The organism is Haloarcula pelagica, from assembly GCF_030127105.1.
Lineage (GTDB): Archaea > Halobacteriota > Halobacteria > Halobacteriales > Haloarculaceae > Haloarcula > Haloarcula pelagica.
Genome location: NZ_CP126161.1, coordinates 3385511 through 3441233, shown reverse-complemented (window position 1 = coordinate 3441233; position 55723 = coordinate 3385511). Strand labels below are relative to the sequence as shown.

Below are 55723 nucleotides of genomic sequence, written 5' to 3'. Positions count from 1 at the left end.
CGTTCTCGAGTCGAGCTCGCTCCCGGTCATCTACGGCGGCGAGTTCCACTGGTCGGAGGAACTCGCGGGCTCGCTCGACCACTGATCCGACGACGCCGTACCGCGTTCGTTCACCGCACGGTAAGGTTTTGTTAACTGTTGATACACGGACGATTAGCCTTCGGTTAATGAAACCGAAAGAGTACATTTATCGTAACAGGTCGGCAGGAGTTTACCCTGCTGGAGAGAAATCAATGGGTTCGAGAGGATAAAATTAAATATGATAGATCCCTACATACCTTGTTATAGCATGAGTGCTACGCTACTCCACGACGATAGTAGCTCGATGCTGTCGACGATACTCACGGAGGCGGCGGAACCGTTGTACATCGTCAACCCATCACGCGAAACGATCTCGGAGCTCGTCTCGACGCTCCAGACAGTTACCGACGCCCCGGCGGTCCGAATGCTCGCCGACGAGCGGGCGCTGAAGGATGTCATGGACGACTTCCTCGTCGCGAGCACGGCCGCCGATCTGATCGAGGCCGATCAGCTCTCGCTCCGAGTGCTCGAAGCTGTCCCGAACCACTCCATCGCCGTGACGCCCGAGGCGGTCCACGCGATCGTCGAGATCGACGACGCGGCCAGCGGCCTCGGGACCGACGACGACGCGTTCGTCGAGCAGGCCTACGACCAGTACAGCACCGAGTGGGCCGACGCGGAGGTGTACTCGCTGCGGACGCCGCCGCTCTCGCGGGTCCAGTCGACACTGGAATCCGACATCGGGTCGGAGACGGCGGCCGACTTCGACAGCGTCCTGAGTTCGCTGACCACGGCCCGGGGCGACGGTGACGGCCTCGACGAGGTCACCATCAGCCTGCTCGTGGCCGCCCGGAACGGTGAACTCCTCTACGACATCAGCAAGTGGGGCGAGGACATCGGGCTTGCCAGCAAGGCCACGTTCTCCCGGACGAAGACCAAACTCGAAGACATGGGGCTAATCGACACCGAGAAAGTCCCGATCGATGTCGGCCGGCCGCGGCTCCGCCTCCTCCTGGGCGACGAACGCCTGGAGGACGCCGACGCCGACGAACTCGCGACGGTCGCACAGAGCATCCTCGCCGCCTGAGACACACAGGCTTTTGCCCGCCCTCCGTGAGTCGGCAGGTATGACACCTGTCGCCGTTGTCGGCACCGGGCCGGCGACTGACGCACTCACTGCCGCGCTCTCCGAGGCAGCGATCACCGTCGAGCACCAGCAGGACCCCGAGAGCGTCGACGCCGAGTTCGTCGTCGCCGTAGACCGCGCCGGTGCCGACACATTCCGGACGGTCGACGAGCGGGCACGGACCGACAGCCAGCGCTGGGTCGCCGTCGAACTCGGCGGTGTCGGTGGCGCCCCGGTCGTCGACGCAGCGATCACCGGGTTCGGCCCGGAGAGTGGCTGTTACGACTGTCTCGAAGCCCGCGTCGCTGCCGCCGTCGATGGACCCGTCGACGGCGTCGACCGACCCGATTCGGGCACGCAGCGCTACGCCGGTGCGCTGGCGGGCCACCGGATCGCGACTGCCCTCGACGGTGGGGAGCGGCTGTCGGGCACCATCACCGAGGTCCCCCACGCCGAGCGGACGTTTCTCCCGGTCCCGGGCTGTGCGTGCGGTCCGGAGCGGGACTGGGAACTCCGCCGCGGGGCCGACGACGCCGACACGGACGCGCTGACGCGTGCGGAGCGGGGGCTGGACGAGCGGGTCGGTATCGTCACCGAGGTCGGCGAGGCCGAGTCGTTCCCCGCGCCGTACTACCTCTCGACGCTGTGTGACACGAGCGGGTTCAGCGACGCTGCCGCGCCCCGACAGGCTGCCGGTGTCGGTGCCGACTGGGACACCGCGTTCATGAAGGCACTCGGGGAGAGCTACGAGCGGTACGCCGGGGGCGTCTACCGGACCGGGACGCTGCCGAACCGACCACCGGAGGACCACGTTGCCCCCGCCGCGTTCGTCACCCCCGAGTCACACACGAGCGAACCGCCGGTGGCCTGGGTCCCGGGCGAACAGTTGGCGTCGGGGACCGCCGCGGCGCTGCCGGCGGAGACCGTGTTCTACCCGCCGCCGTCCGAACGGGTCCGGCCCGCCACGACGACCGGGCTGGGACTCGGGAGTTCGGGGACGGACGCGCTGCTTGCCGGCCTGTACGAGATCGTCGAACGCGACGCCGCGATGCTGTCGTGGTACTCGACGTACGAACCGCTGGCCGTCCGCGTCGGCGACCACGAGGGCTTCGAGACGCTCCGCCGTCGGGCGAGCGCCGAGGGGCTGTCGGTGACGCCGCTGTTGTTGACACAGGACATCGACGTGCCGGTCGTGGCCGTCGCCGTCGAGGGCGAGACGTGGCCGAAGTTCGCTCTCGGGATGGCGGCGGACCTCGATCCGGGGCAGGCCGCCGTCGGCGCGCTGGCCGAGGCGCTCCAGAACTGGATGGAACTGCGCGGGATGGGGCGATCACAGGCACAGGAGGCAGACGGCGCGATCGGGCGCTACGCGGACCGCCCGCGGTCAGTTCAGTCGCTGACCGACACGGAGACCGCTGTCCCGCTCGGGCGTCTGGGTCCGGACCGGGTCGGCGAGCCGCCGGCGGAACTGGCGACGCTGGTCGAGCGCGTCACTGCCGTCGGGATCGAACCCTACGGCGTCCGGCTGACACAGCGGGACCTCGACGCGATGGGATTCGAAGCGGTCCGCGTCGTCTGCCCGAGCGCGCAGCCGCTCGTGTTCGGCGAGAGCTACTTCGGCGAGCGAGCGCGGTCGGTGCCCGAGGAACTGGGCTTCGAGCCGCGACTGGATCGGGCACACCACCCCTTCCCCTGAGACAGCAGCCGACCCGTCTTCCGGCGGGGTTCAGACGCCGAACGTGGCCCGGAGCATGTCACGTGTCCCCGGTCCGAGGCCGACCGCCGTGACCGCGACGAGCAACAGGAGCGCGTAGCGGGGACTCTCGTCGAGGAACTCGTCGTTGAACAGCGAGACCACGAGCGACGCGACGGCGAGTTTGACGACCAGGAACGGCCAGGAAGTCCCGATTGCGGCGCTCAACCCGGCGGGCTGGAGCGACTCCGTCATCGAGATGATGAAGGCGTTGGCCGGGTGTTTCGGGTAGTAAGTCAGCGGGACGTTCAGCGTGTCGAGCCAGTCCGCCAGGACGACGTTGGCGACGCCGTCGATGGCGTGGCCCCAGATGACCAACAGCCCGACCGCGCCCGTCCCGGCGTTGACCGCCGGCCAGACCGAATCGTACAGCCGATAGAGCCCGTAGGATAGCACCGACGCCAGCCCGACGGTCACGAGCAGGACCGACGGGTACAGCGTCGCGTAGTCCCTGGTGAGGGCGGCGACGGTGAGATACGCCAGCGTGACCGTGACGAAGGTGACCCCGAGCGTCGCCGTCGCCCGGTAGTAGCTGTCGACGTAGCCGTTGGTGTCCAACCAGACGCAGGCGATCAGGGACACGAGCGTCAGGAGGAAGACCGTCCCGTAGATGACCGGACTGATTATCAGCGAGTTCAGCGGGTAGGTGATCAGCGGGTCGACCCCGGCCTCCAGCGCTCGGTCGCCGAGGTCCTCGACGGTCCGGAGCGCCCCGCCCAACAGCATGAACGGGACGAGCGCGAAGTACAGCTCGATGTCCTCGGCCACGTCGAGGTTCTCCAGCAGGAGGTAGACGCCGACGAGCATGTACACCAGGATGAGCATGTAGCCGATCTCGGAGACGACGGTGTAGCCGGGTTCGGCGACGATCCGGCCGGCAGCGATCGCGTCGCTACAGCCCTGATACAGCGCCTGTGGACCCTGCTCGGTCATTACCGCACAGCCTGCGGCCTTCGCGTCGGCGTAGACTGGCCCCCAGAAGTAGTGCCAGAGGAACCGGTCCCACACCTGCCCGGGAGCGGCCAGGACGGCGCCGACGCCGACGACGATGAGTCCGACGAAGGAACCGAGCCACAGCCGCTCGGCCCCGTACTCGTCGACGACCCGATCGAGCGCGTTCATGGCCGAGTGACCGGTGGCAGGCGGTTTCAGGCTTCCGGTCCAGTGTGCACCCCCCGCACCGGCGCCACCCGATCAGGTCAGCGCCTGAGCCGCGGCGGCGAGCAACTCCTCGTGAGCCTCGCCGTTCGAGGCGACAAGCGAGTGGCTGTCGTAGGTCCAGCGGTTCCCGTCTAGATCGGTCACCGTCCCGCCCGCTTCACGGACCATGTGGACGCCGGCGACGGTGTCCCACGGGTTCATCGGTCGGGTACAGATCGCGCCGTCGAGCCCCCCGTCGGCGACCGTCGCCAGTGTCAACTGGAACGAGCCGAGTCGGCGCATGTCGCCGAACCGCTCGGCGATGGCCGTACAGAGGCGGCCGAACTCCCCGCGGTCGTCCCGGTCCCACCAGCCCACCGGCGCGACGGCGAACGTCTCGGGGTCGGTGCGCGCACTCGCCACGAGTTCGGTCCCGTCGCGGGTCGCGCTCTCCCCCGCCGCGTAGAGGTCGCCCTGTGCCGGAACGTACGTCGCCGAACCGACCGTCTCCCCGTCGACGACGGCCGCGATCGAGGTCGTCCACAGCGGGAGCCCGCGGACGAAGTTCGCGGTCCCGTCGATCGGATCGACGATCCAGGTCGCGCCGGTGTCGGGCACCTCGTCGACGAGCACGTCGTCGTCTCCGGGAACGGGGCCGACATCTTCCTCACAGACGAACGTGTCGGTGGGAAACTCCCCCTGGATCGTCGCCAGCACCTGTTGCTGGGCCTCTCTGTCGGCCTCGGTCACCACGTCGTTCTTGTTCGCTTTCGTCTCGACGGTCAACGCTCCTCGGAACTGTTCGCGGGCGACGGCACCACCCGCACGGGCGGCTCGCTCGGCTACCGCCGCTCTGTGGTGTGTGTCGGTCATGCCTCCCGCTGGCACCCCCGGCTTCAAACCACCTCGGTATGTGGCAAAACCCGTTAGTTCCCCTCGGCTTCCTCGACGGCGTCGAGAATGTCCCGCGCGATCTCCTCGGCCTCGTCCGGCGTGTAGCGGACCTGATTCCCCAGCGACTGCTCGATCCGGACGTACCTATCGTCCGTCTCGATCGAGAAGAACGCCGTGTTCTCGAACGGCGGCACTCGCAAACGCGACCCGTCGGATTGGTCGGTTGCCATGCCATCACGTACCTATTCGATCGGTATAAATCTACGGCCCAGCGAGCCGTGAAGAAACCGCTCAACAGAACTCGGGCGCGGACGACGGACCGCGGGAGGAGACTCTGTGGAACGATTTTTCGAAGGAATTGCGAGGGAAGACCGCTCCGTGCAGTCTTCCGCACTGTGTGCGAGGGACCGCGTCGGGTCCTCGTCCCGACCACTTTCACGTCCTAGGCGTCGTCGCCTTCGGCGACACCGCCCGACGGCGACAGTGGTCGGTCAGTGCGAGGGAAGGGATTTGAACCCTTGGACCCCTACGGGAGCGGATCTTGAGTCCGCCGCCGTTTCCAGGCTTGGCTACCCTCGCACGTCGCTGGCGCGATTCCCGTTTCCAGCCAATCACGCGCCGGTTCAGACTTCCCGTGGTTCCGCACTTCGATGTCAGTACTCGCTGATATAAAGGTTGCACGAACACGGAGCAGAGGCACCCACTAGTTCGGCCTCTGTGGCTGGTGTTTTTCTTGGCGGCGGACACTCACTGTTGCAGACGTGTCTATGGACGAGAGAGCTTCAGACGACAGGCCAGATCAGTCCGTACACGCCGTAGCTGTCGGTTTCATCGGCAAGCGTGGGTACTGTCGTTCGGGCTTTCACCTGGGCCGGTGGGGAGATATTTGACGGCGGAGTGAGTAGTCTCCGGGGACGACTCCGGTCCGAGGAGTGCACGATGGATTCCAACAACCCCCCGGAACACGCCGCTGAAACGGACGAACACCCAGCCCACGGGACCGAGACTGCTCACCCTCGACACAGAGTTGCTGGTGGCCGCGGTCACGACCAGCACGGGGGCCACAGCGGGATGCACGAAGGCCACGAGCGGATGTTCCGGCGACGCTTTTTCGTCTCGGTGCTGTTCTCGATTCCCGTCCTTATCTACAGCCCGACACTCCAGGAGTGGCTGGGCTTTGCCGTCCCGACGTTCCCCGGGAGCGAGTGGATCACCCCCGTGTTCGCGGTCGTCGTCTTCGGGTACGGCGGCGTTCCCTTCCTGCGGATGGCCGTCCCCGAACTGCGGGATCGCTCGCCGGGAATGATGACGCTCATCTCGATGGCGATCTCGGTCGCGTTCGGCTACAGCCTCGCGAGCGTCGTCGTCCCCACGCAGTCGGCGTTCTTCTGGGAACTCGTGACGCTCATCGATATCATGCTACTGGGCCACTGGATCGAGATGCGGTCGGTCCGCCGGGCTTCCGGTGCCCTGGACGAACTGGCGCGACTACTGCCCGACACCGCCGAGCGGATCGCCGACGACGGCGATATCGAGGAGGTTCCCGTGAGCGACCTCGCAGACGGTGATCTCGTCCTCGTCCGGCCCGGCGCGAGCGTCCCTGTCGACGGTGTGTTGGAGGAAGGCGACTCCGACGTGAACGAATCGCTGCTCACCGGCGAATCGGCGCCCGTCTCGAAAGAGCCCGGCGACGAGGTGATCGGGGGAACGGTCAACGGCGACGGGAGCCTCCGCGTTCGGGTCGGTGCGACCGGAGAGGAGACGACGCTCGCCGGCATCATGCGGCTCGTCGAGGAGGCCCAGCGGAGCAAGTCACGGACGCAAGTGCTCGCCGACCGAGCGGCCGGCTGGCTGTTCTACGTCGCCGTCGGGGCCGCGGCCGTGACGGCGGTCGCGTGGACCGTCGCGACCGCGTTCGACGCGACCGTCGTCGAGCGCGTCGTGACCGTCCTGGTCATCGCCTGCCCCCACGCCCTCGGCCTCGCGATTCCGCTCGTCGTCGCCATCAACACGTCGCTCGCAGCGAAAAACGGGATGCTCGTGCGGGATCGCATCGCGATGGAACAGGCCCGCGAACTGGACACCGTCGTCTTCGACAAGACCGGAACACTCACCCGAGGCGAGCACGGCGTCGTCGGGATAGCGACTGTCGACGGCGTCGACGAGACGGACGCTCTCGGGCTCGCCGCAGCGGTCGAGGGCGATTCCGAACACATGATCGCTCGAGCCATCCGCCACGCGGCGGTGGAGCGAGGGGTCGCGCCACCTGCCGCGACGGACTTCGAGGCGCTGAAAGGACGGGGCGTCCGGGCGACCGTCGACGGACAGGAGGTGTACGTCGGCGGACCGAATCTCCTCGATCGGCTCGATGTCACGGTCCCGGACGACCTCGCCACCTTCGCCGAGGACGCCGGCGAAAACGCTCGGACTGTCGTCTACCTGCTCCGGGACGGCGACCTCGTCGGGGCGTTCGCGATGGCCGACGTGATCCGCGAGGAGAGCAACGCCGTCGTCGACGCCCTCCACGACCTCGGTATCGAGGTGGCGATGCTGACCGGCGACTCCCGCGCCGTGGCCCACGCAGTCGCCGACGAGTTAGGTATCGATACCGTCTTCGCGGAGGTCCTTCCCGAAGACAAGGACAAGCGAATCCGACAGCTCCAGGACGAGGGAAAGCTCGTGGGAATGGTCGGCGACGGCGTCAACGACGCACCGGCGTTGGCGCGGGCCGACGTGGGAATCGCCATCGGCAGCGGGACCGATGTCGCCGTCCAGTCGGCTGATGTCATACTCGTCCGGAACAACCCGATGGACGTGGTTCGGCTCGTGAAACTGAGCACGGCAAGCTACCGAAAGATGCAGGAAAACATCGTCTGGGCAGCCGGATACAACGTCTTCGCGATCCCGCTGGCCGCTGGCGTGCTCGCTCCGGTCGGGATCCTCCTCTCACCGGCCGTCGGCGCGCTGTTGATGTCCCTGAGCACCGTCGTCGTCGCGATCAACGCGCAGTTGCTGCGGCGAATCGACCTCGCCGTGCCGGATCTCCCCGGTGTGTCGGCACCGGGCACTTCCGGCTGACGGATCGGGACTTCGGGCGTTCCGCCGTCGGTTCCGAGTGTGTAGGCGAACCGATCCTGTGCGGATCCGGAGGCTCCAACTCAGTCGGTGGCTGTCGGGGCTCTCGGCAGAACGTATATACGCGTCGATGGTGACGGTCCGGTCATGCGTGTCGCTGGCATGGTCCTTCAACTCGACGGCGCCCTGCCCGTCGTGGGCGTGTTGCTCGCGCTCATCGCCGTCGCCGTCCTGGCGTTTGCCGTCCGGGACGACGCCGGCTACCAGAGCACCGCTGGCGTCGACGACGACGTTGTCTGCCCGCGGTGTCACCACTCGACCGACGGAGCGACCGGGACGTGTCCGGAGTGTGGCTACGACCTGTAGGGCGACCGGAGGATTGACCCACCCCGACGGCCTATCGCCGGTATGGACGACCACACGCGTGACCCGACGGTCGACCCGCCGGCGGGGAACCCGACGGGGTGGCGGGCCGACGGGCAGTGGGAGCACGCGACGCTCAGACAAGCCGTGGTCCACGGCGTGCGCCTGTACAACTCCGGGGAGTTCCACGAGTCACACGACTGTTTCGAGGACGAGTGGTACAACTACGGCCGCGGGAGCGCCGAGAGCAAGTTCCTCCACGGGATGGTACAGGTCGCCGCCGGCGCGTACAAACACTTCGACTTCGAGGACGACGACGGGATGCGTTCGCTGTTTCGGACCTCGCTGCAGTACTTCCAGGGGCTTCCCGGGGACTTCTACGGCGTCGACCTGCTCGACGTTCGCACGACGGTCACGAACGCGCTGTCGGACCCGTCGGCGCTCGACGGGTGGCAGATCCGCCTCGACGACGGCTATCCCGAGGCGCGACCCGAGGACATCGCCTACGCCGAGGGACTCGAACACTGACCGACTCCGCAGTGGATAAATGTCCCGGGCCGTATCGGGAGACAATGCGAGTCGAGCAACTGGGGAAGGGGGAGCCGGAGGTGGCAGTCGTCGGCGGGATCCACGGCGACGAGCCGTGTGGCCCGGCCGGCATCGAGGCGGTCCTCGCGGACCCGCCGGCGGTCTCGCGGCCGGTGAAGTTCGTGATCGCGAACGAGCGTGCGCTGGCCGCCGGGACGCGATACGTCGACACCGACCTCAACCGTGCGTTCCCGGGTAATCCGGACGCCGACGCCTACGAGGAGCGACTGGCGGCCGACCTCGCGGCGGAACTGGACGGCTGTACGACGCTCGCGCTCCACTCGACACAGTCCTACAGCGGTCTCTTCGCCCTGGTCGACGACGTGACGCCGCTCGTCAGGGAGATCTGTCCACAGCTCTCGGTCGACGCCGTCGTCCGGACCGCCGGGGCGAACGAGGGTCGGATCTTCTCTGCGGTGCCCTCGACGATCGAGGTCGAGTGTGGCTACCAGGGGTCCCCGGCGGCCGCCGAGAACGCGGCCCGGGTCGTCCGGGAGTTCCTGGCGGCGACCGGCGTCACCGACGCCGAGCCGAGGGCTCGGACGGAGCCGCTGCCGGTGTTCCAGCTCGGCGAACCGATCCCGAAGGACGCGGCCGAGAGCTACGAGGTGTTCGCCCGGAACTTCGAGCGGGTCCCGGAGGGCGAGGCCGTCGCCGCCGCCGACGGCCGACCAGTGATCGCCGACGAGGCGTTCCACCCCGTCTTGCTCTCGCCGGAGGGGTACGAGGACGTGTTCGGCTACACGGCGGAGAAGATCGGCGTGCTCGACTGATCACCGGAGGATCGAGAGCGTCAGCACCGAGAACCCGAACGGGAGCCAGGTCCCACAGAGGGTGAAGATCCCGACGATCGAGAAGATCCCGAAGGGCAGGCCGAGCAGGATGAGCGGTGCAAGCAGGCTCCACCCGCCAAAGACCATGACGGCGATCCGCGGCATCGACTGGAGGTAGCCGAAGACACAGACGGCACACAGGCCGACCACTACCTTCACCCACAGCGGGAACGGGGGAAACACCGCGCTGGCGAGCAACACCGGATAGAACGCGAACGAGAGTCCGAGGACAGTGAGCGCTCGGCCGCTGGGCAACAGTTCCTCGGGCCGCTCGACCACGTCGTACTCCTGTCTGACCGAGTACTGCGTCGACTGTCCCGCCGTCCGGGACGCCCCCGACGAACCGGCGGCCGACGCACTCGCTGTCCCACCGGTGGTGCCACTGCCTCGGGATCCGTTCCGGTTCCGGGAGACGCGCTCGCTGGCGCGGCGTTCGCGGTCGGCGCGCTCGCGGCCGGTGTGTGCCGACGCATCCGACGTACTGGCCCGATCCTCGGACGGTTCGCCGCCGGAGCGGTCGGTCGCCTCGCCGTATCCCGCCCGCCGCGCGGCGGTCGCGGCGTCACTCTCGGGAGCGGTGTCCGTCTGCGAGTCCTCGCCCACGTACGCGGCGTGCCCGACGCGATCGTACTCTGCCCGCTCCTCGGTGTCGACGAGCACGTCCCGCGCCTCGACGAGCCGCTGGGTGGCCGTCTGTGCGTCGTCGTCGTCGCTCACGTCGGGATGTGTCTCCTTGAGGCGCTCGCGGTACGCCGCTTCGATGTCGGATCGCGAGGCGTCCTCGGCGACCCCCAGAACGTCGTAGTACGTCTCTGTCATTGCCGGCCGACTAGTTTCTGATGGGCGACAGGTCGGTATAAATCCTTGCGCCCAGTTCTCACCGTTCGCGTTCGACCGCCGGGTCCTGCAGGCTGTCGTCCTCGGCCACTTCGGTGGTCCCCTCACGGGCCAGTCGGTTGTCGGCGTCCCGCTCGGACTGCTCGATGCGGTACTCCAGCGAGCCCGCGATCCGTTCGAGGACCGAGATGAGTCGCCAGACGAGATAGACCGCCCAGAGGGCGACGATAGCCAGAACGCCGAGGAGGATCTGCTGGGCGATGATCAGACTGTACGCGAGGATCAGGATGGAACCGACACCGAGGAGGGTCCTGAGCGTCCGTTCGTCCGAGTCGGAGGGCATACACGTCCACGCTGGAGTGACACTGCCGAAAGCGTTTCGCCCACACGTGAATCTTTTTGCGACGCCCGTCCCGACGAGCGGTATGGTCTCTGAGCTGTTCGACCCGGATCGCTGGAACCCGGTCGACCGATTCGATTTCGCCGACATCACGTACCACCGTTCGACCGAGACCGGCGCCGTCCGGATCGCGTTCGACCGCCCCGAGAAGCGCAACGCCTTCCGCCCGGAGACGGTCGACGAACTCGCGACGGCGCTGGACCACGCCAAGCGCCTGACCGACGTGGGCTGTGTCATCATCACCGGGAACGGCCCCTCCCCGAAGGACGGCGGCTGGGCGTTCTGTTCCGGCGGGGACCAGAGCATCCGCGGTGAGAGCGGCTACGAATACAGCGAGTCGCCAGGTGACTCGGAAACGGCGAGCGCGGAGCAAAGCGAGCCGCGAGCGGACGAAGTGCCGGAAGCCGACGACGCACCCGAAAACGTCGGCCGCCTCCACATCCTCGAAGTCCAGCGCCAGATCCGTCACATCCCGAAGGTCGTCGTCGCCGTCGTCCCCGGGTGGGCCGTCGGCGGTGGCCACTCGCTGCACGTGGTCTGTGACCTGACCCTCGCCAGCGACGAGCACGCGAAGTTCCTCCAGACCGATCCCGACGTTGGTTCCTTCGACGGCGGGTTCGGGTCGGCGTATCTCGCCCGCCAGATCGGTCAGAAGAAGGCCCGCGAGGTGTTCTTCCTCGGGAAGACCTACAGCGCCGCGGAGGCCGCCGATATGGGGATGGTCAACGAGGCGGTCCCTCACGATGAACTCGAAGACACCGCGATCGAGTGGGCCGAAGCGATCAACAGCAAGTCGCCCACGGCGATGCGGATGCTGAAGTACGCGTTCAATCTTGACTCGGACGGCATGGTCGGCCAGCAGGTGTTCGCCGGCGAGGCGACCCGGCTGGCGTACATGACCGACGAGGCCCAGGAGGGTCGCGACGCGTTCAACGAAGGGCGAGCGCCGGATTTCGACGACGTGCCCTGGCACTACTGACCCAGCGGTCTCACCGGTACCGGCTACTGTCCGCTACCGCGACAGCACTGCCTCTGCCGTGTTCCGAGTGTGGTAGTAGACCTCCCAGTGTCGCCGTACCCGTCCAACCGGTCTCGGCGAGCCCCGATGGGGCCGGCTGCTGTATCGAGCCGCGGGCACATAGGTAAGAATACTGACTATCGACCGAGTGAACGTTTCTTTACCGAGAGTGGCTGTCACTGCCAGTACGAATAAAGAACGAAACTACCTCTACGGGAAGGTACATATATATTAATCCAAAACAATCGTCAAGAATGAACGGGAACCGAACGGACGAACGACAGCGGCGAACCACGACCGACGGCGGCCGCGTCTCGTCTCGGGACGGTGTAGACACCGCGGAACTGGACATCGAAACCGCTTCGGCCGACGAACTTCGCGACCGACTCAGAGCGGTCGAAGCCGAGCGTGACGACGCCCGGGAGCGGGTTGCGGAACTCGAAGCCGAGGCCCGCGAGCGAAAGCGCCGGCTGTACGACCTCGAAGGCGCGCTGGCGGAACTCCGCGGCGTCGTCGAGGCCAACGCCGAGGGCGATCTGACACGGCGTGCCGACATCGACTCGGATGTCGACGCCGTCGTCGAGTTCACGTCCCGCTACAACCGGATGTTAGACGAGTGGAACCGGACGCTCAAACGGGTCAAACAGTCGAGTACGACCGTCGACGAGGCGACCAGTGAGGTCGCCACGGAGGTCGAGACGGTAAAACAGGAGAGCGAGCGTGTGAGCGACTCCATCGACGAGATCGCGGCGGGCGCCGACGAGCAAAACGAGGATCTCCAGCGTATCGCCGACGAGATGCGGTCGCTCTCGGCGACGATACAGGAGGTCGCCGCCTCCGCGAACGAGGTCGCCGAGAGCGGCACCCGGGCGGTCGACCGCGGCGACGCCGCACAGCAGGCTGCGACGGCGGCGATCGACGATCTGGAGTCGATGGCCGCCCGGACCGACGAGATGGTCCAGACCGTCGAGGAACTGAGCGATCTGATGGGCGATATCGAGGAGATCACCGAGTTCATCACCGACATCGCCGACCAGACGAACATGCTCGCGCTGAACGCAAACATCGAAGCGGCGCGGGCCGGCGAGGCGGGTAGCGGGTTCGGCGTCGTCGCCGACGAGGTCAAGACGCTGGCGACCGAGACGAAGGAGGCGACCGACCAGATCAGCGAGACCGTCACCGAGGTCCGCGAGCAGACCGAGACCACCGTCGAGGACATGCACGACACGCGGTCGGTGGTCGACGAGACCGAGGCCGCCGTGCAGGAAGCGATCGACGGACTGGACGACATCGTCGACATCGTCGAGGAGGTCAACGCCGGCATTCAGGAGATCGACGGCGCGACCGACGAACAGGCCCAGTCGACACAGGCCGTCGTCTCGATGGTCGACGACGTGAGTTCCGTCAGCGAAGAGACATCCACACAGGCACAGACCGTCACGGCAGCGGCACAGACCCAGACCGGTTCGCTGACCGAGGTCGCGAGCAAGGTGTCGACGCTGTCTGACCAGGCCGAGGAACTCGACACGGCCTCCGAGCAGTTCACCACCGGCGAGCGCTCGACACACACGGTCTCGAAGGGTGATACCGTGATCGAGTTCTGGCACGCGATGGGCGGCGCGAAGTCGTTGCTGTTGCACGACCTCGCCCGGGAGTTCGAGGCCGAACACGGTGGCGTCCACTTCGAACTCAGGTCGCTGGGGAGCTACGACGGCGTCTTGGAGGAGACGATGGCGGCCGTCGATTCGGGCGACGTACCGGCGCTGGCACAGATCAACGAGATCGGCAGCACGAACGCCCGGACCAGCGGCGCGTTCCAGCCAGCGGAGAACGTCGTCCCGTCCGACACGACCGCCTCGCTCGTCGACGCCGTCGCCGAGTACTACACGGTCGACGGAACCCTCCACTCCGTCCCGTTCAACTCCTCGAACCCGGTCCTCTGTCTCAACCGCGACCTGTTCGAGGCGGCGGGGCTGAACCCCGACGACCCGCCGTCGACGTTCGCCGAGGTCCGGACGGCGAGCGAACGCCTCGTCGACGCGGGCGTCTGTGACTACGGGATCACGTTCGCGAACTACTCGTGGTTCGTCGAGCAGTGGTTCGCCGAGGCCGGCCAGGAACTCGTCGACAACGGGAACGGTCGCGCGGGGCCGCCTACAAACGCCTTCCTCGACAGCGAGTTCGGCGTCGACCTCTTCGAGTGGTGGACGGGGATGGCGGAAGACGGGCTCTACCACGACCCCGGGATCAAGGCCCGCGGGGCGGCGAAGAAGGCCTTCCACGACGAACGCGCGGCCATGCTGATCGGCTCGACTTCCTCGCTGGGGAGTATCACCTCCGGCGCGTACTTCGATCTGGAGACGGGCTATCTCCCCGTGCGCGAGGAGCGAAACGGCGTCCTGGTCGGCGGGGCCTCCCTGTGGGTCGGGGACGACCTGGACCCGGCGGTCGAGGACACCGTCTCCGCGTTTCTCACCTGGCTGCTGGAACCCGCCCAACAGGCACGCTGGCACCGCGAGACGGGCTACTTCCCGGTCTGCGAGGGGGCGATCGAGCGCCTCCAGGCCTCGGGGTGGTTCGACGAGAACCCCCACTTCTCGGTCGCGTTCGACCAGTTCCGGGAGACGGTCGATACGCCGGCGACCAACGGTGCACAGATCGGCCCGTTCCCCACGGTTCGCTCGCTGATCCAGCAGGGCCGGGCGGACATGACACCCGCGACCGTGACCGCGGACCTCGAACGGCTCGACGCGGAGATCGAAGCGGAACTCGCCGCCTGGAACGACGGCTGACCCCCGGAACCACAGTCGCTTTGAACGTCGCGGCCCGAGACGACGACAATGAGCACAGCGACGGCAGATGTCTCGAAGCGGAAGGCGTGGGTGATGGCCGCACGACCGCAGACGCTGCCCGCGGGCGCCGCGCCGGTCGTCGTCGGCGTCGGCCTGGCGGTCCACGCCGGCGTCGCGGCCGCGTTGCCGGCGGTCGCCGCCCTCGTCGGGGCCCTCCTCCTCCAGATCGGGACGAACTTCGCGAACGACTACTACGACGCCGTGAAGGGCGCCGACACCGACGAGCGCGAGGGGTTCACGCGGGTGACCGCCGGCGGACTCATCGAACCGGTCGAGGTCAAACGCGCCATGATCGCCACCTACGCGCTGGCGGTCGTGGTCGGCGTCTATCTCGTCGCCGTCGGGGGCGTCCCCATCGTAGCTGTCGGCCTCTCGGGCATCGCCGCCGGCGTCCTCTACACGGGCGGCCCCCTGCCGTACGGCTACCGCGGGCTGGGCGATCTGTTCGTGTTCGTCTACTTCGGGCTGGTCGCCGTCACGGGTACTTACTACGTCCAGGCCGTCGCGAGCATGGAGAGCATGGGGCTGTTCCCGACGGGACTCCCGCCGGGGAGCGTCCCGCTGGCCGCCGTCGTCGCGAGCCTCCCGGCCGCCGGCCTCTCGACGGCGATCCTCGTCGTGAACAACATCCGGGACCGCGAGACCGACGCCGCGGCCGGGAAGAAGACCCTCGTCGTCTACCTAGGCTACGGGTGGAGCCGCGTCGAGTTCCTCGCGCTCGTCGGGATGGCCTACGTCGTCCCGGTCGTCTTCGCGCTCGATCCGGCCTACGGGCTTCCGGCACTGGCGCCGCTGCTCTCGCTCCCGCTGGCGGCCGCGGTGAGCAGGACCGTCCTCACGCGGACAGAGGGCGCGGCGCTGAACCCCGCGCTGGAGCGGGTCGGCAAGACGCTCTTTCTCCACTCGCTGCTGTTCGCAGTGGGACTCGGTGTCGCCGGGCTATGACCGGGCTCACCTACGAACGGTTCTCGCTGCCGCTGGCCGAGCCGCTGGGGACCGCACGGGGGACCATCGAGGAGCGAACCGGCTACGTCGTCCGGTACGACCACCGCGGACACACGGGCGTCGGCGAGGCGACGCCGCTCCCGGGCTGGACGGAGTCGCTGTCGGCCTGCGAGGACGGGCTGGCGGCCGCCGCGGACGCCGAGCCCAGCGGGGTCACTCCGGGGCGCTGCTCGCGCTCGACGCCCACGAGGTGCCGGCGGCCCGTCACGGCTTCGCGACGGCACTGCTGGACGCCGACGCGCGGGCCGACGGCGTCCCGCTGTACCGCTGGTTCGACGGGGAGCGGGACTGTCGATCGGTCCCGGTCAACGCGACCGTCGGGGACGGCGGTCCGGACGAGACTGCACGGGCCGTCGCCGAGGCCGTCGACGCGGGCTTCGAGTGCTGTAAACTCAAGGTCGGTGCCCGCTCGCTCTCGGCGGACATCGACCGCCTGCGTACGGTCCGCGAGCGGGTCGGCGACGGTGTGACGCTCCGTGCGGACGCGAACGGTGCCTGGGACCGCGCGACAGCCAGGGAGGCGCTCGCGGTCTTCGCCGACTTTGGCGTCGCGTACGTCGAGCAACCGCTGCCCGCCGGCGACCTGGCCGGCCACGCCGCCCTCCGGGGCGGTCCGGTCGGCGTCGCCCTCGACGAGAGCCTGATCGAGCACCGCGTCGACACCGTCATCAACGCCGACGCGGCCGACGTGTTGATCCTCAAGCCGATGGTCGTCGGTGGCCCCGGTAACGCCCACACGCTCGCACTGCGGGCGCAGGACCGCGGGATCGAGCCCGTGATCACGACGACCATCGACGGCGTGGTCGCCCGACTCGCCGCGCTGCACGTCGCCGCCGCCGTCCCCGGTATCGCCCCCTGTGGCCTGGCGACCGGCGATCGACTGGACGACGACCTCGCGCCCGACCCGACGACACTGGTCGACGGCAGGCTCTCGGTGCCACAGGGAGACGGACTGGGACTCGACCCCGCGGAGGTGACAGACCGTGCGTGAGCCCGTCGACTGGCCGACCCGCGACCTGGTGAGCCACCGCGTCGCCAGTACCCCCGAGCGGACGGCCGTGATCGACGCCGCCAACGGCCGAGCGTGGAGCTACCGCGACCTAGACGAACGGGTCGACGCCGTCGCCGCCCGCTTTGCTACCGAGGCGGACGCCGAGACTGTGGACGGGGGACGCGTCGCCACCCTCGTCGACACCCGCGTCGGGATGGCGTCCCTGTTGTTCGGTGCGATGCGTGCCGGCGTCTCGCTCGTCCCGCTGAACGTCGACCTGGAGGCCGCCAGCCTCGCCGCCCAACTGGACCGCGTCGACCCGGCACTGCTCGTCTGCGAGCGCGGAACCGAGCGGACGGCCGCGGAGATCGCCGACTGTCCGGTCGCTTCGGTCGACACACCGCAGTCCGAGGGCGTCACGCCGCTGGACACCGACAACACACCGCCGGACCCGGCTCCGCTCGCCCGCGACGACGAGCAGGTCGTCCTGTTTACCTCGGGCACGACGAGCGATCCGAAAGGGGTCCGGCTCACAGTCGGCAACCTCGTCGCCAGCGCCACCGCCTCGGCGTTCCGGCTGGGCGTCTCGCCCGAGGACCGCTGGCTCGTCGCGCTCCCGACCTACCACATGGGCGGGCTCGCGCCGTTCGTCCGCGCGGCGCTGTACGGGACCACCGTGGTCGTCCAGCGGTCGTTCGAGACCGGCGAGACGGCGACGGTGCTGGACGAACACGACGTGACCGGTGTCTCGCTGGTCCCGACGATGCTCTCGCGCCTCCTCGACGACGGGTGGGAACCTCCCGAATCGGTGCGGACCGTCCTGCTGGGCGGCGGGCCCGCCGACGAACGGCTCGTCGAGCGCTGCCGGGACCGTGGCGTCCCGGTCCACCCCACCTACGGGATGACCGAAACCGCCTCACAGATCGCGACGGCGCGGCCACAGACGGCGTTTTCCCACCCCGGGACCGTCGGTCAGCCGCTCCTGTTCACCGACGTGACCGTCGTCGACGGCGGGGAGCCGTCTGCCCCCGGCGAGCGCGGCGAACTCGTCGTCGACGGGCCGACGGTCACGCCGGGCTACCTCGACGAGGCCCGCACGGGGGCCGCGTTCGGTGAGTTCGGGTTTCACACCGGCGACCTGGGTTACCGTGACGAGGACGGCCGCCTCTGGGTGGTCGGCCGTGCCGACGACCGGATCGTCACTGGCGGCGAGACCGTCGTCGCCGGCGACGTGGCAGCGGCCATCCGGACGATCGACGGGGTAGAGGACGCAGCCGTCGTCGGCGTTCCCGACGCGGAGTGGGGCGAGCGGGTCGCCGCCGTGGTCGCGGGCGAGGTGACGGCGGCGGCCGTCCGGAGCCATTGCGAGGCCGCGCTCGCCGCCTACGAGGTCCCGAAGACGATCCGCGTGGTCGACGCGCTCACACGGACGGCCTCGGGGACCGTCGACCGCGACGCCGCGCGACGACTCTTCGACGCGGACGAGTGAGCCGGCGCCAACCGTTTTTGCTGTCGGGCGCGTACAGACGGTCGTGTGTACACTCGTCCTGGCCTGGCAGGTGTTCGAAGACACGCCTGTCGTCGCGGCCACGAACAGAGACGAACGGCTCGATCGGGAGTCACAGCCACCACGGCAGCGACACTGGGGCGCTCGCGTCGTCGCACCCAGCGACGCCGAAGCGGGCGGGACCTGGCTTGGTTACAACGAACACGGCGTCTTCGCCGCGATCACCAACCGCTGGGTCGACACGGAGCTCGCAGGCGAGCGCTCGCGCGGGCTGCTCGTCCGTGACGTGCTCGGTCACGAGAGCGCGGAGGCGGCCGCTCGGGCCGTCGAGGGCGCGGTCCGCGAGGCCGAATACGACGGCTTCAACCTCGTGATCGCCGACGAGAACGCCGCCGTCCTGCTCGAATGGGACGGCCAACTGGCGGTCCGGACGCTGGAACCGGGCGTCCACGTCGTCGTCAACGTCGGCGCAGACGGCGACTACCGGATTCCAGGGTTCCGCCCCGACGTGGGCGAACAGCAGGCCCACAACGCCGACCGCGTCCGGGAGGCACTCCAGGTCGAACCCGGCGAGGACGCCGCTGCGTGGCTCGACCGCGCGCGGTCGGTCGTCAGCGACCACGACTACGGCGTCTGTGTCCACGGCGATGGCTTCGGGACACGGTCGTCGTCGCTGATCTCGCTCGGAGCGGTGACGACGTACCGCTACGCCGACGGTCCGCCCTGTCGGACGACGTACCGACCCGTCGAAGGTCAGATTTAACCGCCCCACCGTTCTGGTGTAGCATACTATGAGTTCTGCGACTCCGGAGGCGGACCTCTCCGAGGACGAACGGGCCGGGCTGGAGCTGATCCGAGAGTCGGGGGGGATCCACCAGAGCGAGTTCTGGAAGGACTTAGACGTGTCCTCCCGGAAGGGGAGCCGGATCGTCGAGTCCCTCTTCGAGAAAGGCCTCATCCAGCGCGAGGAGACGGTCTACGAGGGCCACAACACGTACTACCTCACCCCGGCCGCGAAGGACCTCGAGTTCTCCCTGCTGATGGCCGGCGACCAGCTCTCGCCGTTTATCGGCGACGAAGAGGTCGATCCACACGACGACACGTTCTCGCAGTGGATCATGACGCTGGCCTACGAAGACTGAGCCGTCGCTGTCGACGTTCTTCCACAGAAACGACCGAGCGGCGTCGCGACCGGGAGCTCAGTCTTCTAGCGCGTCGGCGATACGGTCGAGCGACCGCCGAACGTCGTGGACCTCGTCGCGGAGCTTTCGGATCTCGCGGGTGAGTTCCTCGTTGTCGCTGCCGTCCTCCTCGGCACCGGGGCCGCGGGGCCCACCGCCCATGCCGCCGGGGCCGCCGGCACCGGGACCGCCGCCGCCCATCATGCCGCCCATCATCTGTGCGAAGGGGTTGCCGCCCATGCCGCCGGGGCCGCCACCGCCGCCGCCGCCCATCATCTCTTCCATGCGTTCCTCGCGGCTCATCTCACCCTCTTCTCCCCCTTCTCGCTCCTCGGCGCGCTGTTGGCGGATCTCCTCGACGCGCTCTCGGAACGATTTCTCTTCGCCGTCCTCGCCCGATGCGTCCGATTCTGCGGTCTCCTCGTGTTCGTCCTCTGCCATGGACGCGGGTTCGGTAGGGCCGCGGAAAAGGGTTGCCGTCCGCGGTCTCAGGCCAGCCGGCGAACGAGCAGCGAGATGCCGGTCGCGGCCACCAGCACGACCACGAGATTGAAGCCGGCCCGGAACAGCGGCCGGTACCGCCGCGTGACGAACTCGTTGACGGCGGCCGAGGCCGCGAAGTAGAACTGCAACGAGGCGACGAGCGCGACGAGGACGAGGATGCCGAACGCGGCCCACTGGGCGTACCTGGCGATGGATCGACCACCGCTGTCGGCGGTATCAGTGGTTCCGTCGGCGTCGTCGGTGACGGGAGACTCGGCGGGCGATGCGGTCGTGTCGTCCGGATCGGGTGTCGGGTCAGTCATGGTGCCTCCGTGCGAGGGCGAGCGTCGCGACGAACGCGGCGGCCAGCGCGGCGACCGCGGTGAACCCGGGGCCGCTGCCGGACGTGTACCTCGGTTCGTCGGTGGCCTGTGGCAGCTCCGTCTGTCGCTCCTCGAAGTCGCCGGACTGGAAGCCGGTGTCACGCCGGGTGACGTTCTCCTGGAGCACCTCCGTCGGATCGAGGTTGGCCGGGGCGCTCTCGGTGGCGATGACGACGCCGTCGGCCTGGAGGATCCCGTCGAGCCAGTAGTTGTAGCCGTCGGGGACGGTCAGTTCGGTGCTGACGGTCGTCGTCCGACCGGGTCTGATCTGGCCGACCCGGATCGCCGACTCGTCGGCGATGACGTTGGACTCGGCCTGCCGAGCGCGCAGGCGCAACTGGAGGTCGCCCGCGGGCTCGTCGCCCGTGTTCGTCAGGAACACCGAGACGTTCATGGTCGTGCGGTTGTTCTCGACGGACTCGATCCGGTAGGCGATCGCCCGCAGCGGAACGTCGGCGTTCTCGAACTCCTGGAAGGAGACGCTACTCCGCGCGTATTCGGGAAGCAGCGCGTCGACGTTACGGACGGTCGTTCGGCCGATCGTCCGCCGCTGTTCGTCGGCGTAGACGATCGTCTCGATGCGGTAGTCGCCCTGACGCTCGACGGTGAGGTTCGTCAGGACCTGGAGCTCGCGGTCGCCGCTGACGTTGCCCAGCGACTGGCGGGTGCTGGTCGCCACCAGACCGGTGTCGGCGTCGATCGCGCGTGTCTCGACGGTGACGTTGCTGGCGGTCCCGCCCCGGTGTTCGAGGCGAGAGTCGAGCGCGAGCGTGACCGTTTCGCCGCCGACGTTCCGTGCGTCGATCGTGGTCTCCCGGAGGTCAAGCCGGCTGGGCCGGATGTCCTCCTCGGGTTGGGAGAACGCCCCCGGGATCGCGAACAGTGATCCCAGCAGGGCCAGCGACAGCAGGAGGGCGAGGGCGGCGAGTGTGAGTTCGCGTCGCACGGTGGCACTGCCACGGGGGGCGGTAAGTGTCTTGTGTCTGATGTGATCGGTCAAAACGCGCCCAGACTCGACTGGAGGTCCCGGTCGGTCGTCCCCCCGTCGAGTTCGTAGCCGACCAGATCGCGGAGGTTCACCGCGTACGTGCTCCCGTTGTTCGAGACGACGGCGACGCGGCCCTTCGTCCCGACGACCGTCCCCGTGGCGAGCGTCTCGGCGAGCGGGCGATCGCGCAGCTCCAGCCCGTACTCGAAGTCGTAGCTCTCGATCGGTGCGAACCTCGCGAGCAACGACTCCCACCAGCGCTCGTCGACACTGTCCGCGAGCCCCTCGATCTTCGTCGGAACGCGCACGCGGTCCCCGAGATCGGTCGCGATGTCGGCTTCGACCTGTCTGGCGATACGGCCGTCCCCGACCGTCCGCAGGTGAGCAGCGCGGTCGGCGCCCTGCTCCCTGAGCCGGGTTTCGAGCCGCCAGGAACGGGTCACGCCGACCTTCACGGTGTCCGGCGCGAACGCCGCCAGGTACACCGCGTGTTCTTCGTCGCAGGTGTCGATGGGCTTGTCGCAGTTGCCGGTACACCGCGCGCAGGGCCACCGATCCGTGTGTTCGGGGCAGTACGGTGCCGCCTCGTTGTCACAGGCGTAGTGAGTCTCGCCGTCGACCGAACCGGCACAGTGGCGCGTGCCGAGCGTGTACGAGAGAGTCGTTCCGGGAGCGAGCGGCCGGCGCTCGACGCTGCCGTTCTCGGCGACGAGGAGCGCGGCCGGATCGGTGACACGGGGGCGGTAGCCGACGACTTGCACGGACACGGATTAGCGGGAACCGCTCAAATGACTACCGGGACGAGCCTTTTGTCGGTGGAGTCGTACGTTCACATATGACAGGCCTCACCCTGACCAGCCCGGCCTTCGCGGACGGCGGGCGGATCCCCCACGAACACGGATACACCGAGGCGAACACGAACCCACCGCTGGAGATCGGCGGCGTGCCCGAGGGCGCGCTCTCGCTGGTGTTGATCGTCGACGACCCCGACGCCGAGGAGCCCGCCGGGAAGGTGTGGGACCACTGGATCGTCTGGAACATCCCGCCCGACACCGAGCGGATCCCGGAAGGCTGGGCGGCCGAGGACGTGAGCGAGGGCCAGAACGATTACGGCGAAACCGGCTGGGGTGGCCCCAACCCGCCGGATCGGGAACACACCTACCGGTTCCTCCTGTACGCGCTGGACGCGAAACTCGGCCTCTCGCCAAACGCCACGAAAGACGACGTGTACGACGCGGCCGGCGGCCACGTGCTCGACAAGGCCCGCCTCGAGGGCACCTACGCACCCTGACTACAGTTCGTCGAGCAGTTCCGCCGCCGACTGCCGAACCGCGTCGTCGCTGGACTGAGTCGGCTCCCATCCCAGGCCGGCGAGTTTCTCGACCGAGAGCCGCATCCGTGGCACGTCGCCGGTCCACCCACGGTCCCCGCCGGTGTACTCCCGGTTGGGGTCGACGCCCATCTCGTCGGCGACGATGTCCGCGATCCGGTCGACCGACGTGGTGGTCCGCGTCCCGAGGTTGAACACGTTGTGTGCTGCATCGGCGTGTTCGACCGCGTACACCATCGCATCGAGACACTCCGAGACGTGCATGTAGGACTTCTCCTGGCGACCGTCGCCAAGGATCGTCAGCGACGACGGGTCCTCGCGGAGTTTCTCGACGAAGTCGGGGATGACGGCCCCGCGGAGGCGCGGCCCGACGATGTTGGCGAAGCGGAACACCCACGACTGGATGTCGTGACTGTGGGCGTACGTCGAGATGAGCGACTCTTCGGCGAGTTTCGTCGCGCCGTAGACGCTGATCGGCTCCAGGGGGGCGTAGTCCTCCGGCGTGGGCCGGGGCGCCTCGCCGTAGACCGTCGACGACGAAGTGAAGACGAGGTGTTCGACACCCACCTCGTCCATCCGTTCGAGGACGTTGTAGGTCATCTCGCTGTTGTCGGTAAACTGCTTTCGGGGCGTGTCCGTGTCGACCAGTTTCGACGCCGCGAGGTGGACGACCAGGTCGACATCCGCGGTGATCGCGTCGGCGACGACCGACTCGTCGGTGAGCGATCCATCGATGGTAGCCGCGTCGTCGGGAACCCAACCGAAGTCCCCGTTCGAGCCGTCGTCGACGACGGTTACCTCGTTGTCTTCGACGAGGCGGTCGGCGAGGTGAGAACCGATGAATCCCGCACCGCCGGTGACGACGATCCGGGCGTCCGTGAGGTCCATACCGAGGCCAGACGACACTGACGAAATAAGATTCCGGTCTCGGCGGCGGGACAGAATGGTTTTATGGCTCCCGGAGAGAGGGGGCGTATGAACAGGTCGACACGGCGCGGTTTCCTGGCCGCAAGCGTCGGCGTCGCTGGGCTGACTGCTGGCTGTCTCTCGAACTCTGGGGGCTCCCCGTCGGTCCCGACGGCGGAGGGCCAACCCCTCCCCGCCCCGGTCGCCGGCGACCCCGACGCGGACGTGACCGTCGAAGTCTACGAGGACTACGCCTGCCCGCACTGCCGGACGTTCTCGCTCGAAGTCTACCCGCAGATCCGGACGAACTACCTCTCCAGTGGCTCGATCGAGTACGTGTTCAACGACTTCCCGATCCCGGTCGACGACGCCGTCTCCTGGGAGGCCGCAAGCGCCGCCCGAGCCGTCCAGGACCGGGCCGGCGACGAGGCCTTCTTCACCTACAACAAGCGGCTGTTCGAGAACCAGAACCGTCTCGGCCCGTCGGTGTACGCGGAGTTGACGGAGGGGATGGACGTGGACGGCGAGACGATCCGAGAGGAAGGCGTCGGCGAGGCCTACCGGCCGACGGTCTCAGAGGACAGGTCCGCCGGGCGGGAACGCGGCGTCAGCGGGACGCCGACCGTCTTCGTCGACGGCGAGGCCGTCCAGTGGAGCGAGGTCGCGTTCGGTCCCGTACAGCAGGCAATCGACGCGGCACTCGACGGATGACCGACCACGACGTGACGGTCCTCCGACTGGGCCACCGTCCCGGCCGTGACGAGCGGATGACGACCCACGTGGGCCTGACTGCCCGCGCGCTTGGCGCTGACCGGGTCGTCATGGCCGGTTCGGCACGGAACCAGACGGACACGGTCGTCGACATCACCGACCGATTCGGCGGTCCTTTCGCCGTCGAGACGACCGACGAGCCCAAACGGTTCATCCGGGAGTTCGACGGGGCAGTCGTCCACCTGACGATGTACGGCGAGCCGATCCAGGACGTGATCGAAGACGTGCGGGCCGACCGCGAGGCCGGGCCGCTTCTGGTGGTCGTCGGCGCTGAGAAGGTCCCTTTCGAGGTGTACGAACACGCCGAGTACAACGTCGGCGTGACCAACCAACCCCACTCGGAAGTGGCCTCGCTGGCCGTCTTCCTCGACCGGCTCTTCGAGGGTCAGGAACTCGACCGCGAATGGGAGGACCCCGACCGCGTCGTCGTCCCGAAAGAGACCGGGAAGAAGGTCGTCGAACCCGGCGACGGCGACGAGGACTGACCCGGACGAACAAAGTGCGTCCGTCACCAACACCACCCGTGCTCGACCGACTCACGTCGCCGACTTCTCTCGTCGTGCCCGTCCTCGGGACGGTGTATCTCGTCTACCTGGCGACACAGCCGCCGCCCGCCCGGTGGGTCGGGCTGGGCTGTCTGCTGGTCCTGACCCCGTTCGTCACGGGATGGCTGCTGGGCCGGTACGCCGATGTCGGCCCGTGGGCCGACAGCGGCTCCTGAGGGCTCGGAGGGGCGACGACGGGCGACGAGCGCAGGGCGCCGGTAGTGGGCTCACCCCGACCCGCGGACGGGGCGAGCCGGAGGTTTTAACCACGTGACCCCCCGACAGACCAGTAATGGCTTTTGAGGACCTCTTGGAGGACCCCGTCATACAGAAGTACCTCCACGAGCTTGTCGGACCGAAAGGGATGCCGGTCGCCGCCGCGCCGCCGGACGGCGAAGTGACCGACGAAGAACTGGCAGAGGAGTTGGGGCTGGAACTGAACGACGTTCGCCGCGCGCTGTTCATCCTCTACGAGAACGACCTGGCGTCGTACCGACGCCTCCGGGACGAGGATTCGGGGTGGCTCACCTACCTCTGGACCTTCGAGTACGACGAGATTCCCGAGAAGCTCGAAGGGGAGATGCACCGCCTGCTCGACGGCCTCGAAGAGCGCCGCCAGTACGAGCGCGACAACGAGTTCTACCTCTGTGAGAACTGTGGCATCCGGTTCGAGTTCGGCGAGGCCATGGAGTTTGGCTTCCAGTGTCCCGAGTGTGGGAACCAGGTCGAGTCCATGGAGAACACCCGACTCGTCGACGCCATGGAACGCCGGATCGAGGAACTGCGCGACGAACTGAACGTCGACCACGTGGAAGCCTGATGGTCGTCCTCGGCACGAAAGTGTACGTCGCGGGCGACGCCCGCGACCGTACGCTCGACGGACTGCGTGGGATCGTTCAGGACCGGTTCGGTGAACTCGATGTCTCCTTCGACGTGGGGCTCCGGGACGACGAGTTCCCGACGGTGACCGTCGACGGCCCGGACGCGACCGTCGCACGGAACCTGCTTCGCGAGGAGTTCGGCGAACTCGTCACGACCCACGAGGCCGGCGAGACCTACGTCGGGACCCTCGAACAGTGGGACGACGACGGCTTCGTCCTCGATGTCGGGTTCGGGCAGACGGTGCGGGTTCCGGCCGACGGTCTGAATCTCGGCCAGGGGTCGCCGGCACAGATCCGCAGGCGGTTCGGCCTCGTCCAGCACATGCCGCTGTGGTTCGTCGCCGGTGACGACCCGCGGCTGGCCGACGAGACCGTCGACCGGCTCTACGACTGGTCGCGGGGCAACGGCCGCGTCAACGCCAACAGCGTCACCCGCTCGGAGGCCCGCGCGACGGTCAACCGGGCCGGTCACGCACAGGACATCGTGACCGTCGAGCGTATCGGCCTGCTCGAACAGAGTATCGTCTGCAACCCGGACACGGACGCGCCGGGCCTGCTCTCGGATATCGGACAGTACATGCCCTCTGAACTGCTCGCTGTCGTCCCCTGAGCTCATGAACCGCCGTCACCTCGCTCTCGTGGCCGTGATCGCAACGCTCGCGCTGTCCGGTTGTACCGGCGTCTTCGGCCCGGAACCTTCCGATCCGGACCGGCTGAACCAGAACGCGAGCTACGACTGGGACACCACCGAGGACGCGACCATCGTCGTCAATCGATCGTCGTACACCGCCGTCTACGATGTCGAGAACCGCTCGACGTTCGAGGTGTACACGCGCAGCGGCCTCGGTCGCGAGCGCAGCGTCCCGATCCGTGGCCTGCGCTTCCGGTACGAGAACGGAACGGTGATCGCACCGGCGAACTCGTCGCTGGCCGCGACCGAGGGGAGTCAGCGGACCGAGATCCAGTTCGGAGAGAACGTCTCCGGCGAGGTCGCCTTCACCGCGCCCCGGTCGGGCAAGCAGTTCACGACGCCGACCCTCGTCGAGGGTGGCGCCTACGCCGTGACGCTGCCGCCGGGCGCTCGGGTCGGGATCCCGCTGCTCTCCCAGGTCACCCCTGGCGGGCCGGAGACGGCCGTCGATTCCGAGACCGACCGGATGACGCTCTCGTGGGAGGCAGTCGACACGCAGATGCTGAGTGTCAGGTACTACCTCCAGCGCGATCTGCTGCTGTTCGGCGGGCTGACGGCCGTCGGGATCGTGGTCGCCATCGTCGGGTCGGTGTACTACTACCGCCAGCTTCAGGCGGTCAAACGCCGCCGTGAGGAGGCCGGGATCGACATCGAAGAGGAGGACGACGATCCGCGCGACCGCGGCCCGCCGCCGGGGATGCGATAGTCCCCCGCCGGGGCGGAGTGCCGTCCGACAGTATTTGTGTCACCCAGTCCAACGAGCGGTATGCGCGTCGCCGTGGTCACTGTCGGGGACGAACTGCTCGCCGGAGACACGGTCAACACGAACGCCGCCTGGCTCGGCCAGCAACTCGCAGCGCGGGGCGTCACCGTCGAGCGAGCGACGGTGGTCCCCGACAGGACCGGAGATATCGCCAGAGTCGTCAACGAGTACCACGCCGAGTACGACGCGGTGATCGTCACTGGCGGGCTGGGACCGACACACGACGACGTGACGATCGACGGCGTCGCCGCGGCGTTCGGCCGGGCGGTCGTCGAGAGCGAGGCGGCCCTCGCGTGGCTGGAAGAGAACGGAGGGTACACCCGGGAGGACCTGACCGACGGGACCGGCGAGGTCCCCGAAGGTGCCCGCGTGCTCCCCAACCACGAGGGCGTCGCGCCGGGCTGTGTCGTCGAGCGCTGTTACGTCCTGCCAGGGGTTCCAGCCGAGATGAAACGGATGTTCGAGGAGGTCGCCGAGGAGTTCGAGGGCGACCCGGAACACGTCGTCGCCGTCGAGACCAGCGAACCGGAGAGCGCGCTGCTCGACCGGCTGTCGGCCGTCCGCGAGGAGTTCCCCGGGGTCGACGTCGGGAGCTACCCCGGCGAGAACGTCACCGTCCGGTTCAAGGGCACCGACGAGGCGGCCGTCGAGGACGCCGCCGCGTGGCTCCGGGAGCGCGTCGAGCAGTAGTCGCCGAGACGGGTGCCTACCGATAGAGGTACAGGAGCCAGAACGCGGTCAACAACAGGCCACCGACGGTGACGACCGCGCCGGCGCCGTTCACGACCCCCGCCTGAACGCCGCTTGCCAACACTGGGAGCATATCACCACTGTCCGGGGCCGGTGGCTTGAATCACACGCTCCCGGTCGCCTTTTGCCGCGGGGTCGCCTACGGGTACTCAATGCGACGGATCGGTGTCGTGGTCAACCCGATCGCCGGGATGGGCGGCCGCGTCGGACTCAAGGGGACTGACGGGAAAGTCGAGGAGGCGCGGCGCCGGGGCGCGGAGCCGCGTGCGCCGGCTCGGGCACGCGAAGCGCTCGACGCAATCGCCGAGACAGACACCGAGATCGAACTGCTCGCCTGTGGCGGTCCGATGGGTGCGGGCGTCGCCCGCGAGGCCGGCTTCGACTCCGACGTGGTCGCCACACCGGCGGACCCGGAGCGAACGACCGGCGAGGACACCCACCGGGCTGTCCGAGCGTTCATCGATGCCGGCGTCGACGCCGTCCTGTTCGTCGGTGGCGACGGGACCGCCGTCGACGTTGCCACGGCGATCGACGAAGCGGGGGTCGAGACGCCGATGCTCGGCGTGCCGGCCGGCGTGAAAGTCTACTCCTCGGTGTTCGGCGTGACGCCGCGGGCGGCCGGCCACGTCGTCGCGACCTTCACCGACACCGAGCGCGCGGAGGTCAACGACATCGACGAGGACGCCTTCCGCGGGGGCGAGGTGGTGACCGAACTGCGCGCGGTGGCGACGGTCCCGGTCGCCGACCAGCGACAGTCGGCCAAGCAACGGGGCGGCGGCTCGGTCGACGCGCTGGCGTCGGCCGTCGCCGAGGAGACCGAGCCCGGCGTCACCTACGTGCTGGGGCCGGGGAGTACGGTCGGCGCGATCAAGTCCCGACTGGGGTTCGACGGGACGGCGCTGGGTGTCGATGTCTGGTGTGACGGCGAGGTCGTCGTCGCTGACGCCAGCGAACAGGAGATCCTGGACGCGCTGGGCGAGGAGAACGTCATCGTCGTCTCGCCGATCGGCGGCCAGGGCTTCGTCTTCGGTCGCGGGAACCAGCAGCTCTCGCCGGCGGTGATACGCCAGTCGCGTCTCCAGGTCGTCGCCTCAAGCCGGAAACTCGACGACATCGGCCGCCTCAGAGTCGATACGGGGGATACGGAACTCGACGAGTCGCTCGCGGGCTGGCTCCGCGTCCGGGTCGGCCGGTACGAACAGCGCCTCGTCGAGGTTGTCGGCTGACGAACGTGTACTGTCCCGGACTCGTTCTCGGTGATTGTATTTTCCGTTCGGAATAAGTGGGTGTATAGTCAAGATTAAGGCGACTGGCAATCAACAAAGGACATATGGAAACGCGGAAAGTCCAGCGGTTGGGGCCGTCGACGCTCGCCATGACGCTTCCCGCGGAGTGGGCGTCCAAGCACAACGTCGAGAAGGGCGACGAGGTGTCGCTACGGATGGGCGGCAAAGGCACGCTGACCGTGTTGCCTGAGTCCGTCCAGTCCGAGGAATCACAGGCGACGATCCACGCCGAGAACCTCAACGCCGACGCGGTCGAGCGGGCGATCGTCGCACAGTACGTCCTGGGCCGGCGGATCATCCACGTCGAAGCGCCGGAGGGCAGCACGCTCGATTCGGCACACATCAACGCCGTCTACAACGCCGAGACGCAGTTGATGGGGCTGGGCGTGATCGAGGAGACGCCCGACCGGATCGCGATCCGGTGTTCCGTCGATCCGGAGGACTTCACGCTCGATAACCTCCTGGAACGGCTGGAGTCGACCGGTTCGACTATGCGCAACGAGGCGGTCAAGTCACTGGCCCACGGGAACCCGGACCTCGCTCAGCGGGCGCTGAACCGCGAGCGCCAGGCGAACAAGATCTTCGTCCTCCTGTTGCGGCTCATCTTCACCGCCTACCAGAACCCGAACCTCGCCCGGGCGATCGGGCTGGAGGACGGGTTCCCGCTGATCGGCTACCGGTCGATCGCGAAGAACCTGGAACTGACCGCCGACAACGCCGAAGACATCGCCGAGATCGCGCTGGAGGCGACCGACCACTCGCTGAACGTCGAGTCCTCGACGATGCGGCGCATCCGTGAGTTCACCGACAAGGTCAACGAGATCAGCGAACTTGCCGTCCAGGCCGCCGTCGAACGCAACTACGACACGGCGATCGAGGTCCGCGAGGAGTACGCCAAGATCGGCGACCGGGAACACGAGATCCTCGACGACCTGCCGGAGATGGACAACGAGTCGCTGCTCCAGATCCGCGAAGTCCTGGTCAGCCTCCGCCAGACCGCCGAGTACGCCGTCCGGAACGCTGAGATCGCGACGAACCTCGCGCTCAACGAGGAGTCCGAACACACGACCATCGAGTGAGAGCGCCCGCCAACACGTCTCTCCTCGTCGATCGGACGACCCATACTATTATACCCGAACTGCTTCAATCAGACGTATGACAGCAAGTGGCACTCGTGACCCCGGAGTGCTGGAAAGACGAAGTCCGTCGGCGTTCCTCGTCGCGGGCGGATTGTTCGTCGTCTTCGCAGTAGGCTGGGGTGCGTTCGCGTTCACGGCCATGGACACAGAGAGTGTCCAGAACGTGGTCGGTCCCGCCGGCTGGGCCGTCGCCTTCCTCGGGCTGATCGGCCTCTCCGGACGGATCGCGACCGCGAACCGAAAGCTCTCGCTCGCCGCCCTCGGCTTGGCAGTCCTGGGCTTCGCTGGCGCCGTCAGTGCGACGGTCGGGAATTCCATCGTCCTCGTCGCTGTCGTCGACGACCTCCCGGAGTGGTTCACAGCGCTGCAACTCCCGCTGCTTGTCGGCATCGTCGTCGGGTTTTCGACGTGTTCGCTCGCTGCTCTCCGGACCGAGGTCATCCCGCGACACGTCGGCTTCCTGTTGCTAGCGCCGGCCGTGCTGTTCGTCGTGAACATCGTTCGCGTGGCGACGCTGGGGTCTACGACGCCGATCTGGGCGCCGTTCGTCCTGGGTGCGGGGCAGGCGCTTTCGTTCCTCGCCATCGGCTACGCGCTCCATACCGAACGCGAGTTTCCCGATCGGTCGGAGCCGGCAGCCACCGGGATTACCGAGTAGGCGAATCCGGACGGTAACCGCCTGCGCACGACAGCAGTGACACGTCCACCGTTCGTCTGGACGCCCCCGGGACTACCAGTTAGAGCGCGAGAAGGCCGTCGTCAGTCGGCGTCTCGGTTGGCTGCTGGTCGTCGTCTGACCTCGTCGCCGTAGCAGTCGGCGTCGAGGTGGCCGCCCCGTCGGTCCCGAGCACCGTGTCCCCTCCGTCGCTATCGGTGCCCGATGCGGTCGCGGTGTCGAGGACTCCGTCGTCGGGTGTCGTCGTCGGCGTGGCCGTCGGTTCGCTCACCGCGCTCTTGTCCGACCCGCTCGATCCGGTTCCGGTCGGGTACTGGTCTTTGTTGCCGAAGATGTCCGTCTCGATCGTCTTCTCGTAGTCGACCGGGTCCAGCGGGATTCGAAGCTGTGTCCCGCCGCCCTCGACGACGAGATAGAAGTCGATCCGGAGCTGTGTCCGCTGATTTCGCTGGAGGTGCGTGACCCACCAGTCGTCGAGGTTGTCGTTCTCGATCGCCGCCCGGGCGTCGATGGTCTCGGTCTCGCCGGGGCTGATGACGGCGCCAGCGGTCGTCTCGCCCGCCCCGACCTCGACATCGTTCATCGAGACGGTGTAGCCGATCCGCGAGACGGTGTAGGGAATCGGCTTCGGATTGTGGACCGTAAACGCGAGCTCCATGGGTGTCCGCTGGCGGGTCAGGTTCGGGCGATCCCAGGCCCCACGCGTCTCGTTGATGTACAGCACCGGATCGGAGACCAGCGGGGCGTTCGCGTCCACGGGGCGGGTTTCTGTGCTGTTGAACTGGCCGATGATATCCGTCTCGATGGATCTCCCCTGGGTGACCGAGAGGGAGCGACCCAGTGTCGAGGACCGGACATCGGCGTCGATCTCGACCTGTGTCCGCTCGCCGTTCTCGACGTGCGTATGCCACCACGCGGGGATCTGTTCGTTGTCCATCTCCGTGGTGAATCCAAGCGTCGATTCGCCCGACGACAGTTGCAATCCTTCGCGGCCGCCCGATGCGATCGGCACCGTGTTCATCCGGACGGTGTAGTCGACCGAGACCCCGCCCAGTTGGACGCCGATCGGGTTCGGGTTCGAGACGACGAGGTCCGTCTCGATCGTCGTCCGTTCCTCGGAGACCCCCGCAAATCGGTTTTCGACGGCGGTGACCGACGGTGCACCGAGTACGCCCGTGAGCACCCCGGCTGCGAGCAGCGCAACCAACACACCACCCACGACACCGACCTGACGTATCCGTCCCATTACCCTCTCCTCTCACAGCGGGATGTATATGTCCTGTGGCCCGCCCCGAATGAACTAAGTGGCCGACGGCGAATGGACCGATATGGCCTCAACGGACGCAGAAACCGACATGGGACTCGGGCTCGGACTGGTGTTCGGGCTCGTCGCGGTCGGTGCCGCACTGCTGACGACAGTCAACGGATATACCTACGCCACACGGACCGCACAGGGGCTCGAAGCGACCGGGCTTCAGGTCTCCAGCGGCGTCGCATTCGGCGTCGCGATCGTCGCCGCCGGACTGGCGATCGTCGCGGTCCACGTCTTCGACGGCTGACGAGGGGCTGTTCTCGTAGCTGATACGTGGAAAGGAATCGTTAAATCGATTCGTCACGTAGTGTGGGTATGACCGATTTCAGCGAAGAGGACCGACGCATCCTCGAACACCTCCGAGACAGCGTCTCGCGGGGTGAGAGCTACTTCCGCGCCAAGAACATCGCTGAGTCGATCGGTCTCTCCGCCAAACAGGTCGGTGCGCGGCTCCCGCGGCTCGCGGAGGAGGCCGACGAGGTCGACATCGAGAAGTGGGGTCGAGCCCGGTCGACGACCTGGCGCGTAACCACCAGTTAGTCGGTGGATTCATTCGGGAGTAGGCCGCAGCTTCTGGTATGACCGTCCGGGTCGAGCAAACCATCAGAGTGTCGGCGCCCCCCGAACGCGTCTGGGAGTTCATCGCCGACCCGGAGAAACGTGCCCGTTCGATCAGCGTCGTCACCGACTGGGAGGACCGCGGTGACGGGACCTCGACGTGGTTCCTGCGGCTTCCCATCCCCGTCATCGACAAGACAGTCACGGTCGACACGGAGGATGTCGAGCGGCGCCCGCCCGAATACGTCCGGTTCGTGGGGAAGTCGAAGGTGATGCGCGTCCAAGGCGAACACGAACTGGAGCCGACCGACGACGGCGGGACGGCACTGCACAACCGCTTCGTCGTCGACGGCCGTTTCCCGGGCGTCGAACGCTTCTTCAAGCGCAACCTCGGCGGCGAGATCGACAATCTGGAGGCAGCGCTGCGCGAGGACCTCGGGATGGAAGCATGAGGATCGCGTTGGCCCAGCTGTCGATCGACCCCGGCGCCGTCGGCCGGAACCTCGATCGGGCCGTCGACGCGATCGAGCGGGCGTCGGCCGACGGGGCCGACCTGGTCGTCCTCCCGGAGCTGTTCACCGTCGGCTACTTCGCGTTCGACCTGTACGCCCGCGACGCCGAGAGCCTCGCGGGCGAGACGATCGGCCGGCTCGCGGACACGGCACGGGAGACCGACACGGCAGTGCTGGCCGGGAGTATCGTCGAAGACCTCGAAGCCAGCGCCGCGGACGGGATCGACGTACCCCGGGAGTCGGGACTGGCGAACACGTCGGTGTTTCTCGGGCCGGACGGCGTCCAGCGTGGCGTCTACCGGAAACACCACCTCTTTGGCTACGACTCCGCGGAGTCGTCGCTGCTGGAACCCGGCGAACGCGTCACGACCGTCGAGTTCGGCGGCTTCACGATCGGGACGACGACCTGTTACGACCTGCGGTTTCCGGAACTGTACCGCCGGCTCGTCGACGAGGGGGCGACGCTGGTCTGTGTCCCGAGCGCCTGGCCGTACCCCCGAGTCGAGCACTGGGAGCTGTTCGGGGAAGCGAGAGCCGTCGAGAATCAGCTGTACGTGGCCGCCGCGAACGGCGTCGGGAGCTTCGATGACGCCGAACTGCTTGGCCGGTCGACGGTGTACGATCCGTGGGGGACGACACTCGCCAGTTCATCGGACGAACCGGCGCTCGTGACCGCGGACCTCGATCCGGCCCGTGTCGAGCGAGTCCGCGGGGAGTTCCCGGCCCTGGCGGACCGGCGGGACGACTGGGGATAGCTACAGCCGCTCTTTCACAGAAAAACCGTTTTGAGCGTTCGCCGTTATTAACCCCCGTTCGCGACCAGAGTAACACGTCATGTCACGGAGGATAACGATCCTGGCGGTAGCGGCCTGTCTCCTGTTGGCTGGATGTACCGGTGTCGCCCCACAGGGCGGTGGCGGCGACGGCGGCGAGAGCGCGGACCTCAGTGCCAGCCAACAGGCGGCAAGCGGAGCATCGGGCGACGGTGGCGGCGGCGACGGGGCGAGCCAAGCCGGCGACGGTGGCGGCGGACCCGGCGACGGCGTCCCGGACGCCGGCCAGCGGGCGATCATCAAGACCGGCTCGATGGTCGTCGAAGTCGACAACTTCTCGGCGGCGCGCTCGACCATCGCCGACCGCGTGCGCGAGCGTGGCGGGTTCGTCGGCGGGTCGGACCAGCGCCTCCACCGATCGGGCAACGAGACGTGGGTGACCGGTCACATCGTCGTCCGCGTCCCCAGCGATACCTACGGGGAGACCCAGGCTCTCGCGGCCGACCAGGGGACCGTCCTCTCGGAAGAGACGACGACCGAAGACGTGACCGACCAGCTTGTCGACCTGGAGGCGCGACTGGAGAACCTCCGCAGCCGCCGGGACCGGCTCCGTGACTTCTACGACGAGGCAAACAGTACCGAGGAACTGCTCCGGATCGAGGAGCAACTCTCGGAGGTGCAAATGGAGATCGAACGCCTGGAGGCACAACAGCGTTCCCTGGAGCGACAGGTCGCGTACTCGACGATCCGGATCGAACTCCAGGAACCCGAACCGGGGATCGACCAGATCCGGACCCAGTACCACGAGCAGTCACTCGTCGCCGTCTTCGTCGGCTCCGTCGAAGACGTGGTCGTCTTCGCGCAGGCCTCGCTGGTCACCGTCGCCGGGGCGCTGCCCTGGCTCGCCGTCGCCGCGGTGCCCGCACTGGGCCTCCGTCGGCTGTTGCGCGGGCGCTCGCTCCCGCTGATCGGGAGACGCACCGACTCCCCCGCGACGGACACGGCCGACAGTGAGTCGGCGGACGCGGAGACGACCGAGCAAAGCGACGAGAGTGGAACAGCGGAGACCGAGGAGGACAAGAAGACCGACCAGGCGAGCGACGACGAGTCCGAACGCTGAGCCGGCGGCCGCGGAGGCCAGACACCGGGCCTTTTTTGACCCTCGGTCGAATACGTGTTGACGCCGGTGAGACGCTTTTCACGTCGCACCCGGCAACAACACAGCCCGTCTCGCTGCTCGGCCACCCGGCGTCGCTCGTCCGCCGAAGGCTGTCCGGACAGCCTTTCTCTCACTCCTCGTCAGTGGCGATGTCGGCCGAGAGTCCCTGTGCCATCCGAATCTCTTTCGAGTTGTTGAGCGTCCACGCCGTCCGTTCGGTGACGGCGTCGATGACCTCGCGGCCGTGGGGCGGCCCGCTTCCGGACCGCTTGACGCCGCCGAAGGGCAACTGCACTTCCGCGCCGATACACGGGAGGTTCGCGTAGGCCAGGCCGACCTCGGCGTGGTCGCGGTAGTAGTGCAGTTGCCGGTAGTCCTCCGAGACGACGGCGCCTGCGAGGCCGTAGTCGGTGTCGTTCTGGAGCGCGACCGCCCGCTCGATGTCGCCCTCGTACTCGACCAGGGCGACGTGCGGGCCGAACACCTCCTGGTGGTACGCCGAGAGGTCGGTGTCGGGCGAGACCTCGTAGACGAACGGGCCGACCCAGAAACCCGCCTCGTGACCCGCGGGGAGTTCCTCGGCCGAGAGGTCCTCGCGGTCGACGAGCACCGTCGCCTCGGCGTTCCGAACCATGTCGTTGAAGCGGCCGAACTTCTCGACCTGCTCGCGGTCGACGAGCGGTCCCATGAACGTCTCCTCCTCCAGCGGATCGCCGACGGTCACGCGCTCGGCCAGGTCGACGAACCGTTCCCTGAACGCATCGTACACGTCGGTGTGGACGAACAGGCGCTCGCTGGAGACACACCGCTGGCCGGTCGTCTTGAAACTGGACATCACCGCCGAGTGGACGGCGATGTCCAGATCGGCGTGTTCGGTGACGACGATGGCGTTCTTGCCGCCCATCTCACAGCAGGCGTTCCGGCCCGGCCGGCCACCGATGGCCTCGTCGATGCTGTGGCCGACCTGTGCGCTCCCGGTGAACAGGACGGTGTCGACGCGGTCGTCCTCGACGACGGCGTTGCCGGCGTCGCCGTAGCCCTGCACGAGGTTGAAGACGCCATCGGGGATCGAGGTGTCGTCGAACATCTCCGCGACGATCTGGGCGCAGTAGGGCGTCTGTTCGGCGGGCTTCCAGACGACCGTGTTGCCCTCGACCAGCGCGGTCGCCATGTGCCAGAACGGGATGGCGACCGGGAAGTTCCACGGGGTGATACAGCCGACGACCCCCCGCGGGCGCCGGCGCATGTACGAGTCCTTGCTGGCGACCTCGGAGGGGACCACGTCGCCGTGGGGGTGGCGAGCGTTGCCCGCGGCCAGTTCGACCATGTGGGCGGCCTCGACCACGTCCGCTCGCCCCTCGCTGATCTCCTTACCACACTCCCGGGAGACCATCGCACCGAGTTCGCCGGTCCGTTCGCGGAGTTCGTGGTAGATCTCCCAGAGGAACGCCGCCCGGTCGATGTACGACAGGGCGCGCCAGTCGGCGGCGGCCTCGCGGGCGGCGGTCACCGCCCGGTCGATCTCCGACGCCGATCCCCGGTGGACCGTCGCCACGGTGTCGCCGGTGGCCGGGTTGACCGTCTCGAAGGTCTCCCCCGCATCGCTCGGTACCCACTCGCCGCCGACGTAGTGGTGTAACTCGCTGTCTGACTGACCTGTCATAGCACCTAGTTAGTGTGCCACGGGCAAAAGGGATGCGTCAACACGCCCCACGAACGGTGGGCTGCCGGTCGGCTCAGCGTTCCCGCTCGCGGTCGAGTGCCCGCTGGAAGTGGTCGGCGGTGATCTCGACCTCGTCGGCCCGTTCGGTGGCCTCCTCGGGCCCCAGTTCCGCGGCGGTCTCGCGGATCGCCAGCATCGACGCCTCGCGGACGACCGCCTCTAGTTCGGCACCCGAGAAATCGGGCGTCTCGCTCGCGATGTCCGGCAACGAGATGTCCGCGGCGAGGGGCTTGTCGGCGGCGTGGACCGCGAGGATCTCCTCGCGGGCGGCCTGATCGGGGTTGGGGACCTCGACGTGCTGTTCGAGTCGGCCCGGGCGCAAGAGCGCGTCGTCGATCATGTCACGACGGTTCGTCGCCGCGAGGACGACGACGTTAGGGTTCTCGGTGATCCCGTCGAGTTCGGCGAGCAGTTGGGAGACGACCCGTTCGGTCACCTCGTTGCCGTCGCCGCGGTGGCTGGCGATGGCGTCGATCTCGTCCAGGAAGATGATGCTGGGCGCGGTCTGGCGGGCGCGCTCGAACAGTTCCCTGACGGCTTCCTCGCTCTCGCCGACGTAGCGGTCCATGATCTCCGGGCCGGCGACGTGGATGAAGTTGACGCCGCTCTCGCCGGCGACCGCACGGGCCAGCAGCGTCTTCCCGGTCCCGGGCGGGCCATAGAGCAGGATGCCGCTGGGCGGGTCGGTGTTGGTCGCCGCGAACAACTCGCCGTAGGACAGCGGCCACTCGATGGCCTCGGTGAGCGTCTGTTTGACCTCGTCGAGGCCACCCACGTCTTCGAAGGTCACCGTCGGGGACTCCGCGACGTACTCCCGCATCGCGCTGGGTTCGACCGTCGCCATCGCGGTGTCGAAGTCGGGGCCGGTCACGTCCGGATCGTCGTGTTCCCGGCGCAGCGCCGCCATCGCCGCCTCTGTCGTCAGCGAGGCCAGGTCGGCGCCGACGAACCCGTGTGTCTGTGCGGCCACCCGGTCGAGGTCGACATCCTCGGCCATGGGCATCCCGCGGGTGTGGACATCCAGGATCTCGCGGCGACCGGGCTCGTCCGGGACGCCGATCTCGATCTCGCGGTCGAACCGGCCGCCGCGGCGCAGCGCCGGATCGACGGCGTCGACGCGGTTCGTCGCGCCGATGACGACCACGCGGCCGCGGTCTTCGAGCCCGTCCATCAGCGTCAGTAGTTGCGCGACGACGCGGTTCTCCATGTCGGCGTCCTCGTCGCGGGAGCCGGCGATGGAGTCGATCTCGTCGACGAACAGGATCGACGGGGCGTTCGCGGTCGCGCGGTCGAACGCCTCCCGAAGCCGTTCCTCGCTCTCGCCTTTGTACTTCGAGACGATCTCCGGGCCGGAGATGGTGTCGAAGTAGGCGTCGACCTCGTTGGCGACCGCGCGGGCGATCAGCGTCTTCCCGGTGCCGGGCGGGCCGTGTAACAGGACGCCCTTCGGCGGGTCGATGCCCAGCCGGCGGAACTGCTCCGGTTCGGAGAGGGGCATCTCGATCATCTCGCGGATACGGTCGAGTTCGTCGTCGAGGCCACCGATGTCCTCGTAGCTGACGCCGGTGTCGGTCTCGGCCTGGGAGGAGGGGGCCGAGTCCGTCTGGTCGGGACTCCCGGCCCCGCCGCCGTCGTTCGTCCGCGGGAGGACTGTGACGGTCGTCCGGTCGGTGACCCGGACGGACTCGTCGGGCGTCGTCGACCGGACGAGGAAGGTGCCGAGGCCGTCGACGTGGACCCGCTCGCCGGCCTGGACCATCCGGTCGACCAGCCGCGAGCGGACGGTGTGCTCGTACTCCTCGGTGCCGGGGAGGGGGTCGGCCGGCTGTACGGTGATGTCGACCGCTTCCGTCACCGAGCCCTGTCGGACGGTGACGGTGTCACCGATGTTGACGCCGGCGTTGGCCCGGGTGTCCGAGTCGACCCGGACGAACTGACCGCTGTCGTCGGCCGGCCACACCTTCACCACGGTCATCTTCGTGCCCTCGACGATGACGGGGTCACCGCTCAGCACGCCGAGCCTGCTTCGCACGGACTCGGGGAGTCGCGCGATGCCGCGCCCGGCGTCGCGCTTGTTCGCTCCCTCCACCGTGAGTTCGATACCGCCGTCCGGGGACCCGTTCATGCCGCTCCGTAGCCGGTCGAGGTTCTTCAGCGTTCCCGTTGTGTCGGCAGACAGACCGACATCCGTGGCCCCGGACAGAGTATGTTTTGGGAGTAGTGCACAATACAAGATTTATTACCATCGCGGCCGACACGCCACGTATGGCACGAAACGTCGGTTCGGCGGACAAGACGGTTCGAGTGCTCACTGGCGCGGTGGCTGGACTGCTGTCGCTCGGTGTACTCGGGAGCGTCGTTGCGCTTCCGGCGATCCTCGCACCCGTGTTCGGTATCGCGTCACTGATACTCCTCGTCACAGGAATCACGGGGTTCTGCGGGCTGTACTCCGTGCTGGGTGTCGACACCTGTTCGGTCGACACGCGGTAGTACTCGCTCTCACCGCAGCCGTGAACGGCCGACCGATGTCGTCGCCCCTCGCCGTCCAGCGGGCTGGCTACCGCTCTATCGTCGACAGCGATAGGCAACAGCCCGACCGTACCGGACTGCCCCGCCAGGATGGCAGGTCCCGCCGGTCAAAGCGGCTGGCTCGTCATCGGTCCGTGACCGCACGTCCGAGCGAGCGGAGGATCGAGAGCACGTAACCGATGGCGGCGAAGAACTCACCGTTCCGGAACCCACTCCAGATGTCCGACCGGTCGACCGGCCCGTTCCTGTGGGCGTCACCGAGCGCCGCGAGGAGCCTCTGAAGCGCGGTTCGGGTGTCGTCCGCGGCGGCGGAGTCCGCGAGTTCGCCCAGCGACCCGCCGGTCCCGGCCAGCGATGTCACCATCTCGTCGTCCAGAGCGGCCGTCACCAGCGACGCGAGTTCGGCGAGCTCGACAACGTCGTCGAGTGCACCGCTGCGCTGGAGGCGAGCGAGCGCCTCGACGGCGTCACCGAGGGTTTCACCGTTCTCGCCGACGGCGGTTGCGAGGTCAACGGTCCCGTCGGTCGCGGCTGCGTCGGCGGACGCCGCAACGCGCTCGCCGGTCCGGGACAGCGCCGCGACCATCTCGTCGTCCAGCGCCGCGGCTCCGAGGTCTGCGACTTCGAGCAACTCGTTGACCGTCTCGAGGTTCCGGACGAACATGGCAAAGGCCGCCGGGTTCTCCTCGATAGCGGCGGCCAGGTCGTCCGGCACACCGTCGGGCGAGGGCTGCTGTTCGGTCATCTCAGAGCAACCCCCGTGCAGTCAGCCAGTACGACTCGTTGTACGCGAGTTTCGACCAGTGCAGGGCGCGGGTCGGTTCCCCGGGGCTCGGCGGCGTCTCGTAGTCGAACTCCACGAAGGTCGCGTCGTCCATCCCGGTCTCGATGAAACAGAGGGTCTTGCCGTCGTAGACCGCGGTCGCGGGCCGGTCTCTGACCTCGCTAGCGAGACGCTGGGCGACGACGTTGGCCTGGTAGTGGGCGGCGCTCCCGGCCTTCGGGACACCAGTCTGTGCGGCGTCGCCGATTGCGTAGCTGTCTTCGAAGCCGGTCGCTTCGAGCGTGTGCCTGTCGACATCGACCCAGCCGCCGTCCCCGAGGCCGGCCGATTCGACGAAGTCACTTCCGGTGTGGGGCGGGATGGCGACGAGGAGGTCGTAGTCGAGCGTCGTCCCCTCCATCGCGGTGATGGCGCCCGCGTCCGGGTCGACCGCCTCGGCGTTGAACATCGTCTCGACGGCGACGTTGCGCGCTTCGAGTCGCGGTTCGGCCCACGCCGCGATCTGTTCGTTCCCGTGGACGCGCATGATCGGATACGTGTAGGTGATCTCGAACTCGTCGCGGCGGTCCCGTTCACGGAGCCAGTCGTCGAGCATGAACGTGAACTCCAACGGCGCCGCCGGGCACATGTGCGGGGTTCCGACGACGCTCAGCACGACGTGGCCCCCCTCCATCGTGAGCAACTCGTCTCTGAGAGCCTGGGCACCGTCCTCGCCGTAGAAGTGATGGGCTCCCTCGGCGAGTCCCGGCACCTGCTCTGGGGCGAGTTTCGCTCCCGTCGCGACGACGAGCTTGTCGTACGCGACCGGATCGACGACCGTTTGGAGTTCGAGCTCCCGGCGCCCGTGGTCGACATCGAGGACGTAGTCCTGCCGGATGTCGACCCGGTCGTCGACGACTTCGCGGAGCGGTCGGCGGCCGTCTGCGGGCTCCCGCTGGCCGAACGCGACGTAGAGCCACACCGGCTTGTAGACGTGGTCCGGCCCGTCGTTGAACAGGGTGATCCGGACGGCCCCGGTGTCGAGTTCCGTTCCGAGTTTCTCCGCGAGGGTGTTCGCTAGCACCGTTCCGCCGGTCCCGCCGCCGACGATGGCGATGTGTTCGGTCATCGTTTCTCCACGTGAATCCGGTAGTGGGTTCCTTCGTCGACGATGTCCGTCACCTCGTTTCCAGCCTCGTCGGCCCACTCTTGAACCTCGGTCGTCGAGTTCTCGTTGTCGCTCAACAGGGCGACGACCGCACCGGCATCGACCCCACGGAGCGCGCCGATGAGGTCCATCAGTGGGCCTGGACAGGTGGAACCGCGGGCGTCGACGATCTGGTCTGCCTCGGCGTTGGTCTGTTCGGTAGTCATGGACACTCGTATGGTCGTAGGTAGTCGGGCGGTATAATAGTGTAGGCTATTCCCAATACTATAGAATAGTAACTCTCTGCCCTGTCGGACCCCAGGGCTGGCGTCGGCCGGGAACAGGCACCGTCGACAGAGACGAACGGACTCTGTCGACACTCGACAATGAACCGCTCTCCGACTCCTCACGGGCGATCGATCAACCGGAGTTCTGGGGGTAAGTGATACCAGTTAGATTCTGCGTTTATCTGTTCGCCGCCTGAATTAGTAGTCGTATGCTACCGCTAACCACAATCGGCGTGAGCACAATCCTGTTACAGGCGACACAGACGGACGCGTTCTCACAGATACAGAACGACGCGTTACTGAGTTCGTCGCTGTGGGTCAACATCGCCCTCGCGGGGCTGTCGATCCTCCTGTTCGTGTACATGGGTCGGGGAGTCACCAGCGACCGCGCGCGCTTCATCTGGGGGGCGACGCTGCTGATCCCGCTGGTATCGATCTCTAGTTACCTGGGACTGGCCTCCGGGCTGACGGTCGGATTCATCGAGATGCCGGCCGGACACGCGCTGGCCGGCCAGGAGGTCATGAGCCAGTGGGGTCGGTATCTCACCTGGGCGCTCTCGACGCCGATGATCCTGCTCGCGCTGGGACTGCTGGCCGACGTGGATCGGAGCAGCCTCTTTACGGTCATCGCCGCCGACATCGGGATGTGTGTGACCGGTCTCGCCGCGGCGCTGGTCACGTCCTCGTACCTGTTCCGCTGGCTGTTCTACGTCGTCAGCTGTACGTTCTTCGTCGTCGTGCTGTACGCCCTCCTGGTCGAGTGGTCGGCGGCCGCAGAGGCGGCCGGTACCGACGAGATCTTCGGGACCCTCCGGGTGCTGACGGTCGTGCTGTGGCTGGGCTACCCGATCATCTGGGCGCTCGGCGTCGAGGGCCTCGCGGTCGTCCAGTCGGTCGGACTCACCTCCTGGGGCTACTCCGCGCTCGACATCCTCGCGAAGTACGTGTTCGCCTTCCTCCTGTTGCGGTGGGTCGCCGCGAACGAACGGACCGTCGCCTCGACGCGGCGGGGCACCGGCACCGACGCGGCACCCGCCGACGACTGACGCCGCCGGTCCCGTCCATCGCGGTCCCCCACCGTCCTGTCACGGGAAAATGATATACGCCAGGCTCTCGGAGGTGCACGTATGGTAGTCGCTACCGAACGGGACGGGATGACCTGGTACGAGTGTGAGTCCTGTGGCCTCATGTTCGACGACCAGGACGACGCCCGCCAGCACGAGTCCAACTGCGACGACGAGGACCCCTCCTACATCCAGTAACGGTAGCCGACAGAATAACGTCGTCCCGTCCGAAGGCCCGGGCATGGGCGCAACCGAGCAGGGGCCACGCGGCGAGCCGGCCAGCGACGAACGGGCCGACTACGACCACCAGTCCGACAGCGTCGCCCGGCCGGCGCTCGTCGCGGACCTCGCCGAGCGCATCGAGGGGACGGTTCGGTTCGACGACTACTCCCGGGAACTGTACGCGACCGACGCAAGCGCCTACGAGATGACACCGGTCGGGGTGGTCTACCCCCGGTCGACCGACGACGTGGCCGCGGTCGTCTCCTACTGCGCACAGCGGGAGATCCCAGTGCTCCCGCGGGGTGGTGGGACGAGCCTGGCCGGCCAGGCCGTCAACGAAGCCGTCGTCCTGGATTTCACGCGACACATGGACGATCTGGTCGCGGTCGATCCGGACGAGCGGCGGGCCGTCGCGGAGGTCGGGACGACGCTTGGCGACCTGAACGCCGAACTCGCCGCACACGATCTGAAGTTCGCCCCCGATCCCGCCTGGGGGGACAAGTCCGCGCTGGGCGGGGCCATCGGGAACAACTCGACCGGCGCACACTCGCTGCAGTACGGCAAGACCGACGCCTACGTCGAGGCCTGTGAGGTCGTCCTCGCGGACGGGACGGTGACCACGTTCGGCGAGGCGACCGTCGACGAACTCCGGGCGGCCGCCGACCCGGACGGCGACCTCGAAGCGCGGATCTACGCCGAACTGGTCCGGATTCTCGACACGGAGCGCGAGGAGATCGACGCCGCCTTCCCCGATCTGAAACGCAACGTCTCGGGGTACAACCTCGACCGCCTGATCGCAGAAGTCGAGGGCGAGTACGGCGAGCCGGATACCGTCAATGTGGCGCGGCTGCTGGCCGGCAGCGAGGGGACGCTGGCGATCGTCACCGAGGCGACCGTCTCGCTGGAGCCGATCCCGGAGACGAAGTCGCTGGCCCTGCTGGCGTTCGAAGACCTCGTGACCGCGATGGAGGACGTGGCGCCGATCCTCGAACACGACCCCGCCGCCGTCGAGGTACTCGACGACGTGTTGCTGGAACTGGCGGGCGACACCGGGGAGTTCGGCGACCTCGTCGACGACATCGTCCCGGCGGGGACCGGCGCGGTGCTCCTGGTGGAGTTCTACGCCGACAGCACGGCCGCCGGCAAGCAGAAAGTCGCGGACCTGCTCGCCGACCGCGTGGGCGGTGTCTCCACTGTAGGCGTCCCACAGGAGGGTGCCGAGGCGTTGACCGCTGCGCCGGTTCGGGCCTTCCACGGCCGCGAGGCCCACGACGACGCCGAGCGCGAGCGGTTCTGGAAGCTCCGCAAGTCCGGGCTGCCGATCCTGCTGGGCCGGACCAGCGACGCCAAACACATCAGCTTCATCGAGGACACGGCGGTCCCGCCGGAGAACCTCCCGGAGTACGTCAGCGACTTCCAGGACCTCCTGGAGGATGAAGGCACCTTCGCCTCGTTCTACGCCCACGCCGGCCCTGGCTGTCTGCACATCCGCCCGCTCGTGAACACGAAGACCGTCGAGGGCGTCGAGCAGATGGAAGCCATCGCCGACGGTGCGACCGACCTCGTCCGGGAGTACGGTGGATCGGTCTCGGGCGAGCACGGCGACGGGCGCGCCCGGACGCAGTGGAACCACAAGCTCTACGGCGACCACGTCTGGTCGGTGTTCCAGTCCCTCAAGACCGCGTTCGACCCCGACTGGCTGCTCAACCCCGGGCAGGTCGTCGGCGTCGACGAGGAGACGGTCGAGGCCGGTGAGGCACCCCCGCGGGCCCGTACGGTCGACATGACCGAGAACCTCCGGTTCTCGCCGGAGTACGAGTTCGAGTCGGGCTTCGACCCGGCACTGGACTGGGACACCGAGAACGGGATGCAGGGGATGGTCGAACTCTGTCACGGCTGTGGCGGCTGTCGGGGTCCCCAGGAGACGACCGGCGGCGTGATGTGTCCGACCTACCGGGCCGCCGACGAGGAGGTGACCGCGACTCGCGGCCGGGCGAACATGCTCCGCTCGGCCATGAGCGGGGACCTGCCCGACGACCCGACCGACGACGAGTTCGTCTCGGAGGTGATGGACCTCTGTATCGGCTGCAAGGGCTGTGCGAAAGACTGCCCGAGCGAGGTCGACATGGCGAAGCTGAAAGCCGAAGTCGAACACGCCCACCACCAGGAACACGGCGCTAGCCTCCGGGACAAGGTCTTTGCCAACGTCGAGACGCTCTCGAAGGTCGGCAGCGCGCTGGCCCCGCTCTCGAACTGGGCCCAGCGGCTCCCGGGCAGCGATCTGGTGGCCGAGAAGGCCCTGGGTATCGCCCGCGAGCGGGACCTGCCGACGTTCCGGCGGGAGTCCTTCGAGGACTGGTGGGCCGGCCGCGAGCCAGCGGTTCCGGCCGCCGAGGCCGAGCGGCGTGCACTGTTGTTCCCCGACACCTACAACAACTACAGCCACCCCGAGGTGCTGCGAGCGGCCGTCGAGGTACTGGAGGCCGCCGGCGTCCACGTCGCGGTGCCCGAGGACGTGACCGCCTCGGGCCGGGCGGTCCATTCCAAGGGCTTTCTCGACACCTCCCGCGAACGGGCGCGGACGAACGTCGACGCCCTCGCCGACCGCGTCGAAGCCGGGTGGGACGTGGTCGTCGTCGAACCCTCCGACGCCGTGATGTTCCAGTCCGATTACCTGGACCTGCTGGGCCACGACGACGACGCGGCGACGGCGGTCGCAGCCAGCAGCTTCGGCGTCTGTGAGTACCTCGACCGGTTCGCGCTCGACGCAGGCGTCGACTGGTCGGCCCCCGAGGAGTCGTTGAGCTACCACGGACACTGCCACCAGAAGGCGACGAAGAAAGACCACCACGCCGTCGGCGTCCTCCGGCGGGCCGGCTACGAGGTCGACCCGCTCGATTCGGGCTGTTGTGGCATGGCCGGCAGTTTCGGCTACGAGGCCGAACACTACTCGATGAGCAAAGCTATCGCCGGCATCCTCTACGAGCAGACCGCCGAGAGCTACGGCGACACCGTCGTCGCACCCGGTGCGTCCTGTCGGACCCAACTCGCCGATCGGCCGCTGGGTGACGACGAGGAACCGCCCCACCCGATCGAGCGCCTGGCCGACGCGGTCGCCTGAGATCGTCCGTCGAGCTGTAGTGTAAAACCTCACCATTTTTTGACGGCCGTGAGAGATGGAGGTGCGTGCACCCCCTCCTCCGGAACCGGACCTTCCTCCGTCTGCTGGCCGGCCGCCTCGTGACGAACGCGGGGGACAGCATCTACTACGTCGCCGCCCTGTGGCTGGTCCACGATCTGGGCGGCTCGACCGTCTACACCGGTATCGCGTCGTTTCTCGTGATGCTTCCCGGTATGTTCCAGTTCCTCGTTGGCCCGCTGGTCGACGACCTGCGGGTCCGGACGTTGCTCGTCTCGACGCAGGCCATCCAGGCCCTGCTCGTGTCGACGATCCCCGTCGCCGACTGGCTCGGCGTCCTCTCGGTGGAGGTGGTCCTCGTCGTCATCCCGCTGGCGGCGCTGGTCAACCAGGTCACCTACCCGGCACAGTCGTCGGCGCTCCCTCGCGCGGTCGAAACGGAACAGCTCTCGACCGCCAACTCCGTCTTCAACACGGCCCACGAGGGCGTCAACATGACCTTCAACGCCGTCGGCGGCGTGTTGGTCGGTCTAGCGGCGGTGGGCGCCGTCGGGGCGTTGCTCGTCGACGCGGTGACCTTCGCGGTCGCGATCGTCCTGTTCGCCGGGCTCTCGCTCCCGGACCGGGAGTCACACACTGACGCCACGGACGGGGGGACTCCCGACGACGGGACTGCGGTCGACGGGGAGACAGCGCCGGAGACCGTCCGCGAGCGGACCCGCGGCTACGTCGGCGACTTCCGTGACGGCCTCTCGTACCTCCGCGGGACGGCGTTCCTCCCGATCATCGTCCCTCGTATCCTCGTCAGTTTCGTCGCCGGTGCGATGCTGGCGATCCTGCCGGCCTACGCCGCGCTGCGTGGCGGCTCCGGGCTCTACGGCGTCTTGCTGTCGGGACTTGCCGCCGGCGCTGTGGTGGGCTCGGTCCTCTCGGCGAAACTCGACGGCGTCCCCTACGGCTACCTGATGATCGGCGGGACGGTGCTGACCGGGGTGGCCTGGATCGGTGCGGCCGTCTCGACGTGGACGCCCGCGATCGTCGCGTGCTTCGCGCTGGCGATCGTCTACTCCGGGGGCAACAGCGTCCTGTTCGACACGCTGATCCAGACGGTCGTCCCGGAGGAGATGATCGGCCGCGTGACCAGTTCGATGACGACGCTTGAGGGCATCGCCACCCCGTTCGGATCACTGGTCGGCGGTGCCGTCGCGGCCGTCGTCGGCCCGGTCGCGATCCTGGTTGCACTGGGCGTGGCGAACTTCCTCGGGACGGCGTACATCCTCCGTTCGGGCTCGCTCCGATCGCTCCCGCCGGTCGCGGATGTCGAGCGCGGCGACGACCGGATCGAGCGGGTCGCCGACTGACCGACCCGTAACGATTTAACCACAGCCCCGCGCAGAGAGCGGTATGACGGTCGATTCTGACTGGGACGACTGGCTCCTGCGCGAGGTAGAGGCCGCCGACCCCGACGGACTGGCGATCTGGTATCTGGGCTGTAACGGCTTCATCCTCAAGTCCAGCGGCGACACGACGGTGTTTATCGACCCGTATCTCGGGATCGGGGACCCGCCACGGACCGTCCGGATGGTCCCGGTGCCGTTCAACCCCGAAGATGTCATCGAAGCCGACGCGGTGCTCGGGACCCACGAGCACGTCGACCACGTCCACGGCCCCTCCCAGGCGCCGATCCTCGCGGGCACGGGTGCGGACTACTACACGACCGACAGCGGCCACGACGTGATCCGCGAGGAGGGCTGGACGAAGAACTGGTCGGTCACCGACGACCAGCTCCACGAGGTCACGGAGGGCGACACGGTCGAGATCGGCGACCTCACCGTCCACGTCGAGCCGGCAAACGACCCCGACGCCGAACATCCCGTCTCGTACGTCTTCGAACACGAGTCGGGCACCTTCTTCCACGGCGGCGACGCCAGACCCGGTGAGTTCGCCCCCGTAGGGGAAGCCTACGATATCGATCTGGGCGTCCTGGCGTTCGGTGCCATCGGGAACATCGACGACAAGGAGACCGGCGAGCCGGTCCGCACGCAGTGGTACAACGACGAGAACATGATCGTCCAGGCGGCCAACGAACTCCAGTTGGACACGCTGTTGCCGAGCCACTGGGACATGTGGAAAGGGATGACGACCGAGCCGACGGTCCTGCACAACCACGCCAGCAGTTTCGCCTACCCCGACTCGCTGACCGTCGCGAAGATCGGCGACCGAGTCGATCTGTAGGGGGCTGCTGATCGGCGCAGTAATGTCGTATTAACTATACAATGCATATTTAATACTGTAGGGTTACGGACTACCATACATGAGTGATGCACAAACATACGAAGAAGTCACGGTCAGTTCGGACGGGGTGATCGTCACCAAGCGGTTCGAAGCCGACGAGTTCCCCGTCCCGGCGATCGCGTTCAACGTGGCGTCGAAGCGCTCCGAGCCGGTGACGCTGCGACTGGTAGACACGGTACCGGAGGATGTCGCCGTCGAGGATCTGGGCTTTCATCCCGAATACGGGAGCGAATACTGGGATATCAACGAGGACCGCATCGCCTTCGAGAAGGAAGTCCAGGCCGACTCCGAGTACACGACCGTGTACGGGATCCGCGCGACCGGGACCGACGATGTCGAGAAGTTCCTCACCGAACCAGAGATCGACACCGTTGACCCGCCCCTGGACGAGGACGAGGAAGACCTCGTGGGCAGCGGCGACGACGCCGTCAAGGATGTCATCGCCGGCGACGCAGACAGCGTGCCGGGGCTCGAAGAGGAGGATGAGGACGAGGACATCGAGACGCTCGATCTGAAAGACCCGAATAGCCCCGACACGCCCGAAACCGACGACGCGGCCGACTCGGGGGACTCCGAGGGCGGCGACGCAGCGACGAACGGGGAGGTCGGCGAGGGGACCGTCGTCGCCGCGATGGCAGACGAGATCCGCAACAGCAACGTCTCGCCCGACGACGTGAAACTCCTCAAGCGGGCGATCGACGCGGTCTCGGAGGACGACGGGGCCGGCAGTTCGAACGGGGCCACGCAGGCGAAGATCGAGCGCCTACAGGGGGATATCGCGGATCTGCGCGCCTACACGGACGCGCTCGAAACGTTCCTCGACGAGAACGGCACCGGCGACGAGATGATCGAGGAGTTCAGCCAGCGCCTCGACGCGTTCGAGACGGAGCTGAACTCCTTCGAGTCCGACATCGAGAGCGCCCGCTCGACCGCACAGACGGCGAACTCGGGGGTCGAGCGCCTCGAAGGCGAGGTGTCCCAGGTCGAAGACGAGGTCGACGAGGTGGAGTCGGAGGTCAACTCCATCGGCAACAGCCTCCGAACCGTCGAGGACGATGTCGACGAGTTCGACACCCAGGTCGACGAACTCGACGAGCAGCTCTCCGATCTGCAGTCCGAGATCGAACAGGTGCGCGAGGAGATGGGCGACGGCGAGCTCGACGAGCGCCTCTCGGACCTCGAATCGGAGATCGTCGAACTCAACGAGTGGCGCGAGCAACTCTCGTCGGTCATCGGCGGCAACTAACCGAACTCGTTTTACCGATCCCTGTCGTGGCTTTCCCCAATGACGACGACTAGAGTGGCCGTTCCACGCAAGGGGCGGCCTCTCGAAGCGGTCCTCGAACGGCTCGCCGCCCGGACCGGGACGACCGAACTGGCGGACGACATCATCTCGACGCTGCGCTACGAGAAGGCCGTCACCAAGGGCAACCAGTCGGCCGACCGGAACGTCTACGACCGGCTCTCGTCGTACTCGACACTGACCGACCGGACCGAACCGGAGTTCTCGATGCTCCGGGACGACCGCGACGGGATGCCCCGCCGGATCGTCTTCGACAGCGTTACCGTCCCGACAGCGGCGGGCGATGTCCAGCTCGTCGGTCGGGAGGAACCGTTCCGGGCGCTGCGGACCCACGAGTTCGCGCTCGGGTTCGATAGCGCCGACCTCGTCCTCGAAGAGGTCGTCCAGTTGCGTGACGACCCGCTGACGAGTATCGGGGAGATCAACGACCGCATCGATCCGCTGGACACCGACGTGCGGGTGGTAACCGGACTGGGCGATACCGTCTATCACACGCTGTTGGCGACGCCCGAGGTCATCGACAGCCAGGACGGCGCCCTCGACCGCGAGTTCGTCACCGGCTACGAGGGTGCGCTGTGTATCTCCCCGCGGTACGAGCGCCTGGTCGAAGCAGTGCTGGGGACGGCGGCGCTCGACGGGATCAGCTTCACCTACCCCGAGGGCGGCGTCGAGGAGGAAGCCGACATCGCCGCCACCGGGATCGGCGTCTATCTGACCGTGACCGGTTCGACGGCGCGGGACCACGGGCTGGAACTGGGCGAACGGCTGTTCCCCAGCGAGACGGTCCTGTTAGAGAACGCCAGCGAACGGACCGACGCCTCGGCGGCGGTCGCGGAGTTGTTCGAAGCGCCGGAGGCGACGGCGCTGCAGTCGGTCTGACGGCCCGCTCACGCCGCCGCTACTCGTGGGCCGCGTCCCACTCTTCTGCCTTGCGGAGGTTGCTACAGTCGTTGCACTGGATGCGTCCCATCGAGTCCATCGCGTTGTTGAACGTCTCGCAGTTGCCACAGAAAAAGCCCCAGCGGCGCTCGCGGTCGGCGTCCAGATAGACGACGTAAAACGGTGCTTTCGTACCGATATCGCCGTCCTCGCGGTCGATGAACAACGTCTCGCCGTCCGGTCCTGTTCGCTGTTCCATACCGACCGATGGCGCGCCAGCGGCTAAACGACTGCGGAACGGCTATCCGCCTCGGCCCCCTCCCTCCGACGATGAGTCCGCGGCTCCTCCACTACTCCGACGTGGAAAACGCCTACGACGACCCGGATCGCCTGGCCCGCCTGGCCGGTGCGCTGAACGCGCTCGACGGCCCCGACTCGCTGCTGGTCGGGACCGGCGACAACACCGGTCCGGGTGTCCTCTCGCTCGTGACCGACGGACAGCAGTCAGTTGAGCTGTTCGGCGCGGTCGACCCGGCCTTCGAGACCTTCGGGAACCACGACTTCGATCACGGCGTCGACGCGACCAGGGCGATCGTCGGGAAGACGCCACAGACGTGGCTCACGGCCAACGTCCGCGAGGATGGGAACCGCTTCGCCGCGGACGAGACCGAACCCTGGGCGCTCCGGACCGTCGACGGGACGCGGGTCGGCTTCGTCGGCGTCACCACCCCCGACGCCGAGGCGACGAGTCCCGGAGCGGCGCCCTCTCGGTCACCGACCCGGTGTCGGCCGTCGCAGACGCCGCCGGGGCGCTGCGTTCGCGTGGCGCCGAGCGGGTCGTCGTCCTCTCGCATCTCGGTCGGGGCGACGACGACCTCGCCAGCCAGTGCGACGTGGACGTGATCCTCGGGGGCCACGTCCACGAGCAGCGGATCACACACGTCGACGGGACGCTGCTGGCCCGGCCCGGGTCGAACGGGCACACCGTGGTCGAAGTCGATCTCGACGGGGCGGAGCCGGCTGCCGCGTTCCGCACGGTCGAGGAGATGGCTGCCTACGACGAGTCGGTCGCCCGCGCCATCGAGGGGCGACTCGCCCGGTCCGGACTGACCGAGACGGTCGCCCACGTCGAGGACCCGATCTCGCGGTCCCGGCAGGCGACCAAAGGCGGCGAGAGCCGGATCGGGAACCTCGTCGCGGACGCCTATCGCTGGCAGACGGGCGCGGACATCGGCCTGCAGAACGCCGGCGGGGTCAGAACCGACGAGACGCCGCTGTCGGGGGCCGTGACGGTCGCCGACCTCGTCTCGGTCGTCCCGTTCGAGGAACCGGTCGTCGTCGCCCGCCTCACCGGCGCGGAACTCCGGCGACTGTGCCGGCAGGCCAGCGGCCAGGTCGTCGACTACGGTGATTCGGCCTGGTGGCACGCCCATCTCAGCGGCGTCGAGGTCGTCTGGAACCGCGAGAAGCGCCGCGTGGAGCGGCTCAGCGTCGACGGCTCCCCGGTCGAGGACGACCGGACGTACACCCTGGCGACGACGGATTACTTGCTCACCTCGCCCATGGAGTTCCCGGTGTTGACCGAGTCCCATCGCGTCGAAACCGGACGGCTTCAGTACGAGGTGCTGGCGGCGTACGCCAGGGAAGTCGGTATCGACCCGTCCGTCGAAGGGCGGGTCCTACGCCGCTAGGGATTTAACCCCGGCAGTCGAATCTGCGAGCAATGAAACAGGTCGTCGTTCCGGTCCGGTATCCCCTCTCGGCGAACTCGCGGGCCACTCTCGCGGAAGCCATCCGGATCGCCGAATCCACCGACGCCGCGCTCACGGTGTTGCACGTCAACCTCTATCAGAACGGACAGACCGTCTCGCGGTCGGCACTCAAAGCCACCGTCGAAGAGGAGTTCGGTCACCTCCCCCGGACGCGCTACGTCGTCCGCTCGGGGATGCTCGTCGAGGAGACGATCTTAGACGAGGTGGCGGCCCAGGAGGCCGACGTGGTCGTGATCGGTGACAAGCAGGTCGGCCGCTGGCGCCAGATGATCCGTCGGCTGGTCGACGATCCGAACATCGAGCAGTTCCTGCGGGAGGAACTGGACTGTGACATCGTCACCGTCAGCCCCGACAGTCAGCCCTCGCGGTACTCGGCGTCCTCGGAGAACTGAGCCGGATCGGGCGGTTGTTCCGCCTGCCCGTCCATCGAAACCTGGAGCTGACCGCTCGTGTCGTCGAAGTACAGATGTGAGTGGGGGTAGGCGATCTCCACGTCGGCGTCGTCCAGCCGAGCCCAGACGTTCGTCTGGACCTTCGAGCGGGCCGCGAGCAGTTTGTACGGTTCGGTGACCCAGTACCGAAGCGTCAGGAGGACGCCGTGGTCGCCGAAGGTGTTGATGTACGCCGTCGGCGCGGACGGGTACCGGGCCGAGCCGATCCGGATGTTCGGCCCGCCGCCGATGACGTTGTCGACCTCGCGTGCGGCCTCCTCGACGAGCCGGCGCGCCTCGTCGATGTCGCTCTCGTAGGTGACCAGCACGTCCAGCGAGAGTCGCGTCCGTGAGTCCTCGGCGGAGTAGTTCACCACGTCCCGTTCCCGCATCGAACCGTTGGGGATGACCAGGAACGTGTTGTCGAGAGTGAATATCTTCGTGTGTCGAAGCGTGATGTCCTCGACGAACCCCCGCTGGTCCGCGTCCGAGAGTTCGACCATGTCGCCGATCTCGTAGGGCTGGTCCGCGAGCAGGAACACGCCGGAGACGAAACTCCCGACGATCGGCGCGACGATGACACCGATGACCGCCGAGAACACGGCGACAGAGAGCCCGATCTCGCCGATGTTGAGCCCCCAGATGTTCATAATCGAGAGCAGGGCGAGCAGGAAGACGCTCACGCGGATGCTACGGAGCACCGTCCGGGTCAGACTCGGCCGTTTGAATCGCTGTGCGACCCGGCGGCCCAGGAGTTGCACGACCAACCGCGAGGCGAGATACGCCCCGGCCAGCACCACGAGCGTCTGGAGGATCTGGCCGAGCCACAGCGGGATCGGGACCGGGAGCAGGCCGCCAAACGTCGTGGCCGACGGATCGGGGGTCGGCGTCGCCTGTAACAACGGGACAGCGGCCATATCTATCTGTGTACGACCACCCGAGAAAAACGTTCCCCCTCCGTAATTGATTAGCACGCGCCCACTGAGGGGACGGTATGGCTGAGACTCCGCGGTTCGAACTCGGTGAATCTGTCGAATCGGTCGATACGCTCGTCGTCGGTGTCTCGGCGTACGGGTTGGCCGGGCTGACCGCCGTCGACTACCTCACCGATCAGCGTCCGATGGAGCAGGTAGGCTACCTGACCGGTGGCGGGCCGCCGCCGATCACACCGTTCCGGGACGGCGTGCCGCGACACCACACTCGGCTGTACGTCGACGACGAGCGGTCGTTCGGCGTGGTCGTCGGCGAGCGGATGGTGACCGTCGACGCGGCCGCTGGCGTCGCCGACGCGATCGAGGCGCTCTGTCACACGGCCGAGACCGAGACAGTGGCGGTGCTGTCGGGTGTCCCGATGGCACACGGCCCGGACGACCACGTTCCGTTCTACATCGCGACCGAGGGGTACAGAGCGTCGTTCCTCGACGGGACCGACATCCGACCGATGGGGAACGGTTTTCTGGACGGTCTGCCGGCCGAACTGCTCGACCGCGGGATCGAACGGGACCCGCTCGACGTAGGCGTCTTCACCACGCCCGTTCACGCGCAAGCACCCGACGCCCCAGCGGCACTGCGCCTGCTCGACGCGCTGGCCGCCGCCCACGATCTCGATACCGACACCGGGCCGTTGGAGGCGTTCGCCGCGAACGTCGAGGCCCACTATCAGGCGCTGGCCGAGCGACTGGACGCGGCGGAGGAAGACGTGATGCCCGACGATAGAATGTACATGTAAGACTATGCATGTTGGTTTATCAGGGTCGTTACTAAACGTTCGGGCCAGACGTGACTGAATAATCAAACAATTCCCCAACAGGTATTTCCCGGTAGAGGAACTGTGTTACAGTGATGACTGCCACCGATACCTACTCGCTCGACCGGGCACAGTCCGGGGGTCCGTCCCAGGCTCGCCAGAAAGGCGTGCTGTTCTGTGCCGAGTGCGGGCACGAGAGTCCGGTGGGTGGCGACTGGCTGCTCCGCCGGGACGAGGACCGCGAGCGGCGCTACTGCCCGGTCTGTGACGCTGTCGTGACAGACCGGTAAGTTCAGTACTCGGTGACGCCCTCGTCGGTGACGACCGAATCGAGCAATCGCGTCGGCGTCGCGTCGTAGGCCGGGTTGGCGACGGTGAACCCTTCTGCAGGCTCCCGCATCACTTCGGTCGGGGACCGGAAATCGTTCTCGAAGGCGAAGGCCCCCTCGGCGAACTTTGCGGCCGCCCCGACGACGGTGACCGGGACACCCACGTCGGCGGCCGTCGCCGCGATGGGGTAGGTCCCGACCCGGTTGTACAGCGTCCCCTCGACGATACAGTCCATCCCGACGAGCACGCGGTCGGCCTCCGGGAGGTAGTGGCCGGCGGCGCTGTCGACGATGAGCGTCACGTCGACGCCGTCACGGTCGGCGAGTTTCCGGGCCGCCTTCCGGCCGATGTAGCGCGGTCTGGACTCGGTGACGTACACCTCGAAGGACGCCCCATCGGCCAGCGCCCTGTCGATGGCGTCCAGGACCGTTGAGGAGTACTCGTGGGTGAACAATACGTCGTGGTCGACGATGAGGTCGGCCGCCCGCGCGGCGGCTTCCTCCTTTGCCGTCTCGACATCTCGGACGACGGCGTCGACGGCCGACCGGGTCAGTTCTTTCGCTGTCTCGACATCGCCCGGGTCCGCCTCGGTCACCTCCTGG

Annotated in this window: 59 protein-coding genes, 1 tRNA gene and 2 pseudogenes (2 of these 62 cut by a window edge); 42 read left to right on the top strand and 20 right to left on the bottom strand. The window is 67.6% G+C overall.

Features of this window, described 5'->3' with window-relative positions; genetic code table 11:
- The 3 genes from P1L40_RS18195 to P1L40_RS18185 all read left to right on the top strand — a co-directional run.
- Positions 1–85 carry the 3' end of a hypothetical protein gene (locus tag P1L40_RS18195; protein ID WP_284009110.1) on the top strand. Its footprint begins 2000 nt before the window's first position, so only the last 85 of its 2085 coding nucleotides appear in the window; its start codon lies off the left edge, out of view; it ends in the stop codon at positions 83–85.
- A 204-nt stretch (positions 86–289) separates the two neighbouring features.
- Positions 290–1108 (top strand): transcriptional regulator TbsP, encoded by an 819-nt coding sequence (gene tbsP / locus P1L40_RS18190; RefSeq protein WP_284009108.1) that lies wholly within the window; start codon positions 290–292, stop codon positions 1106–1108.
- A 40-nt stretch (positions 1109–1148) separates the two neighbouring features.
- Complete coding sequence (locus tag P1L40_RS18185) at positions 1149–2843, top strand: YcaO-like family protein (RefSeq protein WP_284009106.1); 1695 nt, start codon at positions 1149–1151, stop codon at positions 2841–2843.
- Between the two features lie 30 nt (positions 2844–2873).
- Here P1L40_RS18185 and P1L40_RS18180 read toward each other — a convergent pair whose 3' ends face one another.
- The 4 genes from P1L40_RS18180 to P1L40_RS18165 form a co-directional block, all read right to left on the bottom strand.
- Positions 2874–4022, bottom strand: a complete 1149-nt coding sequence (locus P1L40_RS18180) for a DUF63 family protein (protein WP_284009104.1) — start codon at positions 4020–4022, stop codon at positions 2874–2876.
- A gap of 72 nt (positions 4023–4094) precedes the next feature.
- Positions 4095–4913 (bottom strand): inositol monophosphatase family protein, encoded by an 819-nt coding sequence (locus P1L40_RS18175; RefSeq protein ID WP_284009102.1) that lies wholly within the window; start codon positions 4911–4913, stop codon positions 4095–4097.
- 53 nt (positions 4914–4966) lie between these two features.
- The gene (locus P1L40_RS18170) at positions 4967–5164 is read right to left on the bottom strand and encodes a hypothetical protein (protein WP_284009101.1); all 198 of its coding nucleotides are present in this window, start codon (positions 5162–5164) and stop codon (positions 4967–4969) included.
- Positions 5165–5429: 265 nt separating this feature from the next.
- A tRNA-Leu gene (locus tag P1L40_RS18165) sits at positions 5430–5513 on the bottom strand.
- Positions 5514–6005: 492 nt separating this feature from the next.
- Between P1L40_RS18165 and P1L40_RS18160 the strand changes: the two genes are divergently transcribed.
- The 4 genes from P1L40_RS18160 (at position 6006) to P1L40_RS18145 (ending at position 9733) form a co-directional block, all read left to right on the top strand.
- Entirely contained in the window at positions 6006–8012 is a 2007-nt protein-coding gene (locus P1L40_RS18160; protein ID WP_284011088.1) for a copper-translocating P-type ATPase, read from the top strand.
- A gap of 144 nt (positions 8013–8156) precedes the next feature.
- A complete protein-coding gene (locus P1L40_RS18155) occupies positions 8157–8375 on the top strand; it encodes a hypothetical protein (protein ID WP_284009100.1) in 219 nt (72 codons plus the stop codon).
- Positions 8376–8417: 42 nt separating this feature from the next.
- Positions 8418–8900, top strand: coding sequence for a DUF309 domain-containing protein (locus P1L40_RS18150; protein WP_284009098.1), 483 nt, complete (start codon positions 8418–8420; stop codon positions 8898–8900).
- 44 nt (positions 8901–8944) lie between these two features.
- A complete protein-coding gene (locus P1L40_RS18145; protein WP_284009097.1) occupies positions 8945–9733 on the top strand; it encodes a M14 family metallopeptidase in 789 nt (262 codons plus the stop codon).
- Here the strand turns inward: P1L40_RS18145 and P1L40_RS18140 are convergent, their stop codons facing one another.
- Positions 9734–10612: a J domain-containing protein gene (locus tag P1L40_RS18140; protein WP_284009096.1), complete on the bottom strand. Its 879-nt coding sequence runs from the start codon at positions 10610–10612 to the stop codon at positions 9734–9736.
- Positions 10613–10670: 58 nt separating this feature from the next.
- Positions 10671–10973 (bottom strand): DUF8066 domain-containing protein, encoded by a 303-nt coding sequence (locus P1L40_RS18135; RefSeq protein ID WP_284009095.1) that lies wholly within the window; start codon positions 10971–10973, stop codon positions 10671–10673.
- Positions 10974–11055: 82 nt separating this feature from the next.
- Here P1L40_RS18135 and P1L40_RS18130 point away from each other — a divergent pair, with 82 nt between their 5' ends.
- From P1L40_RS18130 to P1L40_RS18100, 7 genes and pseudogenes are all read left to right on the top strand, one after another.
- On the top strand, positions 11056–12009 hold the full coding sequence (locus tag P1L40_RS18130; RefSeq protein ID WP_284009093.1) for a 1,4-dihydroxy-2-naphthoyl-CoA synthase: 954 nt from the start codon (positions 11056–11058) through the stop codon (positions 12007–12009).
- A 293-nt stretch (positions 12010–12302) separates the two neighbouring features.
- Positions 12303–14840, top strand: coding sequence for an extracellular solute-binding protein (locus P1L40_RS18125; RefSeq protein WP_284009091.1), 2538 nt, complete (start codon positions 12303–12305; stop codon positions 14838–14840).
- Between the two features lie 48 nt (positions 14841–14888).
- The gene (locus P1L40_RS18120) at positions 14889–15845 is read left to right on the top strand and encodes a 1,4-dihydroxy-2-naphthoate polyprenyltransferase (protein ID WP_284009090.1); all 957 of its coding nucleotides are present in this window, start codon (positions 14889–14891) and stop codon (positions 15843–15845) included.
- A pseudogene (locus P1L40_RS18115) lies at positions 15842–16896 on the top strand (mandelate racemase/muconate lactonizing enzyme family protein). The gene P1L40_RS18120 and the pseudogene P1L40_RS18115 overlap by 4 nt, the downstream one beginning before the upstream one ends.
- Positions 16889–18385, top strand: coding sequence for a class I adenylate-forming enzyme family protein (locus P1L40_RS18110; protein ID WP_284009089.1), 1497 nt, complete (start codon positions 16889–16891; stop codon positions 18383–18385). The pseudogene P1L40_RS18115 and the gene P1L40_RS18110 overlap by 8 nt, the downstream one beginning before the upstream one ends.
- A gap of 43 nt (positions 18386–18428) precedes the next feature.
- Positions 18429–19166, top strand: coding sequence for an NRDE family protein (locus P1L40_RS18105; protein WP_284009087.1), 738 nt, complete (start codon positions 18429–18431; stop codon positions 19164–19166).
- A gap of 28 nt (positions 19167–19194) precedes the next feature.
- Entirely contained in the window at positions 19195–19545 is a 351-nt protein-coding gene (locus P1L40_RS18100; protein ID WP_284009086.1) for a helix-turn-helix transcriptional regulator, read from the top strand.
- 57 nt (positions 19546–19602) lie between these two features.
- Here P1L40_RS18100 and P1L40_RS18095 read toward each other — a convergent pair whose 3' ends face one another.
- From P1L40_RS18095 to P1L40_RS18080, 4 genes are read right to left on the bottom strand one after another with little or no spacing between them, the layout of a single operon-like run.
- Positions 19603–20025: a hypothetical protein gene (locus P1L40_RS18095; protein ID WP_284009084.1), complete on the bottom strand. Its 423-nt coding sequence runs from the start codon at positions 20023–20025 to the stop codon at positions 19603–19605.
- Positions 20026–20072: 47 nt separating this feature from the next.
- Complete coding sequence (locus P1L40_RS18090) at positions 20073–20390, bottom strand: DUF8060 family membrane protein (RefSeq protein WP_284009083.1); 318 nt, start codon at positions 20388–20390, stop codon at positions 20073–20075.
- Positions 20383–21396, bottom strand: a complete 1014-nt coding sequence (locus tag P1L40_RS18085) for a DUF7490 domain-containing protein (protein ID WP_284009082.1) — start codon at positions 21394–21396, stop codon at positions 20383–20385. Before P1L40_RS18085 ends, P1L40_RS18090 begins: the two co-directional genes overlap by 8 nt.
- Positions 21397–21446: 50 nt before the next feature.
- Positions 21447–22199, bottom strand: coding sequence for a DUF2797 domain-containing protein (locus P1L40_RS18080; protein WP_284009081.1), 753 nt, complete (start codon positions 22197–22199; stop codon positions 21447–21449).
- A 74-nt stretch (positions 22200–22273) separates the two neighbouring features.
- Between P1L40_RS18080 and P1L40_RS18075 the strand changes: the two genes are divergently transcribed.
- Positions 22274–22729 carry a YbhB/YbcL family Raf kinase inhibitor-like protein gene (locus tag P1L40_RS18075; RefSeq protein WP_284009080.1) on the top strand — a complete coding sequence of 152 codons (456 nt, stop codon included), beginning with the start codon at positions 22274–22276 and terminating at the stop codon, positions 22727–22729.
- On the opposite strand, the gene P1L40_RS18070 is transcribed toward P1L40_RS18075, so the two are convergent.
- Positions 22730–23656: an NAD-dependent epimerase/dehydratase family protein gene (locus tag P1L40_RS18070; RefSeq protein WP_284009079.1), complete on the bottom strand. Its 927-nt coding sequence runs from the start codon at positions 23654–23656 to the stop codon at positions 22730–22732.
- An 87-nt stretch (positions 23657–23743) separates the two neighbouring features.
- On the opposite strand from P1L40_RS18070, the gene P1L40_RS18065 reads away from it, so the two are divergent.
- The 10 genes from P1L40_RS18065 (at position 23744) to P1L40_RS18020 (ending at position 31158) form a co-directional block, all read left to right on the top strand.
- Positions 23744–24385 (top strand): DsbA family protein, encoded by a 642-nt coding sequence (locus P1L40_RS18065; RefSeq protein WP_284009078.1) that lies wholly within the window; start codon positions 23744–23746, stop codon positions 24383–24385.
- Positions 24382–24930, top strand: coding sequence for a tRNA (cytidine(56)-2'-O)-methyltransferase (locus P1L40_RS18060; RefSeq protein ID WP_284009077.1), 549 nt, complete (start codon positions 24382–24384; stop codon positions 24928–24930). Before P1L40_RS18065 ends, P1L40_RS18060 begins: the two co-directional genes overlap by 4 nt.
- A gap of 14 nt (positions 24931–24944) precedes the next feature.
- Entirely contained in the window at positions 24945–25166 is a 222-nt protein-coding gene (locus tag P1L40_RS18055; RefSeq protein ID WP_284009076.1) for a hypothetical protein, read from the top strand.
- A 116-nt stretch (positions 25167–25282) separates the two neighbouring features.
- A complete protein-coding gene (gene tfe / locus P1L40_RS18050; RefSeq protein WP_284009075.1) occupies positions 25283–25810 on the top strand; it encodes a transcription factor E in 528 nt (175 codons plus the stop codon).
- Positions 25810–26481, top strand: a complete 672-nt coding sequence (locus tag P1L40_RS18045; protein ID WP_284009074.1) for a DUF2110 family protein — start codon at positions 25810–25812, stop codon at positions 26479–26481. Before tfe ends, P1L40_RS18045 begins: the two co-directional genes overlap by 1 nt.
- A gap of 4 nt (positions 26482–26485) precedes the next feature.
- A complete protein-coding gene (locus P1L40_RS18040) occupies positions 26486–27268 on the top strand; it encodes a DUF5803 family protein (RefSeq protein ID WP_284009072.1) in 783 nt (260 codons plus the stop codon).
- 60 nt (positions 27269–27328) lie between these two features.
- Positions 27329–28015, top strand: coding sequence for a competence/damage-inducible protein A (locus P1L40_RS18035; RefSeq protein WP_284009071.1), 687 nt, complete (start codon positions 27329–27331; stop codon positions 28013–28015).
- A gap of 212 nt (positions 28016–28227) precedes the next feature.
- Positions 28228–29301: an ATP-NAD kinase family protein gene (locus tag P1L40_RS18030; protein WP_284009069.1), complete on the top strand. Its 1074-nt coding sequence runs from the start codon at positions 28228–28230 to the stop codon at positions 29299–29301.
- A gap of 104 nt (positions 29302–29405) precedes the next feature.
- Entirely contained in the window at positions 29406–30440 is a 1035-nt protein-coding gene (locus P1L40_RS18025) for a PhoU domain-containing protein (RefSeq protein ID WP_284009067.1), read from the top strand.
- Between the two features lie 76 nt (positions 30441–30516).
- Positions 30517–31158: a hypothetical protein gene (locus tag P1L40_RS18020; RefSeq protein WP_284009066.1), complete on the top strand. Its 642-nt coding sequence runs from the start codon at positions 30517–30519 to the stop codon at positions 31156–31158.
- Positions 31159–31237: 79 nt separating this feature from the next.
- Here P1L40_RS18020 and P1L40_RS18015 read toward each other — a convergent pair whose 3' ends face one another.
- Positions 31238–32422, bottom strand: coding sequence for an LEA/WHy family protein (locus P1L40_RS18015; RefSeq protein WP_284009064.1), 1185 nt, complete (start codon positions 32420–32422; stop codon positions 31238–31240).
- Between the two features lie 82 nt (positions 32423–32504).
- Between P1L40_RS18015 and P1L40_RS18010 the strand changes: the two genes are divergently transcribed.
- From P1L40_RS18010 to P1L40_RS17990, 5 genes are all read left to right on the top strand, one after another.
- Positions 32505–32735 (top strand): DUF7525 family protein, encoded by a 231-nt coding sequence (locus P1L40_RS18010; protein WP_284009062.1) that lies wholly within the window; start codon positions 32505–32507, stop codon positions 32733–32735.
- Positions 32736–32803: 68 nt separating this feature from the next.
- A complete protein-coding gene (locus P1L40_RS18005) occupies positions 32804–33028 on the top strand; it encodes a DUF7123 family protein (RefSeq protein ID WP_276221482.1) in 225 nt (74 codons plus the stop codon).
- A gap of 38 nt (positions 33029–33066) precedes the next feature.
- Entirely contained in the window at positions 33067–33498 is a 432-nt protein-coding gene (locus P1L40_RS18000; protein WP_284009060.1) for an SRPBCC family protein, read from the top strand.
- On the top strand, positions 33495–34313 hold the full coding sequence (locus P1L40_RS17995) for a carbon-nitrogen family hydrolase (protein WP_284009059.1): 819 nt from the start codon (positions 33495–33497) through the stop codon (positions 34311–34313). Before P1L40_RS18000 ends, P1L40_RS17995 begins: the two co-directional genes overlap by 4 nt.
- A 79-nt stretch (positions 34314–34392) precedes the next feature.
- Entirely contained in the window at positions 34393–35451 is a 1059-nt protein-coding gene (locus P1L40_RS17990) for a DUF4349 domain-containing protein (RefSeq protein ID WP_284009057.1), read from the top strand.
- A 169-nt stretch (positions 35452–35620) separates the two neighbouring features.
- Here P1L40_RS17990 and P1L40_RS17985 read toward each other — a convergent pair whose 3' ends face one another.
- Both P1L40_RS17985 and P1L40_RS17980 read right to left on the bottom strand, forming a co-directional pair.
- The gene (locus P1L40_RS17985) at positions 35621–37153 is read right to left on the bottom strand and encodes an aldehyde dehydrogenase family protein (RefSeq protein WP_284009056.1); all 1533 of its coding nucleotides are present in this window, start codon (positions 37151–37153) and stop codon (positions 35621–35623) included.
- Between the two features lie 73 nt (positions 37154–37226).
- Complete coding sequence (locus P1L40_RS17980; RefSeq protein ID WP_284009055.1) at positions 37227–39338, bottom strand: CDC48 family AAA ATPase; 2112 nt, start codon at positions 39336–39338, stop codon at positions 37227–37229.
- A gap of 140 nt (positions 39339–39478) precedes the next feature.
- Between P1L40_RS17980 and P1L40_RS17975 the strand changes: the two genes are divergently transcribed.
- On the top strand, positions 39479–39703 hold the full coding sequence (locus P1L40_RS17975) for a YgaP family membrane protein (RefSeq protein WP_284009054.1): 225 nt from the start codon (positions 39479–39481) through the stop codon (positions 39701–39703).
- A 163-nt stretch (positions 39704–39866) separates the two neighbouring features.
- Here P1L40_RS17975 and P1L40_RS17970 read toward each other — a convergent pair whose 3' ends face one another.
- The 3 genes from P1L40_RS17970 to P1L40_RS17960 are packed head-to-tail and all read right to left on the bottom strand — an operon-like array spanning position 39867 to position 41879.
- Positions 39867–40487 carry a YdeI/OmpD-associated family protein gene (locus P1L40_RS17970; RefSeq protein ID WP_284009052.1) on the bottom strand — a complete coding sequence of 207 codons (621 nt, stop codon included), beginning with the start codon at positions 40485–40487 and terminating at the stop codon, positions 39867–39869.
- 1 nt (position 40488) lies between these two features.
- Entirely contained in the window at positions 40489–41634 is a 1146-nt protein-coding gene (locus P1L40_RS17965; protein WP_284009050.1) for an NAD(P)/FAD-dependent oxidoreductase, read from the bottom strand.
- Positions 41631–41879 carry a sulfurtransferase TusA family protein gene (locus tag P1L40_RS17960; protein ID WP_284009048.1) on the bottom strand — a complete coding sequence of 83 codons (249 nt, stop codon included), beginning with the start codon at positions 41877–41879 and terminating at the stop codon, positions 41631–41633. The genes P1L40_RS17965 and P1L40_RS17960 overlap by 4 nt, the downstream gene beginning before the upstream one ends.
- Before the next feature lie 269 nt (positions 41880–42148).
- On the opposite strand from P1L40_RS17960, the gene P1L40_RS17955 reads away from it, so the two are divergent.
- The 7 genes from P1L40_RS17955 to P1L40_RS17925 all read left to right on the top strand — a co-directional run bounded on the left by P1L40_RS17955 (position 42149) and on the right by P1L40_RS17925 (position 50841).
- The gene (locus P1L40_RS17955) at positions 42149–42985 is read left to right on the top strand and encodes a bacteriorhodopsin (RefSeq protein WP_284009047.1); all 837 of its coding nucleotides are present in this window, start codon (positions 42149–42151) and stop codon (positions 42983–42985) included.
- 81 nt (positions 42986–43066) lie between these two features.
- A complete protein-coding gene (locus P1L40_RS17950; RefSeq protein WP_276221497.1) occupies positions 43067–43201 on the top strand; it encodes a DUF7128 family protein in 135 nt (44 codons plus the stop codon).
- Between the two features lie 43 nt (positions 43202–43244).
- Complete coding sequence (locus tag P1L40_RS17945; RefSeq protein ID WP_284009045.1) at positions 43245–46346, top strand: FAD-binding and (Fe-S)-binding domain-containing protein; 3102 nt, start codon at positions 43245–43247, stop codon at positions 46344–46346.
- Between the two features lie 65 nt (positions 46347–46411).
- A complete protein-coding gene (locus P1L40_RS17940; RefSeq protein WP_284009042.1) occupies positions 46412–47725 on the top strand; it encodes an MFS transporter in 1314 nt (437 codons plus the stop codon).
- A gap of 43 nt (positions 47726–47768) precedes the next feature.
- Positions 47769–48599 (top strand): MBL fold metallo-hydrolase, encoded by an 831-nt coding sequence (locus P1L40_RS17935; protein WP_284009041.1) that lies wholly within the window; start codon positions 47769–47771, stop codon positions 48597–48599.
- 79 nt (positions 48600–48678) lie between these two features.
- Positions 48679–49905 (top strand): hypothetical protein, encoded by a 1227-nt coding sequence (locus P1L40_RS17930; protein WP_284009040.1) that lies wholly within the window; start codon positions 48679–48681, stop codon positions 49903–49905.
- 39 nt (positions 49906–49944) lie between these two features.
- On the top strand, positions 49945–50841 hold the full coding sequence (locus P1L40_RS17925) for a phosphoribosyltransferase HisG-related protein (RefSeq protein WP_284009039.1): 897 nt from the start codon (positions 49945–49947) through the stop codon (positions 50839–50841).
- Between the two features lie 19 nt (positions 50842–50860).
- Here the strand turns inward: P1L40_RS17925 and P1L40_RS17920 are convergent, their stop codons facing one another.
- Positions 50861–51100: a DUF5816 domain-containing protein gene (locus tag P1L40_RS17920; RefSeq protein WP_284009038.1), complete on the bottom strand. Its 240-nt coding sequence runs from the start codon at positions 51098–51100 to the stop codon at positions 50861–50863.
- A gap of 71 nt (positions 51101–51171) precedes the next feature.
- Between P1L40_RS17920 and P1L40_RS23590 the strand changes: the two are divergent.
- Both P1L40_RS23590 and P1L40_RS17905 read left to right on the top strand, forming a co-directional pair.
- A pseudogene (locus P1L40_RS23590) lies at positions 51172–52532 on the top strand (bifunctional metallophosphatase/5'-nucleotidase).
- A 32-nt stretch (positions 52533–52564) separates the two neighbouring features.
- The gene (locus P1L40_RS17905) at positions 52565–53005 is read left to right on the top strand and encodes a universal stress protein (RefSeq protein ID WP_284009036.1); all 441 of its coding nucleotides are present in this window, start codon (positions 52565–52567) and stop codon (positions 53003–53005) included.
- Here the strand turns inward: P1L40_RS17905 and P1L40_RS17900 are convergent.
- Complete coding sequence (locus P1L40_RS17900; protein WP_284009035.1) at positions 52969–53961, bottom strand: mechanosensitive ion channel family protein; 993 nt, start codon at positions 53959–53961, stop codon at positions 52969–52971. The two genes, P1L40_RS17905 and P1L40_RS17900, sit on opposite strands and share 37 nt — an antisense overlap.
- A 77-nt stretch (positions 53962–54038) precedes the next feature.
- Between P1L40_RS17900 and P1L40_RS17895 the strand changes: the two genes are divergently transcribed.
- Both P1L40_RS17895 and P1L40_RS17890 read left to right on the top strand, forming a co-directional pair.
- Positions 54039–54773, top strand: a complete 735-nt coding sequence (locus P1L40_RS17895; protein ID WP_284009034.1) for a proteasome assembly chaperone family protein — start codon at positions 54039–54041, stop codon at positions 54771–54773.
- Positions 54774–54886: 113 nt separating this feature from the next.
- Positions 54887–55081, top strand: a complete 195-nt coding sequence (locus P1L40_RS17890; protein WP_284009033.1) for a DUF8106 domain-containing protein — start codon at positions 54887–54889, stop codon at positions 55079–55081.
- 2 nt (positions 55082–55083) lie between these two features.
- Here P1L40_RS17890 and P1L40_RS17885 read toward each other — a convergent pair whose 3' ends face one another.
- On the bottom strand, positions 55084–55723 hold the 3' portion of the coding sequence (locus P1L40_RS17885; protein WP_284009032.1) for an eIF2B alpha/beta/delta subunit family protein. The gene runs 212 nt beyond the window's last position; the window shows 640 of its 852 coding nt (coding positions 213–852); the start codon falls outside the window, past its right edge; it ends in the stop codon at positions 55084–55086.

Coding starts and splice junctions, on each gene's coding strand:
- tbsP (WP_284009108.1), top strand. CDS start 290: ATGAGTGCTACGCTACTCCACGACGATAGTAGCTCGATGCTGTCGACG.
- P1L40_RS18185 (WP_284009106.1), top strand. CDS start 1,149: ATGACACCTGTCGCCGTTGTCGGCACCGGGCCGGCGACTGACGCACTC.
- P1L40_RS18180 (WP_284009104.1), bottom strand. CDS start 4,022: ATGAACGCGCTCGATCGGGTCGTCGACGAGTACGGGGCCGAGCGGCTG.
- P1L40_RS18175 (WP_284009102.1), bottom strand. CDS start 4,913: ATGACCGACACACACCACAGAGCGGCGGTAGCCGAGCGAGCCGCCCGT.
- P1L40_RS18170 (WP_284009101.1), bottom strand. CDS start 5,164: ATGGCAACCGACCAATCCGACGGGTCGCGTTTGCGAGTGCCGCCGTTC.
- P1L40_RS18160 (WP_284011088.1), top strand. CDS start 6,006: ATGCACGAAGGCCACGAGCGGATGTTCCGGCGACGCTTTTTCGTCTCG.
- P1L40_RS18155 (WP_284009100.1), top strand. CDS start 8,157: ATGCGTGTCGCTGGCATGGTCCTTCAACTCGACGGCGCCCTGCCCGTC.
- P1L40_RS18150 (WP_284009098.1), top strand. CDS start 8,418: ATGGACGACCACACGCGTGACCCGACGGTCGACCCGCCGGCGGGGAAC.
- P1L40_RS18145 (WP_284009097.1), top strand. CDS start 8,945: ATGCGAGTCGAGCAACTGGGGAAGGGGGAGCCGGAGGTGGCAGTCGTC.
- P1L40_RS18140 (WP_284009096.1), bottom strand. CDS start 10,612: ATGACAGAGACGTACTACGACGTTCTGGGGGTCGCCGAGGACGCCTCG.
- P1L40_RS18135 (WP_284009095.1), bottom strand. CDS start 10,973: ATGCCCTCCGACTCGGACGAACGGACGCTCAGGACCCTCCTCGGTGTC.
- P1L40_RS18130 (WP_284009093.1), top strand. CDS start 11,056: ATGGTCTCTGAGCTGTTCGACCCGGATCGCTGGAACCCGGTCGACCGA.
- P1L40_RS18125 (WP_284009091.1), top strand. CDS start 12,303: ATGAACGGGAACCGAACGGACGAACGACAGCGGCGAACCACGACCGAC.
- P1L40_RS18120 (WP_284009090.1), top strand. CDS start 14,889: ATGAGCACAGCGACGGCAGATGTCTCGAAGCGGAAGGCGTGGGTGATG.
- P1L40_RS18100 (WP_284009086.1), top strand. CDS start 19,195: ATGAGTTCTGCGACTCCGGAGGCGGACCTCTCCGAGGACGAACGGGCC.
- P1L40_RS18095 (WP_284009084.1), bottom strand. CDS start 20,025: ATGGCAGAGGACGAACACGAGGAGACCGCAGAATCGGACGCATCGGGC.
- P1L40_RS18090 (WP_284009083.1), bottom strand. CDS start 20,390: ATGACTGACCCGACACCCGATCCGGACGACACGACCGCATCGCCCGCC.
- P1L40_RS18075 (WP_284009080.1), top strand. CDS start 22,274: ATGACAGGCCTCACCCTGACCAGCCCGGCCTTCGCGGACGGCGGGCGG.
- P1L40_RS18070 (WP_284009079.1), bottom strand. CDS start 23,656: ATGGACCTCACGGACGCCCGGATCGTCGTCACCGGCGGTGCGGGATTC.
- P1L40_RS18065 (WP_284009078.1), top strand. CDS start 23,744: ATGAACAGGTCGACACGGCGCGGTTTCCTGGCCGCAAGCGTCGGCGTC.
- P1L40_RS18060 (WP_284009077.1), top strand. CDS start 24,382: ATGACCGACCACGACGTGACGGTCCTCCGACTGGGCCACCGTCCCGGC.
- tfe (WP_284009075.1), top strand. CDS start 25,283: ATGGCTTTTGAGGACCTCTTGGAGGACCCCGTCATACAGAAGTACCTC.
- P1L40_RS18045 (WP_284009074.1), top strand. CDS start 25,810: ATGGTCGTCCTCGGCACGAAAGTGTACGTCGCGGGCGACGCCCGCGAC.
- P1L40_RS18040 (WP_284009072.1), top strand. CDS start 26,486: ATGAACCGCCGTCACCTCGCTCTCGTGGCCGTGATCGCAACGCTCGCG.
- P1L40_RS18035 (WP_284009071.1), top strand. CDS start 27,329: ATGCGCGTCGCCGTGGTCACTGTCGGGGACGAACTGCTCGCCGGAGAC.
- P1L40_RS18030 (WP_284009069.1), top strand. CDS start 28,228: ATGCGACGGATCGGTGTCGTGGTCAACCCGATCGCCGGGATGGGCGGC.
- P1L40_RS18025 (WP_284009067.1), top strand. CDS start 29,406: ATGGAAACGCGGAAAGTCCAGCGGTTGGGGCCGTCGACGCTCGCCATG.
- P1L40_RS18020 (WP_284009066.1), top strand. CDS start 30,517: ATGACAGCAAGTGGCACTCGTGACCCCGGAGTGCTGGAAAGACGAAGT.
- P1L40_RS18015 (WP_284009064.1), bottom strand. CDS start 32,422: ATGGGACGGATACGTCAGGTCGGTGTCGTGGGTGGTGTGTTGGTTGCG.
- P1L40_RS18010 (WP_284009062.1), top strand. CDS start 32,505: ATGGCCTCAACGGACGCAGAAACCGACATGGGACTCGGGCTCGGACTG.
- P1L40_RS18005 (WP_276221482.1), top strand. CDS start 32,804: ATGACCGATTTCAGCGAAGAGGACCGACGCATCCTCGAACACCTCCGA.
- P1L40_RS18000 (WP_284009060.1), top strand. CDS start 33,067: ATGACCGTCCGGGTCGAGCAAACCATCAGAGTGTCGGCGCCCCCCGAA.
- P1L40_RS17995 (WP_284009059.1), top strand. CDS start 33,495: ATGAGGATCGCGTTGGCCCAGCTGTCGATCGACCCCGGCGCCGTCGGC.
- P1L40_RS17990 (WP_284009057.1), top strand. CDS start 34,393: ATGTCACGGAGGATAACGATCCTGGCGGTAGCGGCCTGTCTCCTGTTG.
- P1L40_RS17985 (WP_284009056.1), bottom strand. CDS start 37,153: ATGACAGGTCAGTCAGACAGCGAGTTACACCACTACGTCGGCGGCGAG.
- P1L40_RS17980 (WP_284009055.1), bottom strand. CDS start 39,338: ATGAACGGGTCCCCGGACGGCGGTATCGAACTCACGGTGGAGGGAGCG.
- P1L40_RS17975 (WP_284009054.1), top strand. CDS start 39,479: ATGGCACGAAACGTCGGTTCGGCGGACAAGACGGTTCGAGTGCTCACT.
- P1L40_RS17970 (WP_284009052.1), bottom strand. CDS start 40,487: ATGACCGAACAGCAGCCCTCGCCCGACGGTGTGCCGGACGACCTGGCC.
- P1L40_RS17965 (WP_284009050.1), bottom strand. CDS start 41,634: ATGACCGAACACATCGCCATCGTCGGCGGCGGGACCGGCGGAACGGTG.
- P1L40_RS17960 (WP_284009048.1), bottom strand. CDS start 41,879: ATGACTACCGAACAGACCAACGCCGAGGCAGACCAGATCGTCGACGCC.
- P1L40_RS17955 (WP_284009047.1), top strand. CDS start 42,149: ATGCTACCGCTAACCACAATCGGCGTGAGCACAATCCTGTTACAGGCG.
- P1L40_RS17950 (WP_276221497.1), top strand. CDS start 43,067: ATGGTAGTCGCTACCGAACGGGACGGGATGACCTGGTACGAGTGTGAG.
- P1L40_RS17945 (WP_284009045.1), top strand. CDS start 43,245: ATGGGCGCAACCGAGCAGGGGCCACGCGGCGAGCCGGCCAGCGACGAA.
- P1L40_RS17935 (WP_284009041.1), top strand. CDS start 47,769: ATGACGGTCGATTCTGACTGGGACGACTGGCTCCTGCGCGAGGTAGAG.
- P1L40_RS17930 (WP_284009040.1), top strand. CDS start 48,679: ATGAGTGATGCACAAACATACGAAGAAGTCACGGTCAGTTCGGACGGG.
- P1L40_RS17925 (WP_284009039.1), top strand. CDS start 49,945: ATGACGACGACTAGAGTGGCCGTTCCACGCAAGGGGCGGCCTCTCGAA.
- P1L40_RS17920 (WP_284009038.1), bottom strand. CDS start 51,100: ATGGAACAGCGAACAGGACCGGACGGCGAGACGTTGTTCATCGACCGC.
- P1L40_RS17905 (WP_284009036.1), top strand. CDS start 52,565: ATGAAACAGGTCGTCGTTCCGGTCCGGTATCCCCTCTCGGCGAACTCG.
- P1L40_RS17900 (WP_284009035.1), bottom strand. CDS start 53,961: ATGGCCGCTGTCCCGTTGTTACAGGCGACGCCGACCCCCGATCCGTCG.
- P1L40_RS17895 (WP_284009034.1), top strand. CDS start 54,039: ATGGCTGAGACTCCGCGGTTCGAACTCGGTGAATCTGTCGAATCGGTC.
- P1L40_RS17890 (WP_284009033.1), top strand. CDS start 54,887: ATGACTGCCACCGATACCTACTCGCTCGACCGGGCACAGTCCGGGGGT.